This is a genomic window from Nonomuraea sp. NPDC050383, assembly GCF_044459125.1.
In the GTDB taxonomy this organism is placed as follows: Bacteria; Actinomycetota; Actinomycetes; order Streptosporangiales; family Streptosporangiaceae; genus Nonomuraea.
Genome location: NZ_JBITIP010000010.1, coordinates 166248 through 221751, shown reverse-complemented (window position 1 = coordinate 221751; position 55504 = coordinate 166248). Strand labels below are relative to the sequence as shown.

At 72.5% G+C, this 55504-nt stretch carries 53 protein-coding genes (2 of these 53 only partly in view); 23 read left to right on the top strand and 30 right to left on the bottom strand.

What is annotated here, in order from left to right; genetic code table 11:
* Window positions 1-540, top strand: partial view of a M28 family peptidase gene (locus ACIBG4_RS25325; RefSeq protein ID WP_397203905.1) — the 3' end only. The gene continues 804 nt to the left of window position 1, outside the view; the window shows 540 of its 1344 coding nt (coding positions 805-1344); the start codon falls outside the window, past its left edge; the stop codon is at window positions 538-540.
* A 4-nt stretch (window positions 541-544) separates the two neighbouring features.
* Here the strand turns inward: ACIBG4_RS25325 and ACIBG4_RS25320 are convergent, their stop codons facing one another.
* Entirely contained in the window at window positions 545-1735 is a 1191-nt protein-coding gene (locus ACIBG4_RS25320) for an MFS transporter (protein WP_397203904.1), read from the bottom strand.
* Window positions 1736-1761: 26 nt separating this feature from the next.
* Window positions 1762-2649 (bottom strand): MBL fold metallo-hydrolase, encoded by an 888-nt coding sequence (locus ACIBG4_RS25315; RefSeq protein WP_397203903.1) that lies wholly within the window; start codon window positions 2647-2649, stop codon window positions 1762-1764.
* Between the two features lie 143 nt (window positions 2650-2792).
* Between ACIBG4_RS25315 and ACIBG4_RS25310 the strand changes: the two genes are divergently transcribed.
* On the top strand, window positions 2793-3221 hold the full coding sequence (locus ACIBG4_RS25310) for a MarR family transcriptional regulator (protein ID WP_310713118.1): 429 nt from the start codon (window positions 2793-2795) through the stop codon (window positions 3219-3221).
* A gap of 33 nt (window positions 3222-3254) precedes the next feature.
* On the opposite strand, the gene ACIBG4_RS25305 is transcribed toward ACIBG4_RS25310, so the two are convergent.
* Window positions 3255-4091 carry a phosphotransferase gene (locus tag ACIBG4_RS25305; protein ID WP_397203902.1) on the bottom strand — a complete coding sequence of 279 codons (837 nt, stop codon included), beginning with the start codon at window positions 4089-4091 and terminating at the stop codon, window positions 3255-3257.
* A 299-nt stretch (window positions 4092-4390) separates the two neighbouring features.
* On the opposite strand from ACIBG4_RS25305, the gene ACIBG4_RS25300 reads away from it, so the two are divergent.
* Window positions 4391-5809, top strand: coding sequence for a hypothetical protein (locus tag ACIBG4_RS25300; RefSeq protein WP_397203901.1), 1419 nt, complete (start codon window positions 4391-4393; stop codon window positions 5807-5809).
* Between the two features lie 20 nt (window positions 5810-5829).
* Here the strand turns inward: ACIBG4_RS25300 and ACIBG4_RS25295 are convergent, their stop codons facing one another.
* From ACIBG4_RS25295 to ACIBG4_RS25275, 5 genes are all read right to left on the bottom strand, one after another.
* Window positions 5830-5961 carry a hypothetical protein gene (locus tag ACIBG4_RS25295; RefSeq protein ID WP_397203900.1) on the bottom strand — a complete coding sequence of 44 codons (132 nt, stop codon included), beginning with the start codon at window positions 5959-5961 and terminating at the stop codon, window positions 5830-5832.
* A gap of 179 nt (window positions 5962-6140) precedes the next feature.
* On the bottom strand, window positions 6141-7445 hold the full coding sequence (locus tag ACIBG4_RS25290; RefSeq protein ID WP_397203899.1) for an aspartyl protease family protein: 1305 nt from the start codon (window positions 7443-7445) through the stop codon (window positions 6141-6143).
* A gap of 656 nt (window positions 7446-8101) precedes the next feature.
* A complete protein-coding gene (locus ACIBG4_RS25285) occupies window positions 8102-10339 on the bottom strand; it encodes an Orn/Lys/Arg decarboxylase N-terminal domain-containing protein (protein WP_397203898.1) in 2238 nt (745 codons plus the stop codon).
* 213 nt (window positions 10340-10552) lie between these two features.
* Window positions 10553-10915, bottom strand: a complete 363-nt coding sequence (locus ACIBG4_RS25280; RefSeq protein WP_397203897.1) for a hypothetical protein — start codon at window positions 10913-10915, stop codon at window positions 10553-10555.
* A 200-nt stretch (window positions 10916-11115) separates the two neighbouring features.
* Window positions 11116-11463 carry an ArsR/SmtB family transcription factor gene (locus ACIBG4_RS25275; RefSeq protein ID WP_397203896.1) on the bottom strand — a complete coding sequence of 116 codons (348 nt, stop codon included), beginning with the start codon at window positions 11461-11463 and terminating at the stop codon, window positions 11116-11118.
* A gap of 173 nt (window positions 11464-11636) precedes the next feature.
* Between ACIBG4_RS25275 and ACIBG4_RS25270 the strand changes: the two genes are divergently transcribed.
* A complete protein-coding gene (locus tag ACIBG4_RS25270) occupies window positions 11637-12542 on the top strand; it encodes a zinc-binding alcohol dehydrogenase family protein (RefSeq protein ID WP_397203894.1) in 906 nt (301 codons plus the stop codon).
* A gap of 29 nt (window positions 12543-12571) precedes the next feature.
* On the opposite strand, the gene ACIBG4_RS25265 is transcribed toward ACIBG4_RS25270, so the two are convergent.
* The gene (locus tag ACIBG4_RS25265) at window positions 12572-13120 is read right to left on the bottom strand and encodes a GNAT family N-acetyltransferase (protein WP_310716131.1); all 549 of its coding nucleotides are present in this window, start codon (window positions 13118-13120) and stop codon (window positions 12572-12574) included.
* 66 nt (window positions 13121-13186) lie between these two features.
* On the opposite strand from ACIBG4_RS25265, the gene ACIBG4_RS25260 reads away from it, so the two are divergent.
* A protein-coding gene (locus ACIBG4_RS25260; protein ID WP_397203998.1) for an IS5 family transposase occupies window positions 13187-14061 on the top strand; the annotation gives its coding sequence in 2 pieces (ribosomal slippage) (window positions 13187-13532 and window positions 13532-14061; 876 coding nt in all).
* Window positions 14062-14128: 67 nt separating this feature from the next.
* Here ACIBG4_RS25260 and ACIBG4_RS25255 read toward each other — a convergent pair.
* The 3 genes from ACIBG4_RS25255 to ACIBG4_RS25245 all read right to left on the bottom strand — a co-directional run bounded on the left by ACIBG4_RS25255 (window position 14129) and on the right by ACIBG4_RS25245 (window position 18964).
* Window positions 14129-14695 (bottom strand): GNAT family N-acetyltransferase, encoded by a 567-nt coding sequence (locus ACIBG4_RS25255; RefSeq protein WP_397203893.1) that lies wholly within the window; start codon window positions 14693-14695, stop codon window positions 14129-14131.
* A 70-nt stretch (window positions 14696-14765) separates the two neighbouring features.
* Complete coding sequence (locus tag ACIBG4_RS25250) at window positions 14766-18341, bottom strand: hypothetical protein (RefSeq protein ID WP_397203892.1); 3576 nt, start codon at window positions 18339-18341, stop codon at window positions 14766-14768.
* A 101-nt stretch (window positions 18342-18442) separates the two neighbouring features.
* Window positions 18443-18964 carry a hypothetical protein gene (locus ACIBG4_RS25245; RefSeq protein ID WP_397203891.1) on the bottom strand — a complete coding sequence of 174 codons (522 nt, stop codon included), beginning with the start codon at window positions 18962-18964 and terminating at the stop codon, window positions 18443-18445.
* Between the two features lie 135 nt (window positions 18965-19099).
* Between ACIBG4_RS25245 and ligA the strand changes: the two genes are divergently transcribed.
* Entirely contained in the window at window positions 19100-21220 is a 2121-nt protein-coding gene (gene ligA, locus ACIBG4_RS25240; protein ID WP_397203890.1) for an NAD-dependent DNA ligase LigA, read from the top strand.
* A 100-nt stretch (window positions 21221-21320) separates the two neighbouring features.
* Here the strand turns inward: ligA and ACIBG4_RS25235 are convergent, their stop codons facing one another.
* On the bottom strand, window positions 21321-22121 hold the full coding sequence (locus ACIBG4_RS25235; RefSeq protein WP_397203889.1) for a maleylpyruvate isomerase family mycothiol-dependent enzyme: 801 nt from the start codon (window positions 22119-22121) through the stop codon (window positions 21321-21323).
* Between the two features lie 113 nt (window positions 22122-22234).
* Here ACIBG4_RS25235 and ACIBG4_RS25230 point away from each other — a divergent pair, with 113 nt between their 5' ends.
* Window positions 22235-22432 (top strand): hypothetical protein, encoded by a 198-nt coding sequence (locus ACIBG4_RS25230; protein WP_397203888.1) that lies wholly within the window; start codon window positions 22235-22237, stop codon window positions 22430-22432.
* Window positions 22433-22477: 45 nt separating this feature from the next.
* Here ACIBG4_RS25230 and ACIBG4_RS25225 read toward each other — a convergent pair whose 3' ends face one another.
* The gene (locus tag ACIBG4_RS25225) at window positions 22478-22792 is read right to left on the bottom strand and encodes a hypothetical protein (protein ID WP_310713141.1); all 315 of its coding nucleotides are present in this window, start codon (window positions 22790-22792) and stop codon (window positions 22478-22480) included.
* Between the two features lie 172 nt (window positions 22793-22964).
* Between ACIBG4_RS25225 and ACIBG4_RS25220 the strand changes: the two genes are divergently transcribed.
* Complete coding sequence (locus ACIBG4_RS25220; RefSeq protein WP_397203887.1) at window positions 22965-23306, top strand: STAS domain-containing protein; 342 nt, start codon at window positions 22965-22967, stop codon at window positions 23304-23306.
* Between the two features lie 42 nt (window positions 23307-23348).
* On the opposite strand, the gene ACIBG4_RS25215 is transcribed toward ACIBG4_RS25220, so the two are convergent.
* Entirely contained in the window at window positions 23349-24257 is a 909-nt protein-coding gene (locus tag ACIBG4_RS25215) for a LysR family transcriptional regulator (RefSeq protein ID WP_397203997.1), read from the bottom strand.
* A 224-nt stretch (window positions 24258-24481) separates the two neighbouring features.
* Here ACIBG4_RS25215 and ACIBG4_RS25210 point away from each other — a divergent pair, with 224 nt between their 5' ends.
* Entirely contained in the window at window positions 24482-26188 is a 1707-nt protein-coding gene (locus tag ACIBG4_RS25210) for a SpoIIE family protein phosphatase (RefSeq protein WP_397203886.1), read from the top strand.
* A gap of 49 nt (window positions 26189-26237) precedes the next feature.
* On the opposite strand, the gene ACIBG4_RS25205 is transcribed toward ACIBG4_RS25210, so the two are convergent.
* A complete protein-coding gene (locus ACIBG4_RS25205) occupies window positions 26238-26858 on the bottom strand; it encodes a TetR/AcrR family transcriptional regulator (RefSeq protein ID WP_397203885.1) in 621 nt (206 codons plus the stop codon).
* A gap of 90 nt (window positions 26859-26948) precedes the next feature.
* Here ACIBG4_RS25205 and ACIBG4_RS25200 point away from each other — a divergent pair, with 90 nt between their 5' ends.
* A complete protein-coding gene (locus ACIBG4_RS25200) occupies window positions 26949-27656 on the top strand; it encodes an SDR family oxidoreductase (protein ID WP_397203884.1) in 708 nt (235 codons plus the stop codon).
* Window positions 27657-27677: 21 nt separating this feature from the next.
* Here the strand turns inward: ACIBG4_RS25200 and ACIBG4_RS25195 are convergent, their stop codons facing one another.
* Window positions 27678-28334, bottom strand: coding sequence for a helix-turn-helix transcriptional regulator (locus tag ACIBG4_RS25195; protein ID WP_397203883.1), 657 nt, complete (start codon window positions 28332-28334; stop codon window positions 27678-27680).
* A 141-nt stretch (window positions 28335-28475) separates the two neighbouring features.
* On the opposite strand from ACIBG4_RS25195, the gene folE reads away from it, so the two are divergent.
* From folE to ACIBG4_RS25175, 4 genes are all read left to right on the top strand, one after another.
* Window positions 28476-29117, top strand: coding sequence for a GTP cyclohydrolase I (gene folE, locus ACIBG4_RS25190; protein WP_397203882.1), 642 nt, complete (start codon window positions 28476-28478; stop codon window positions 29115-29117).
* A gap of 167 nt (window positions 29118-29284) precedes the next feature.
* Window positions 29285-29899, top strand: coding sequence for a hypothetical protein (locus tag ACIBG4_RS25185; protein ID WP_397203881.1), 615 nt, complete (start codon window positions 29285-29287; stop codon window positions 29897-29899).
* Window positions 29900-30007: 108 nt separating this feature from the next.
* Window positions 30008-30829, top strand: a complete 822-nt coding sequence (locus tag ACIBG4_RS25180) for a MerR family transcriptional regulator (protein WP_397203880.1) — start codon at window positions 30008-30010, stop codon at window positions 30827-30829.
* 33 nt (window positions 30830-30862) lie between these two features.
* On the top strand, window positions 30863-31618 hold the full coding sequence (locus tag ACIBG4_RS25175) for a nucleotidyltransferase domain-containing protein (protein ID WP_397203879.1): 756 nt from the start codon (window positions 30863-30865) through the stop codon (window positions 31616-31618).
* Between the two features lie 46 nt (window positions 31619-31664).
* Here the strand turns inward: ACIBG4_RS25175 and ACIBG4_RS25170 are convergent, their stop codons facing one another.
* From ACIBG4_RS25170 to ACIBG4_RS25160, 3 genes are all read right to left on the bottom strand, one after another.
* Complete coding sequence (locus ACIBG4_RS25170; RefSeq protein WP_397203878.1) at window positions 31665-33044, bottom strand: pyridoxal phosphate-dependent decarboxylase family protein; 1380 nt, start codon at window positions 33042-33044, stop codon at window positions 31665-31667.
* 231 nt (window positions 33045-33275) lie between these two features.
* Window positions 33276-33758: a DUF5946 family protein gene (locus ACIBG4_RS25165; protein ID WP_397203877.1), complete on the bottom strand. Its 483-nt coding sequence runs from the start codon at window positions 33756-33758 to the stop codon at window positions 33276-33278.
* Window positions 33759-33884: 126 nt separating this feature from the next.
* Window positions 33885-34919 (bottom strand): hypothetical protein, encoded by a 1035-nt coding sequence (locus ACIBG4_RS25160; RefSeq protein ID WP_397203876.1) that lies wholly within the window; start codon window positions 34917-34919, stop codon window positions 33885-33887.
* A 339-nt stretch (window positions 34920-35258) separates the two neighbouring features.
* Between ACIBG4_RS25160 and ACIBG4_RS25155 the strand changes: the two genes are divergently transcribed.
* The 4 genes from ACIBG4_RS25155 (at window position 35259) to ACIBG4_RS25140 (ending at window position 40525) form a co-directional block, all read left to right on the top strand.
* Window positions 35259-36251 (top strand): hypothetical protein, encoded by a 993-nt coding sequence (locus ACIBG4_RS25155; protein ID WP_397203875.1) that lies wholly within the window; start codon window positions 35259-35261, stop codon window positions 36249-36251.
* Window positions 36252-36612: 361 nt separating this feature from the next.
* Window positions 36613-37068: a matrixin family metalloprotease gene (locus ACIBG4_RS25150; protein WP_310713154.1), complete on the top strand. Its 456-nt coding sequence runs from the start codon at window positions 36613-36615 to the stop codon at window positions 37066-37068.
* 46 nt (window positions 37069-37114) lie between these two features.
* Complete coding sequence (locus ACIBG4_RS25145; RefSeq protein WP_397203874.1) at window positions 37115-37717, top strand: hypothetical protein; 603 nt, start codon at window positions 37115-37117, stop codon at window positions 37715-37717.
* A gap of 330 nt (window positions 37718-38047) precedes the next feature.
* A complete protein-coding gene (locus ACIBG4_RS25140; protein WP_397203873.1) occupies window positions 38048-40525 on the top strand; it encodes a hypothetical protein in 2478 nt (825 codons plus the stop codon).
* 88 nt (window positions 40526-40613) lie between these two features.
* Here ACIBG4_RS25140 and ACIBG4_RS25135 read toward each other — a convergent pair whose 3' ends face one another.
* From ACIBG4_RS25135 to ACIBG4_RS25120, 4 genes are read right to left on the bottom strand one after another with little or no spacing between them, the layout of a single operon-like run.
* A complete protein-coding gene (locus ACIBG4_RS25135; RefSeq protein WP_397203872.1) occupies window positions 40614-41804 on the bottom strand; it encodes a DegT/DnrJ/EryC1/StrS family aminotransferase in 1191 nt (396 codons plus the stop codon).
* Window positions 41805-41829: 25 nt separating this feature from the next.
* Window positions 41830-42561, bottom strand: a complete 732-nt coding sequence (locus ACIBG4_RS25130; protein WP_397203871.1) for an amidohydrolase family protein — start codon at window positions 42559-42561, stop codon at window positions 41830-41832.
* Window positions 42558-43256 (bottom strand): amidohydrolase family protein, encoded by a 699-nt coding sequence (locus ACIBG4_RS25125; RefSeq protein WP_355448113.1) that lies wholly within the window; start codon window positions 43254-43256, stop codon window positions 42558-42560. Before ACIBG4_RS25125 ends, ACIBG4_RS25130 begins: the two co-directional genes overlap by 4 nt.
* A 10-nt stretch (window positions 43257-43266) precedes the next feature.
* Window positions 43267-45282 (bottom strand): PQQ-binding-like beta-propeller repeat protein, encoded by a 2016-nt coding sequence (locus ACIBG4_RS25120; RefSeq protein ID WP_397203870.1) that lies wholly within the window; start codon window positions 45280-45282, stop codon window positions 43267-43269.
* 85 nt (window positions 45283-45367) lie between these two features.
* On the opposite strand from ACIBG4_RS25120, the gene ACIBG4_RS25115 reads away from it, so the two are divergent.
* From ACIBG4_RS25115 to ACIBG4_RS25105, 3 genes are all read left to right on the top strand, one after another.
* On the top strand, window positions 45368-46144 hold the full coding sequence (locus ACIBG4_RS25115; RefSeq protein ID WP_310713162.1) for an amidohydrolase family protein: 777 nt from the start codon (window positions 45368-45370) through the stop codon (window positions 46142-46144).
* The gene (locus ACIBG4_RS25110) at window positions 46141-46857 is read left to right on the top strand and encodes an amidohydrolase family protein (RefSeq protein ID WP_397203869.1); all 717 of its coding nucleotides are present in this window, start codon (window positions 46141-46143) and stop codon (window positions 46855-46857) included. The genes ACIBG4_RS25115 and ACIBG4_RS25110 overlap by 4 nt, the downstream gene beginning before the upstream one ends.
* A 96-nt stretch (window positions 46858-46953) precedes the next feature.
* Window positions 46954-48909, top strand: coding sequence for a hypothetical protein (locus ACIBG4_RS25105; RefSeq protein ID WP_397203868.1), 1956 nt, complete (start codon window positions 46954-46956; stop codon window positions 48907-48909).
* Window positions 48910-49042: 133 nt separating this feature from the next.
* On the opposite strand, the gene ACIBG4_RS25100 is transcribed toward ACIBG4_RS25105, so the two are convergent.
* Complete coding sequence (locus tag ACIBG4_RS25100; protein ID WP_397203867.1) at window positions 49043-49669, bottom strand: TetR/AcrR family transcriptional regulator; 627 nt, start codon at window positions 49667-49669, stop codon at window positions 49043-49045.
* A gap of 96 nt (window positions 49670-49765) precedes the next feature.
* On the opposite strand from ACIBG4_RS25100, the gene mca reads away from it, so the two are divergent.
* Both mca and ACIBG4_RS25090 read left to right on the top strand, forming a co-directional pair.
* Complete coding sequence (gene mca, locus ACIBG4_RS25095) at window positions 49766-50635, top strand: mycothiol conjugate amidase Mca (RefSeq protein WP_397203866.1); 870 nt, start codon at window positions 49766-49768, stop codon at window positions 50633-50635.
* Window positions 50636-50717: 82 nt separating this feature from the next.
* Complete coding sequence (locus ACIBG4_RS25090; RefSeq protein ID WP_397203865.1) at window positions 50718-50930, top strand: hypothetical protein; 213 nt, start codon at window positions 50718-50720, stop codon at window positions 50928-50930.
* 47 nt (window positions 50931-50977) lie between these two features.
* Here the strand turns inward: ACIBG4_RS25090 and ACIBG4_RS25085 are convergent, their stop codons facing one another.
* The 5 genes from ACIBG4_RS25085 to ACIBG4_RS25065 all read right to left on the bottom strand — a co-directional run.
* Window positions 50978-51931 (bottom strand): dihydrodipicolinate synthase family protein, encoded by a 954-nt coding sequence (locus ACIBG4_RS25085; RefSeq protein WP_397203864.1) that lies wholly within the window; start codon window positions 51929-51931, stop codon window positions 50978-50980.
* Window positions 51932-51976: 45 nt separating this feature from the next.
* Window positions 51977-52837, bottom strand: a complete 861-nt coding sequence (locus ACIBG4_RS25080; RefSeq protein ID WP_397203863.1) for a carbohydrate ABC transporter permease — start codon at window positions 52835-52837, stop codon at window positions 51977-51979.
* Window positions 52834-53688 carry a sugar ABC transporter permease gene (locus ACIBG4_RS25075; RefSeq protein ID WP_310713170.1) on the bottom strand — a complete coding sequence of 285 codons (855 nt, stop codon included), beginning with the start codon at window positions 53686-53688 and terminating at the stop codon, window positions 52834-52836. The genes ACIBG4_RS25080 and ACIBG4_RS25075 overlap by 4 nt, the downstream gene beginning before the upstream one ends.
* A 27-nt stretch (window positions 53689-53715) precedes the next feature.
* Window positions 53716-54954, bottom strand: coding sequence for an extracellular solute-binding protein (locus ACIBG4_RS25070; protein ID WP_397203862.1), 1239 nt, complete (start codon window positions 54952-54954; stop codon window positions 53716-53718).
* Window positions 54955-55037: 83 nt separating this feature from the next.
* Window positions 55038-55504, bottom strand: partial view of a DegT/DnrJ/EryC1/StrS family aminotransferase gene (locus ACIBG4_RS25065; RefSeq protein ID WP_397203861.1) — the end only. It continues 706 nt past the right edge of the window; the window shows 467 of its 1173 coding nt (coding positions 707-1173); its start codon lies beyond the right edge, outside the window; it ends in the stop codon at window positions 55038-55040.

Here is a 55504-nt window from a genome sequence, read left to right as displayed (position 1 = left end):
GCGGAGCGGCCGCACAACCTGATGTTCCTGTTCACCTCCGGCCACATGGCCCATGCCGCGGGCACCAGGGCCTTCATCGAGCGGCACCGCTCCCTGCTCGCCGACGTGGTGCTCCAGATGCATTTGGAGCACGCCGCGCTGCGGTGCGAGAGCGTGGACGGCAGGCTGCGGCCGACTCCGGACCCCGAGGTCAGGTGGTGGTTCACGACCCGGGCGCCCCGCCTGGAGAGTCTGGTCGCCACGACGCTGGAGGCCGAGCGGCTGCGGCGGTCCTTCGTGCTGCCGCCGGACGCGTTCTCGCCGATGCCGCCGACCGACGGCGCGTTCTTCCATCCCGAGGGCGTGCCGCTGGTGCACTTCCTGTCGGCGCCGATGTACCTGTTCGACTCGGCCGACACCCTGGACAAGGTGGACGTGGCGGGGCTGGAGCCGCTGGCCCGCGCGGCCGTCCGCATTGTGGCGGGCACCGCCGGCTGGACACCGGACACGCTACGGGAGGAGGACGAGGCCGGAGGCGGCAGGAGGACGGCCACGGCCTGAGCCGTCACCTTTCGCCGAGGCGCCGGGACAGCAGCGTTCCGGCGGTCATGGACGCGGCCGCGGCCAAGGCGGCGGTGGCGGCGAGAAGAGCCGATCCGGCGTAGCCGAAGGCGTCGGACAGCGCGGCGAAGGCGTACGGGGCGATGGTGGCGCCGGTGTAGACGCCGATCTGGACGGTGTGCCCGGCGTTCTCCGCCTGGTGGGCGACCAGCCGCAACGTGGTGGCGAGCAGGAGCCCGGTCCAGCCCCACCCGGCGGAGAAGGCCAGCGCGGCGCCCAGGACGAACGTCACCGGCGTGCCGATCGCGATCATCATGAGCCCGAGGGCCCCGGTGAGCATCATCGCGATGATCACCGCCGGGTTGCGGTGCGGGGCCCGGTCGGTGAGCGCACCCGCGGCGAGCCGGACGGCGACGGCCAGCAGGGCGCTGAGCGACAGCAGGTTGCCCGTGACGGTGGCGGGCAGCCCGGAATGGGTGCCCAGCTGGACGAAGTAGGTCGCCACCGCGTTGTTACCGGTGGCCGACAGCGCGGCCGCCAACGCCCACAGCACCAGCACGCCGCCCGTCCCGCGAGCGGTGGCGCCCCGGCCCACCCGTTCCGGGGAGGTGCCGGGCGGGAGACGGGTCAGCGGGGTGAGCAGGACGGGGACGAGGGCGATCAGCCCGGCGGCGACCATCGCCGTGCGCCATCCGTGGACCGGCAGGACCAGGGCGACCAGCAGGCCGGGCACGATGGTGGCCGCCCCCAGCGCCGCGCCGATCGTGCCGGCGGCCAGCGAGCGCCGGCGAACGGGGACACGCGCGGCGATCAGCCTGCCCGCGACGGGCTGGACGAGCCCGTTGCTCAGCCCGCCGGCCACCAGGGCCGCCGTCATCGTGGCCAGGTCGTCCGCCTGGGAGACGACGAGCAGCGCGGCACAGGCGGCCACCGCCGCGACGGCGAGCACCACGGGTGCGGGCAGGCGTGCCGCCGCCCGCTTGGCGATGGGTGAGCCCAGTGCCGTGGCGGCGTAGAAGGCACTGATCATAAGCCCGACGGCGGTACGGGAGACGCGCAGGTCCTGCTCGATCGCCGGGCCGAGGGCGCCGACGGTGAAGCCGGGCATCACCGTGACCGTCGTCGTCAGCGCGGCCGCGACGATGCCCGGCCAGTAGCTGGTACACGCCTTCGCGGGAAGCCCGCGCGCGATCATCGTTGTCACCGTGCGTTCCGGATGGCTCAGGCGTCGAGAGGGCGCCAGGCGGGGCCGTCGCCGTCCCGCCGGACCCGTCCGAACACCACGTCGGCGAAGTGGCCGCCGAACCCGATCGTGCCGGGCTCCTCCAGCTCGGCGACGAGGCGGCGGCGGTGGTCGGCGGCCCCGGCAGGGTCGTGGTCGTAGACGCAGGACCATTCGGGGTGGTCGACCTGGATCGGTGAGTGCAGGGCGTCGCCGAAGGCGATCAGCCGCTGTCCGCCCGAGGTGATGACGTATTCGGCATGCCCCGGCGTGTGACCGGCGGTGATCCGGACCCGCACGCCGGGGAAGATCTCCTGCCCGTCCGCGACCGTACGGACGCGCGGCGCCAGGGCGGCGATCTCCTTGGTCATGCCCTGCGCCTCCAGCAGCTGGCGCTGAGCCCATTCCGGCTCGGACACCAGGTAGCCGGCCTGGGCGAACGCGGGCCGGTCACCGCCCGGAGCGGGGTGCCAGGCCCAGCCGAGATGATCGGCGTGCAGGTGGGTGAAGGCCACCGCCTCGATCTCCTCCAGCCCGCGGCCGAGTTCGGCCAGACCGTCCAGCAGCGCGCCACCGTGGATGGCGCCGTTCGGCTGTCCTGGCGCGGCCGGCACTGACTGCGGGCCGAACCCCGCGTCGATCAGCAGCGCACGGTCGCCGTTCTCCACCAGCAGGCCGCCGATGCTCGCCACGAGATGACCGGAGGCATCCAGGTACTCCGGATGAGCGGCCCAGACCTCATCGGTGGTGTCCGGCAGCCAGGCGAGCGGCCTCCCCTGCACGGCGCCGTCCGGCACGAAGGACACCTTCGTGTCGCCCAGCCGCACCGAGCGGATCCCCGACGGCCGGCGCAGCCGCTCGCTCAGATCAACCGTGGAGTTCGTCATGATCCCATTCCTTCGGTGGTCAGGTCGTCGCCGCGCCCTTCGGCGGCGACTACGCCACCGTAAACGTACAGCTAGAAATATTCAAGCTTGAAATGTGTTCGCTTGAAATGTGCTGACTTGATGGAGTTGCTAGGATGGGCCGTATGACGACGTCCCCGGAGCCTCAGACCATCGCCGAGCGTGAGCTGTGCGGTCTGGTGAACGGACTGGCCCAGCAGATCGCCGACCACGTACGCGTACGCGCCGTCGCCGTGGGTCTCACCGCGGCCCAGGCCACCGCGGTGCGCGAGATGACCGGGCCGATGACCATGCGCGAGCTGGCCGAACGCATGAGCTGCGAGCCCTCCAACGCCACCTTCGTCGTCGACAAGCTCGAAAAGCAGGGGCTGATCGAGCGCCGCGCGCACCCCACCGACCGCCGCGCCCGGCAACTCGTGCTCACCGCCCAGGGCATCGCTCTCCGCGAACGACTCCTCGAACTCCTCACGCAGGACTCACCGCTGGCCGGCCTCAGCCCTGAGCAGCAACGCGCCCTTCAGGGCCTGCTGGAGCAGGCCATCACCCGCCCATGACGGCCGTGCCGCCGGTCTCCGGCGGGCGGACGGTCACACGGCGTGCAGCGCCGCGTCGATGGCCACGGCGTTGCGCTCCAGCCACGCCTCACGCCGTTTGATCTTGTCGCCGACGCCCTCGTCCCACATCCTCGCCCAGCCGCCGCCCCGCTCCTCGGCGATCTGCTTCATCGAGAACCACGACCGCCGCGCTCGCAGCAGGGCCACCTCGACGAGGCGGGAGCGGTCGACGTCCGACATGCCGTAGGCGTCGGCGAGGATCCGGCAGCGCCGCGGCACGTTCACCTCCCGCAGTGGCGGGTCGGCGTCGGCGGGGTCGCCCAGCGGCGCCCAGTACAGCATCGCGTTCAGCGCCTCCTCCACCCTCGCGACCGGCTTCGCCATGTCGAAGTCGATCAGTGCGGCCGCCCTGCCGTCCCGGAACACGATGTTGTCCGGCGTGTAGTCCATGTGGCCGACCACCTCAGCCGGGTACGACGGCTTGGGCGGCATGCCCGGCGGCTCCGAGACCCCGTAACCCGGCCGCACCCCCGCGGGGACGACGAAACCCGCGACGGCCTGGTCGTAGTCGCGCACGAGACGCCCGACGGAGGCCAGCCGCTCCTCATCGGCGATCCACGCCGGCCTGGGCCGCCCGGCGACCTCACCGGGGACGAAGGTCAGCACCTCGCGCCCGGCCGCGTCGATGCCGAGGAACCGCGGCGCGCCCGCGAACCCGACGTCCTCCAGGTGGCGCAGCAGCGCGTGGACGAGCGGGGCGTTGGGGCCGACCGGGCGGCGCACCGTGTCGCCGGCGCGCACGACCCCCTCGGTGACGTCCCCGCCGGCGAGCGGGATCTCGGGATGGGGCTCGGATGGTTCGACGTACATGAAGGAGTTCATCTTCCCTGCGCAGGCGAGAACTGGATCTTATGTGACCCGCCGGCCGCCGTCACCAGCCCGAGGACCAGCACGACGGCGGCCGTCACCGCCTCGCCGTACCGGTCGAGGCGAGGACGGGGCCGAGTCGGATTCGTGACCGAGAGAGTGCGGCGAGAAGACAGAAGCCGCTGGACAAATCCGCGCTGCCTGCGGAACATGATCTACGTTCGGCGGTCGTTCCCCAACGAGCTCCGGATCCTCGCCCAGCACCGCCTCGCCCCCGACATCCCCCAACGTGAGGACCGAGGATGACCCGTTCAAGGGCCCTGCTGTCCGTACTCGCCATGGCCGCGTCCGCGCTGACGATCAGCGGGAACGCGCAGGCCGACGCGGACCTGCCGTTAGCGTCGGCGACCTTCCGCGCCACGCACAACAGCTACTCCGGCGACGTCGACGGCGCCAAGAAGTCGATCACCTACCAGCTCGACCACGGCGTGCGCTTCATCGAGCTCGACGTCCACGACAACGGGTACGCGACCGCGCGCGACTACGCCATCGGCCACGACTCGCCCGGTGACCAGGTCGACCACTCCGGAAACCCGGCTTCCAACCTGTTGCGCGACTGGCTGAACGTGATCAACACGTGGTCCGCGCAGCACCCGGCCGCCGCCCCGCTCGTCGTCATGCTCGACCTCAAGGACGACCTGACCGACAATCCGTCGTTCGCCGCCGGCAACCTGGCCGCGCTCAACCACGAGCTCGTCTCCGTCTTCGGGCCGCGGCTGCTGACGGCCGCGGACTACCCGGCGAGCCCGCCGTCGGTGGACACGCTGCGCGGCCGCGTCCTGACGCTGCTCTCCGGCAACGGGAAGAGCCGCGCGGAGTACAAGCGCGACATCGGCAGCGACCCCGCGATCGCGATCAACGCGAAGGGGCAGGTCGTGGAGGTGCACGACTCCGGGTCGGGCGTGCTCTGGTACTGGACCGGCAGGTACGACGACGGCCGGGTGACCTGGCTGCGCCATGGGCGGTACGACAACGGCAGGACGCCCGCCGTCGCGCTGAACGACAACGGCGACCTGGTCGAGGTCCACCAGTCCCAGAGCGCGACCACGCTGTGGTACCGCGTCGGGCGTCTCGGCGCGGACGGCGAGATCACCTGGTCGGCCAGCCACCAGTACGACAACGGCGTCCTGCCGACGGTCGCGTTCACCAGCCCGGCCGGCACGCAGCTGCGCGAGATCCACCGGAGCCAGAGCAACACCCAGAACTGGGAGTGGAACGGCACCCTGAACACCGGCACCTCGACGGTGTCGTGGAGCGGGAACGCGAAGACCTCCGACGCCCGCTTCGACAAGACCACCTCGGCCCGCGGCACGTCGAGCGTCCACGTGTGGACCGGCGCGGACGGCCCGACCCCGGCGCAGACGCTCCGTGTGGACACCGACCGGTTCACCGGTGACCGCATCCGCTACCCGCAGACGGCCTTCGACGAGTTCCAGAAGGGCGACAGCGCGGAGCTCCAGCAGGGCGCCCTGTTCTACGCCGCCCCGGCGAAGGAGTCCGTCTTCATCGCCTCGGCACGGCAGTCGGGGAAGCTCGCGCGCGGCTGGGACTTCGACGCGGCGGACATGGCCACCACCCCCCTGGCCAGCTACCCGGCGACCAACCACCCCTACGACACCTGGTACGAGAACCTTCTGACCCGTTCCGGCGCCGTCCAATAACGGCTGCTCCGAGCCGGCCGTCAGCTCGTCCGGAAGGAGGAGCGGCAGGACCGCGGCGTGACGCCGACGACGTTCGGCTGCGCCACGACCACCGACCAGGTGTCAGCCACCAGGCCAAGCGTGGTGCGGGCGTTGCAGTCGGCGAGGAACACGTCGTGCTCACTCGTACAGCGCCCTCACCCGACACCGATCTCCGCACCTGGCCCAGCATGCCGACAGGTGGGTAGCTCGTGATCGCTGCCATCGACGACTGGCTCCGACCACCTTTGGTACAGGCCCTGGCAACGCCCTGTCACTCGGGGTGGCGGGATTCCGCTGCGGGTAGCGGTGATCAGGTGGCCTTCCCGCGGGCGATGTAGAGGTTCATGTGGGTGAAGTCGAGCGTGACGTTGTAGGGCTTGAAGAAGCAGTGGAAGAAGGCGGCCGGCACATCGAACCCCAAGGAGGCGAGCTCCGCCTGTGGGTGCGTCTCGCAGTAGATCTCCTTGGCCGCGGCGTCGCCGAGGCGGATCTCCTTCGGGTAGCAGGGGTAGGTGACGGCTGGGTGGCTGTGGGCGAAAGTCCCGATCGGGCGGTCGTAGTCGCTGCGGATCCCCAACCGCTCGGCCGTGTCCCCGAACACGACCGCGGCCATCTCGCCCCTCCCGCCGAAGTTCACGCCCACCACCCCTGTTCCGGAGCCGGCGACGCCGGCGATGCCGCCCCTGCTGTGCAGATACTGCTCCCGGGCCAGCCACAGCGGGAGGGGCTCCGCGCCCGCCCGTGCGGCGGCGGCGCGTGCCTTCCTGGCCGTCTCGGGAGTTCTGCGGCGCAGGATCAGCGACCGGCCCGCGTAGTCGAAGGTGGTCAGCAAGTGGTAGAAGACCCACGTGCCGATCAGGCCGTCGCTGTCGGTGTCGACATCTTCGCCCGACTCCGTCGACGACCAGCCCACGGGGACGTTGCGCAGTTCGATGCCGCCCAGCTTGAAGGAGTCCAGTATCCCGTAGTACGCCCAGATGGAGCCGTTCTCGTACTCGATCTTCTGGCTGGCGACGGGGCTCAGCCCGGCCTCCTTGGCCACCGACGCGCGCATGCTCAGACTCGGGGCGCCGGTGTAGAACGTGAAGCGCTTCGGCGGCCCGCCGTTGACCGAGGCTTCTACCAGCGGAATCGGGTCCATCTGCTGGAACGGCACACGCGCGATGTCGCCGTGGATCTGATACGGCTCGCCGCGGACCGCCGCGAACCAGGTGGCGTAGGCTTCCTCACCGGCCGCTCTCCAGCGTGGTGCGGCGAGGGAGAACTTGTCCTGCCGGATGTAGCAGTCGGCCAGGAAGTAGTTGGCGTCCCTGTCGTCGGGCGCCAACTCGATGGCCATCCTGAGGTATTTCTCGGCGTCGGGGAACTGGTTGCCCAGCAGCCCGACGAAGCCGCGCCGGCGGGCCGCGTGCAGGTTCTTGGGGTCCTTCTTCAGGATCACCTCGTACGCGCGGCCGGCCTGCTCGAACTTGCCGGCCTTGAACAGCGCGTCCGCGTCACCGCTGCCGGCCAGCGCCGTGGCCGCCCCACCCAGCAGCGGCGCGGTCGCGGCCGCACCGGCCAGCACCGCGGCGCCCCGTAACACCGAACGCCGATCCCATTCTCCGTCATTCACCAACGTCTTCTCCCTTTCATGATCACCTTTGCCGGACCTTTCGTCCACCGGACGGTCCCAGCAGCCCCGGGCGGCTCATCTCGCCCTGTTTGACGAGGGCGACACCGGAGCTATCGGGGCCGGCCGGGCCCGCACGGCATCGACCCGATGCCGGCGGCCCGGACCGGTGGCCTCGCGCCGGGCAGGGCCACCTGGATGGCCGGCCCGTCCGGCCACACGCCGCCGGGTTTCACCGCGCGCTCGGTGACTCACCCGCCGACCCCACCCACTGTCGGCCAGCCTTGTCCCCGCCCCGTCCGTGCCCTGTCACGGTCGTGTCACAGCCGCAACCGACGGCGGCAGCCGTCGAGAACCCGCGGCATGCGGCAGACCACGCGCGCACATCCGGGACCGATCGCGGTTGGTGATGAACCAGCCATGCGCCCTTTCCGCACCGGCTCCGGGACCGGATGTACGCGGTCAGCCGGTGCTCGCCATGCTCCTGCTGGTCCCGGTCGAGCGGAACGCGCCACGTCAGACGGCGCGGGCGGGGGAACGCGAGCGGACGTCGCACTCCCCTGCACCGGCAGGGCATACGACTCCGCGCGACCGCGGCGCACACGGGTCCGGGCCACGCGATTCCCTGCGCACGGCCACCGGGGGGCGTGGGCTCGGGGTCAGTCCTTGACGACCTCCACCCAGTAGCGGCCCTCGCCGTCGCGGTGGGCGCCGTGGATGTCGGTGGCCAGCTCCGGGAAGGCCCGGTCGAAGTCCTCCAGAGCCCGCAGGTACGCCATCAGCGGGCCGTCGGCCGGGCCGGTCGCCTCTCCGGGCATCAGCATGGGGATCCCGGGCGGGGTGACCACCACCGTGGCCGCGGCGACCCGATCCGGCAGGCCGGTCAGCGGGACGCGCTCGGTGCGGGCCCGGATCATCGCCTGGTAGCAGTCACCCGGAGTCGTGACCGGCTCGGGCAGGGTGGTGAAGACCTGGTCGAGAAGCTTCCCGACCCCGGAGTCACGCAGCCTCTCGTGGACCAGGGTGCAGAACTTCTGCAGCGAGATCGCGGGCGGCCCGAAGCCGGGCAGCACCTCCGCCAGTGGCAGGTCGTTGTCGTAGGCGTGCTTGAAGTCGGTGAGCGCGTCGATCAGCGTGCCCCACTTGCCCTTGGTGATCCCCATGGAGAACAGCACCAGCAAGGTGTGGTCGCCCGTCTTCTCCACCACGATGCCGCGCCGCTCCAGGTAGGCGGCCACGACACGGGCCGGGATGCCCCACGCGAGCGTACCCGTGGCGGCGTCGGCACCCGGGCAGGTGATCGTGACCTTGACCGGGTCGAGCAGGCAGTAGCCCTCCGACATCCCGTCGAACCCGTGCCACGCGGCGCCCGCCTCCAGGGTCCAGCACCGGGGCTCGGCGCACAGCAGCCCCGGGTCGGCGTCGGCGAAGGAGACGGTCCGGCCGGTGCTCGGGTCGGTGACCGCCGGGGGCTGCCAGACGCCGAAGAACCAGTCGGGCCGCAGCTCGTCCTCGCGGATGCGGGCGGCCAGCCGTACCATCGCCTGCCGGAACCGGACCGCCTCGACGATCGCCTCCCCGGTGAGGAACGGCCCCGACGGGCCGTCCATCATCGCCGCCGCGACGTCCAGCGAGGCGATCATCGGGTAGAGCGGTGACGTGGAGGCGTGCATGAGGTAGGTCTCGTTCAACGCGTCGTAGTCGACCGGCGCCCGCTCGGCGGGGCGGACGTGCAGCATCGCCGCCTGCGACAGCGCCGCCAGCAGCTTGTGCGTCGACTGGGTGGCGAACACGGTGGGGCGGTCCGGGCCCGGCAGGGTGCGCTCGTCGATCGCCATGCCGTACCGGCCGGCGTAAAGCGGGTTGAACCGGGCGTAGGCGAACCACGCCTCGTCGAAGTGCAGCCGGGGCACGCTGGCGCCGAGCAGCTCGCCGACCCGCACCGCGTCGTAGCACACCCCGTCGTAGGTGGAGTTCGTGACCACCGCGTACGACGGCTCGGCGGCGGCGAGGGGGTGGGCGGCCAGCCGCTCGCGGATCGCGCCCGCCTCCAGCGCGGCGGGCGGGATCGGGCCCGCCAGACCGAGCCCGTTGCGCTCGGGCACGAGATAGACCGGCCGGGCGCCGCTGATCGCCAGCGCGTGCTGGACCGACTTGTGGCAGTTGCGGTCCACCAGGACGGTGTCGTCGCGGGCGATCGCGTGGTGACCGACGATGCGGTTGGCCGTGGAGTTGCCGTTGACGACGAAGAAGGTGCGGTCGGCGCCGAAGATGCGGGCGGCGTTGCGCTCGGCCTCCCCGATGGGGCCGGTGTGGTCGAGCGGCGATCCCAGCTCGGTGACGGAGATGGACAGGTCCGTGCGCAGCAGCCGCTCGCCGTAGAAGTCGAAGAACGCCCGCCCGACCGGGGACTTGAGGAAGGCCACCCCTCCGGCGTGCGCCGGGGTGTGCCAGGAGTAGCGATGGTGGTCCTGGAGGCGGCGCAGGGCCCCGAAGAACGGCGGAAGGATCTTCTCGGCGTACTGGTCGGCGGCGTGGGCGATGCGTCCGGCGATGAACTGCGGAGTGTCCTCCAGCGGGAAGACGTAGCCCTGGATGACCTCGTACACCCACAACGGGAGCTCCTGCTCCTGGGTCATCAGGAAGACGGGCAGGCCACGGAACCGGCGGCCCACCGCGCCCAGCAGCTCCTCGGCCCCCGGCCCGTCCCACGCCGCCAGCACCGCCGTCAGCGACGCGTCGGACCCGACCACCGCCAGGGCGTCGCCGGGCCGGTGGGTCCAGCGCACCTGGAGCCCGAGCTCGTCCATCGCCGCGCACACGCGGCGGATCTGCTCGGCGAGCGCCGAGTCGGCGTCGGGACGTTCGGTGACGGCGGCCAGAACCGTTCGCTCCATGCGGCGCTCCATGCTCGGGGGGAAAGGGGCGGTAAGGAGACTCCCCAGCCATGGTAACGCTCCGCTGTCAGATGGCAACTTCAGGTCACGACCGCGCCGGCCGCTGTGACGTGACCCGGAGGACGGCCTGCCGGACGCGGTCACCCTTGGTCCGGGCGCCGGACATGGAGCCGGCCCCGGCCGTGGAGCGACCGGGGCCGGCGGAGCCTGAGGTCAGTCGGCGCAGATGGCGAAGACGCTGATGCCGACGTCGTTGTAGCCGTCCTGGCGGCCGATGCCGATCCAGCCGCGGCCGTCATCGGTGGGGAACGACCCGACCAGGATCGCCCCGTTGCCGCGCGCCTCGGCGCCGCCGCCGAGGACCTTCTTGCCGCCGGGACAGTAGAGCGTGCGGCGCTGGAAGTTGGGGACGTTGGCGTTGGGGAGGGTGACGAGCTGGTAGCCGGGAGGAAGCGCTGAAGGACGGGCGGCCGCGGCGGCCGGAGCGGGCGCCGCGCTGGCCGCGGCGGTCGTCGTGAGGCACGCCACCGCCGCGAGGACGGTGAGGGGGAGGGCCAGGAACCTCTTCGAATGCATCGTTCTCCTTCTGTCCTGTCCCCTGACGGGCACGACTCCGGGCAGCACACGGCACGCCGGCGAATGCGGTGCTGGCGGTGGTGAAGTGATCGCAGGAAACAAAGGGGGCTGACACGTTGAGTATCGTGTCAGTCACGCAGCGTGTCCATACGTATCTGTGTTCGAACGTCGCCCGGCCGTGCCGCCGGCCTTGGGCCCCGTCAGCCTTCGGCGGTCTCGACCTCGGGCGCGTAGGCGTTCACGATGGCGTCCAGGAGGCCGGGGAAGCGGGCGTCGAGGTCCTCCAGGCGCAGTGCGGTCCAGCGGCGGTTGCCGTCCTCGCGCTGGCGGATGAGGCCGGCCTCGCGGAGCACCCGGAAGTGGTGGGTGAGCGTGGACGGCGCCACGTCCACCGGGAAGGTGCCGCAGGCCCGCTCGGGCGCGGCGCGCAGGGTCCGTACGATCGTCATGCGAGTGGGGTCGGCCAGCGCGTGCAGGATGTCGAGCACGTCGAGCGCGTCGGCGTCCGGGTGGACCAGGGCTGGGCGGCGGCTGTTCGATCGGGGCATGTCGCATCTCTCTTTCGACAAACGTCGTACAACCATGGTACGACTTTCGTTGTACGACGAACATCGAAAGAGAGTGGGCCGGGATGCGTGCCTTGGTGATGACCGCGCCGTCGGCGGGATCGGACCGCACGGGGGTTCAGGAGATCGGCGAACCACGGCCGGGCGAGGGAGAGGTGAGCATCGACGTCGCCTGGGCCGGGATCAACTTCATGGACGTGATGGCCCGCCGCGGCGATCCGGGCTACGCGCCGGCCTGGCCGTACGTGCCCGGACTCGAGGTGGCCGGCACCGTCCGGGAGACCGGCCCGGGCGTCGGCGGCCTGGTGGCGGGGCAGCGGGTGGTCGCGTTCACACCGGGAGGCGGCCTCGCCGAGGTGGCGATCGCGCCGGCGGCCCTGACCGTGCCGGTGCCGGCGGAGATCCCGCTGCCGACGGCGGCGGGCACGCCGATGGTGTTCACCTCCGCGCTGCTGCTCCTGACCGATGCCGCGCGGTTCACCCCCGGCGAGAGCGTGCTGGTGCACTCGGCGGGAGGGGGCGTGGGGGGCGCTCTGGCTCAGCTGGTCCCCGCGCTGGGCGGAGGCACGCTCGTCGGCACCGTCGGCCGCCCGGACAAGGTCGATGCCACCCGGCGGAGCGGCTACGACGTCGTCCTCCCCCGCGGCGCCGAGCTCGCCGAGACCGTACGCGCCGCCGTCGGCGGCAACGGCGTGGACGTCGTCCTGGACCCGATGGGCACCAGCCTGCTCGACGTCGACCTGGCGATCACGTCGCCGGGCGGGCGGATCGTCATCTTCGGCAACGCGGGCGGCGGGCGGCCCGCTCCCCTGCCGGCGGCGGGACGGCTCATCGGCGGCAACGTCGCGATCGGCGGCTTCAGCATCACGAGCCTGAGCCGGTCGGCTCCCGAACGGGTGGCAGCGGGCCTGCGGCGCGTTCTGGACCTGGTCGGAGCCGGCCGGCTCGATGTCGCGCTCACGCGGGTCGGCTCACTGGCCGACGTGCCCGCCGTGCACCAGCTGCTCGCCGACGGCCGCGGCAACGGCAAGTACGTGGTGCGCGTGGCGGACGTGGGCTAGGACGTGTTTCATAAGCGGCGCCGTGTGGCTCATACCTCTGGAAGGGAGGGATCGGGTTTCCAGGGGTTTGGTGCGGTAATGGACCAGCGTTCATGGTCGCGCCAGGCCCCGTCGATGTAGAGGTAGGCGGGCGACAGCCCTTCGTAACGGAAGCCCAAGCGCTGGGCCAGGGCCAGGGATGCCTTGTTCGCTGGCTGAATGTTGGCCTCCAGCCGGTGGAGCCGCAGGTCGGTGAAGGCGTGCTGCAGGGTGACGGTGAGCCCGTCGGTCATGTAACCCTGCCCTGCGGACGGGGCGAAGGCTGCATAGCCGAGGGACGCGCCCTGGTAGCGGCCTCGGATGATCGAGTTGATGTTGACCGTGCCGGCGGCTGCGCCGGTCTCCCGGACACGGATCAGAAAGCCCAGGTTGGTGCCGTCGTCGAAGCGGCGCATCCAGACCTGGAACTCCTCCGCGGTCGCGGGCAGCTGCATCCATGGCAGGTGCAGCTCGGTGCTGGCCTGCACGAGCGAGCAGAACTCGTCCTGGTCGGAGAGGGTGAGCGGGCGCAGTTCGACCCGTGATGGCATTTCGGACATGGATCAACGTTAGGGCCTGTTGTGAGCAGTGGATCGCCCGAGCGATCCACCTGGGATGATCTTGGTGTGGGTCGTGGTGATTTGACTGCCGCTCAGTGGGTGGTCCTGGAGCCGTTGCTGCCGGTCAGTAAGAAGCCGGGCAGGCCGCCGAAGTGGACGAAACGGCAGCTCATCGATGGGATCCGGTGGCGGACACGAACGGGTGCGCCGTGGCGGGACGTGCCCGCCCGGTACGGCGAGTGGGAGACGGTGTACGGGCTGTTTCGGCGGTGGCAGCGGGACGGCACCTGGTCGTGGATCTTGAAAGAACTGCAGGCCAGAGCCGACGCCAAGGGCCTGATCACCTGGGAGGTGAGCGTGGACTCCACGATCACCCGCGCGCACCAGCACGCCGCTGGTGCGCGTAAAAGGGGGATCTGCAGGTAGAGCCACCCGGCGGCGTCGATGTCGAGCCCGCCGACCACGGGCTTGGCCGCTCTCGGGGTGGGCTGACCACCAAGCTGCATCTGGCTGTCGAGCAGGGCCAGAAGCTGTTATCGCTGATCATCACTGCTGGTCAACGCGGGGATTCTCCTCAGTTCCAGCCCGTGCTGGAGCGGATCAGTGTGCCCCGGCTCGGACCGGGACGCCCGCGCAAGCGTCCCGACAGGGTCCGTGCCGACAAGGCGTACGGCTCGCGCGCCAACCGCGCCTACCTGCGCAGGCGCGGCATCACCTGCACGATCCCGGAGAAGGCCGATCAGATCCGCCACCGCAAGAACCGGGGCAGCCGAGGCGGTCGGCCGCCCACGTTCTGCAAGATCGACTACCGTGAGCGCCACGCCGTGGAATGCGACATCAACCGGCTCAAACGCCACCGGGCCGTCGCGACCAGGTACGACAAGCTCGCCGTCCGCTATGAAGCCACCGTGACCATCGCCGCCATCAACGAGTGGCTGTGACCACATTTGAAACACACCCTAGGGCTCGCGTTCGGGAGCCGACCGGCTCAGGCCCGGGACGCGGACGTCAGAGGGCCCCGCGACGCCCGCCCGCCCGCCACTCCGGCGCGAGCACCGACCAGACCTCGATGTCCTGCCGCTTCCCCCGGTACAGGAAGCTCTCCCGCAGAACCCCGTCCTTCGTCATCCCCAGCCGCCGGGCCACCGCGATGCTGGCCTCGTTGGCCGCCGAGACGTGCCACTCCACGCGGTGGACGCCCCGCTCCTCGACGGCCCAATCGATGATCAGGCGGGCGGCCCGCGTCACCAGGCCCCTGCCCACGGCCGACGGCTCCAGCCAGCAGCCCACCTCGGCGGTGCCCTGCGCGACGTCCATCGTCCGGAAGAGGACTCCGCCGACCAGCTTCCCGTCCGTCCAGATGCCGTAGATCCGCCCGGCGTCGGCCGCGGCCTTGTCCGCGTACGCCTGGAGGAACCGGCGGGCCGACTCCAGGTCCGTGACGATGTCCCCCAGCGCCACGTGCTGCCCGACGAACTCCCGCCCCCGGTCCATGTGGGCCAGGAACTCCTCGGCTCGCCACGGCTCCAGCGGCCGCAGCTCCGCGCCGTCGTCACCCAGCGATGTCGCGAACATCGATCCCCCTCCACACTCCGAACCCGTACATATGCGGATGGATCTTCTCACGGCCGGGCCTTTCCCCGACTCAGCCGGGGAAGGTGTCCCAGGCGTCCTGACGGACCTCGAGGTGCGGAGAACTCCGCAGGTCGTGCAGGAGCTCCTCCCACGGCGCCGCCCACTCGGTACGCTCCCCGCAGACCCGCGTCAGCGCGAGCGCGAACAGGGCCCCGGCGAGATCACCGCGATCCATCAGCCGCCGAGCCACGACCGGGACGGCCGCGGTCGGCATCGGCCACCGCCTGCGGGACCTGCCGAACACCTCCGAGACGACCCTGACGGCCGTGCGAGCCGCCAGGACCGGCCGGTCGTGCAGCAGGTCGGCCAGCGCGCACAGCTCATCGCCGAACGACGGTGACTCCCCCTCCTCGTCCGCCGGGAGCAGCGCCACGGCGAGCCGCACCGCCTGGGTCAGCAGCAGCGGCCGGCCGGCGAGCAGGTCCACCGCGTCACGGGCGAGCCGGCGTCGCCACGGCTCGGCCACGACCTTCAGGTCCTGCACCCTGGCCAGCTCCTCCACGAGGCCGGCCACGCGCGCCCGCGCCGGCGTCCGCAGGCTCTCACCGGGTACGGCGGCGGCCAGCCGGGTGAGCACGTCGAGCGCCTGGGACCGGATCGTCCCGGCCCGCAGCAGCGCCAGGAACACCTCCATGGCCTGCTCCCCCGACCCCGGGTCGGCCGCGGCCTCGATGATCTCCTCCAGGCCGCCCCGGTACCAGCGCGCCCACAGGGCGAACGCCTTCGACGCGCGGAAGCTCACCCCCGGCAGGTCGGCGGCCAGGAGCAGCCGCCGTACCAGGTCCGCGTAGCGGGGACGGACGTCGGGGGCGTACTCCAACGGATGAGCCGCGAGGAGCTCGCGCAGCATCGGCTCACCGGCGTGCCGGCCGGCCGCGTCCCCCAGCGCGTCCAGGGCCCGGGCATCCTCGGGCATGCCACGCAGCACCGACGCCACCGCCACCCGTACGTCCCGGTGCAGCCCCGGGTCCGCCCACGCCCGCAGCAGAACGTCCGCCGCGCCCGGCGGCCGGTCGCGCCCGAGCCGGCGGGCCGCCTGCTTGCGCAGGGCGACCTTGCTGTCCGGGGCGGTCAGCGCCTTCTCCAGGAGCGGGCCGAGCCGCGACGGCGGGACCGCCCTGCAGCGGCGAGCCAGCGCCGCCACCGCGACCCGGGACGCCCGCCCGCCGGCGTGCTCCAGGAGCAGGCCCACCGCCCGGCCAGGCGCGTCGGCGTCCGCCATGGCCGCGATGGCGGCCTCGGCCAGCACCACCTCCTCCCGCCTCGCCCAGGCGGCCAGGAGGTCCAGCCCGCCGCTGATCCGGCCAGTCGCCCGGACGGCGGCCACCCGCAGGGCGATGGGCAGCCCCTCGTCGTGTACGGCGTCCGCGAGCACGGCGCGCACCCGGTCGAGCTGGCCGGGCGTCCACCGGCCGGCGTCGCCGGCACTCACCGGCGGCACCCACGCGGAGCCGGCGAACCGGCCGCCGCGGTCACTCGCCGGCAGTGGCGGGAGCAGGTCGGTGCGGCGCCGGGCCACCGTGCGCCAGACGGCGGGCAGCACCACGGTGGACGGGTCCTCGCGGACGAGCTCGGCGACCCGCCGCTCCCGCTCACCACCCGCCGCGTACGGCGGGCGCCCGCCTCCCGGTGGCCGCTCCGGCCCCGGAGCACGGACCGGCTGGAGCGTCCGCCGACGGCGGTGCGGGCGGGTCAGCCACAGCCCGGCGGCCTCGCGGGCGAGCGGCTCGGGCGCCACACGTACGGCGGCCCGCAGGTCGTCCTGGAGCTCGGCCAGCGCCCACGAGCGACGGCCGAGCGCATGGGCGAGGGCCACGGCCAGGGCGAAGTCCCCGCGCTCGCGCGCCGCGCGAAGGTGCGGGCGCAGCACCGCGAGCAGATCGTGCTCCTGACCCGCGCGCAGCACCCGGTCCAGAGACTCCGGCGCCGCGGGCGTGTCGGACGCGTAACGGCGGCGGCGGCGCGCGGGGACGGTCCGGGACACCCGCCCGGGCAGACCGTCCGCGCCGTGCCGGGCCACCAGCCCTCCGTACACGCCGAGCGCCCATGCGGTCAGCGCCGGCGCCACGGCCGGATCATGGTGCCGCAGGGTCCGGCCGGCCAGCCCGTGCAGCGCCTCCGCGGTGGCCAGGGAGGAGTCCGGCGCCTCCAGCGCGTCGGTGGCGATGCGATCCAGCGTCCCGGCGCAGGAGTCGTCGAACAGCCCCGGCGGCACCTCCCGCAGAGCGCTCAGCAGGTCCCGGCGGAGCGGGTCCTGTTCGTTGACGGTACGCGCCGCCAGGTCCGCCAGCAGCGCGTGGAGCTCCGCCCGGTCCCCGGCGCGGACGGCGCACCGCACCAGCAGCGTCCTTGCCAGTCCCCGCCGCCGCGGGTCCCCGCCCACCGCGGCCTCCCGCAGCGGTCCGGCCGCCTCCTCGTACGGCAGGAAGGAGGTGAGCCGCAGCGGGATGTTCGGATCGTCCAGCCGGGCGCGGGCGGAGTGCCACACCGACTCGTACCAGGCGAGCATGCGCCTGGCCTCGGCCGCCGCCGGCCCGGCGGGCAACCACCCGAGCACGTCCAGGGCCCACATGCCGGTGGATCCGCCCCGCTTCCCGGCGACCGCCTCGAAGATCACGACCCGGCGGCCGGGCGGCAGCCACCGCAGCACCGGGCCGAGCCCTCGATCCGCGTGGGCGAGGCGCATGATCTCCGCGTCCGGAACCGACCGCAGCCGGCGGAGCAGCGCCTTCGGCGGCGCCGACCCGCAGCTCGACCAGGCGTCGGCGATCACCCTCGTGGCACGTGCCACGTCCACTCCGAACAGCGCGTTCAGAGCCGTGACGGGGAGCCTGACGACGAACGGACGCAGGTCCCGCCGTTCCAGCAGGGCCAGCAGCCGCGCCGGCTCGTGCAGCGACGCGCGCGCCACGCCGGCCCCGCGGCGACGCCACCAGGTCCACGCGTCGGCACCCGAGGACAGCTCCTGCTCGGCCACCGCCATGACGGCGTCCGCGTGGCGTTCGGCCAGGGCCGTCCAGGACGTCACCGCGTGGGCGACCCGCGGCAGCCACTGCCCGGCGGTCGTCGCACCGCAGGCCGGCAGCAGCGCGGCGGCCTCGCGGTCACCCCACCGGGCGTGGACGTGCGGCAGCAGGCTCTCGGCGAGGGTCTGCCGCCAGGCGTGCGCCAGCGTGCGGTACAGCGCCAGCCGCAGGTCGGCGGGCGCATCCTGGAGCGCGGCGGCCACCGCCGCATCGGGTACGGGGAGCGTGCGCACCGCGCGCAGCGCCGCCCGTCGCAGCCCCATGTCGGGGCCGGCGAGGACATCCTGGACGAAACCGAGGTCACGGGCCGCCATGGCGACGTGCAGGGCCGTACGCCGGGCGTCGCGGTCTCCCGCGGACAGCTCGCCCAGGAGGACGCGCAGCCGCGAGGTGCCCGCCAGGCGGCGGGCGAGCAGCGCCAGCGCCCGCATACGCCGCGGGTACGGCAGAGGTTCGAGAAACGCCGGCAACGCGGCGCCGGGAATGTCGCTGGGGATGTGGGTGGGGATCTCGGTGAGGATGTCGTGGGCCGGCTCCTCGGCCGGCTCCGTGGGCCTCAACGGCCTGGGCGGAGAACGCCCTTTCCACTAGTCATGCCGACGATGGTGACGGATCATGCCGTTCTCCGCAACTCCCTGCGCCGGGCACGGCCGGCGCGGCGTCAGGCGCTCTCCCCCATGCTGCGCTCGTTCCAGTTCGCCAGCTCCACCAGCAGCCCGTCCGCGGCGCCGCCGAACATCTCGCCCAGGACGTGGGGCCTGTCGACGATGACGACACTGTCGAGCAGGGTGGCGCGCAACCTGGCGGCTCGCGGGTCGCCGGCGCCGTCGGGGTCGAACGCGGTCGCGGCGAGGAACAGGCCGCCGACCCCCGCGGAGGCCGCGGCGTCGGCGGCCGCGGTGCCGGTCACGCCGGAGGCGTCGTCGGGGACGGCCGGCAGTGCGGGCCGGCCGTCGCGGGCCAGGAGCGTCAGCGGCCGCGCCGGCGTGGTCTCCGGGAAGCGGCCCTCGGGTACGTGTGTCTCCCCTGTGACGAGCCGCACCTGGTCGCGGGGACAGCCCCATGGCCGGCCCCCGGCCTCGTCGCCCAGGCCGGCGCGGGCGAACAGGCCGCCCTCGGCGTCCAGGACCAGATCACCCGGTTGCCACTGCTCGCCCTCGATCGGGTGGTGCGCGTCGCTCATACGGGCACGTTAACCACCACCACCGACAATTAACGTCAGGAGCAGCGCCGGCCGATGAACGAAGATCCGGTGGCTTCGCCCGCCCGGAGCGCCGCGCGGCGGAGAAATGTCGGAGCCGCCCGGCACGATGAGCGCATGATCGACGCTCCCCCCCACACCGAGCTCTCCGACCAGGCCGCCTACGCCGCGGCCGTGCAGCTCGCCACCGACGCCGCGGCGGCCTACTACGGCCAGGGTGACTCCTCGCTCGACGACGACGCCTACGACCAGCTCGTGCGCGGCATCGCCGCGTACGAGCGCGAGCATCCCGAGCACGTGCTGCCGTCCTCGCCCACGGGCAAGGTGGCCGGCGGCGCGGTCACCGGCGATGTGCCCCACACGGTGCCGATGCTGAGCCTGGACAACGTGTTCGGCCCCGAGGAGCTGGCCGACTGGGCGGCCTCACTGGAGCGCAGGCTCGGCCGGGAGGTGACCTCCTGGAGCGTGGAGCCCAAGCTCGACGGCCTGGCCATCTCCGCCCGCTACCGCGGCGGCCGCCTGGTCCAGCTCGTCACCCGCGGCGACGGCACCGCCGGTGAGGACGTGTCCCACGCCATCGGCACCATCGTCGGCCTGCCCGGCCGGCTGGCCGACGCCGTCACGGTGGAGCTGCGCGGCGAGGTCATGATGACCGCCGAGCAGTTCGAGCAGGCGTGCGCCAAGCGTCAGGCGCACGACGGCAGCACGTTCGCCAACCCGCGCAGCGCCGCCGCCGGCACCCTGCGCGCCCAGGACCGGCCGTACACGTGCGAGCTCACGTTCTTCGGCTACGGCGCGCTGCCCGATCCCGGCGACGACTCGGAGCAGGCGGCGCGGCTGCGTGAGCTGCCGCACAGCGAGATCATGGCGTGGGTCGCGGAGCAGGGTGTGCGGACCACCGCCGACACGCCCGTGGCCGGGATCGTCGCCGTCACCCTGGACGAGGTTCGGGCGCGCGTGGAGCACATCGCCGCCGAGCGGGCCGAGCTGCCGTTCGGCATCGACGGCATCGTGATCAAGTGTGATCTGGCGGGCGACCAGCGGCAGGCGGGGTTCAGCTCGCGGGCGCCCCGCTGGGCGATCGCCTACAAGCTCCCCGCCGTCGAGAAGATCACCAAGCTGGTGGGCGTGGAGTGGAACACCGGCCGCACCGGCGTCATCGCCCCCCGCGCGGTGCTGGAGCCGGTCGAGCTGGACGGCAGCGTCGTCACCTACGCCACCCTGCACAACGTCGCCGACATCACCCGGCGCGGCCTCATGCTCGGTGACAGCGTCGTCGTCTACAAGGCCGGCGACGTGATCCCCCGCGTCGAGTCCCCGGTCGTGCACCTGCGCACCGGCGCCGAGCAGCCGATCGTCTTCCCCGAGGTGTGCCCGTCCTGCGGTGACGCCATCGACAGGTCCCAGGAGCGGTGGCGGTGCGTGCGCGGCCGCGCCTGCCGCGCGATCGCCTCGATCGGCTACGCCGTGGGACGCGACCAGCTCGACGTCGAGGGTCTGGCCGACAACCGCATCCAGCAGCTCCTCGACGCGGGGTTGATCGCCGACTTCGCCGACCTGTTCCTCCTGACCCGCGAGCAGCTCCTGACGCTCGAGCGGATGGGCCGGACCAGCACCGACAACCTCCTGGCCGCCATCGAGCGGGCCAAGAGCCGGCCGCTGAGCAGGGTGTTCTGCGCATTGGGCATTCGCGGCACCGGCCGGTCCATGAGCCGCCGCATCGCCCGCCACTTCGGCAGTATGGACGCCATTCGCGCGGCCGACGCCGAGGCGATCCAAGCGGTCGAAGGCATGGGCCCGGAGAAGGCGCCAGTGGTGGTGGCCGAGCTGGTCGAGCTGGCGCCGCTGATCGACAAGCTGGTGGCGGCCGGAGTCACCATGACCGAGCCCGGCTGGAGGCCACCCGTCGTCTCTGGCACCGACGTCGCCCTCGATGCGCAGACGACTTCGGAGGTGGGTGGCACGTCCGAGTTGCCGCTGGTGGGGATGTCCGTGGTGGTCACCGGATCCATGAGCGGTGCGCTGGAGGCGCTGACCCGCAACCAGATGAATGAGCTGATAGAACGCGCTGGAGGCAAATCCTCCTCCAGCGTCTCGAAGAAGACCAGCCTGCTGGTGGCCGGTGAGAATGCGGGCTCCAAGCGCGCCAAGGCTGAGAGCCTGGGCGTGCGGATCGTCGGCCCCGAGGAGTTCGCCGCCCTCGTCGGCGCGTTCCTCGGATCGGCGCCGGAGCTGTAGAAGCGGGGACTGGAGAGCAGATCGGCGGCGATAACCGTCAACCGCAGATCGTTCAGCTTGCCGCGCCGGGGGCGCCGTTCTCGGGCAGCCACGCTACGTCCTACTTCTCCTCAGGCTCCCAGGCGCGGAGCAGGTCGAGCAGCCCTGCGTCTCCGTCGACGTGCAAGGAGCCGGCCGGGATGCGGTCGTACAAGTAGAGGACCAACTCACTGGCCGTGCCATGGATGGAGGCGCCGGCTGCGTCCGAGTCCTCGCCGGTCGCGGCAGTGGGCGCGGGGATGCGGGTGGAGCGTGCGCCGTCGCCGTCGACCGTGAGGCGCCAGGAGCGGCCCTCGGCGGCGTGGAAGTCGAAGGCGGTGGGCTTGTGCGGCCAGGCACTCGGCGTTGCGCAGACGGTGAACAGGAACTCCTCCACACCGTCGAGTGCCACCTCGACCGGCAGCGGCTGCGGAGCGCCCCCGGTGAGCTGGGCGTCGTACGTGTGCACCGCGCTCTCCTGGGCCCGGTGCCGGGCGATACCGCCGGCGGTCTGCGGTGACTGCGACGCAGGCCACCACGTCCAGCAACCGCTCTCCGGTCCTGCCTCGCGCAGGGCGCTCAGCAGAAGCTGCGTCGACGCGGCCAGCCAGGCCAGCAGGGCCTCGCGCTCCCGCGGCACTTCCAGAGCGGCGCGCGCAGCGGTGGCCTCGGCCGGGGGAGCGTCGGCAGGCCCCGCGCCGACGATGGCGGCCCAGAAACGGTCTCCCCCACCCAGGTGCTTCACCAGATCGAACAGCGTCCACTCGGGGCAGGTCGGCACCTGTGCGTCAAGACTGGGCGCGGCGGCGACCGCGGCGCGGAAGGCGGTCGACCGTTCATCGATCAGTCGCAGCAGGTCAGGGAACTCAAGATGCTTTTCCACGCCGAATGTCTACCACCGTGCTCCGGTGATCGGACAGCGATTTTTCGCACTCGCCGCCGGTTGGCCATTGCGGTACGCCCGGCGTCGCGCTCCCCCGCGTCGAGTCCCCGGTCGTGCACCTGCGCACCGGCGCCGAGCAGCCGATCGTCTTCCCCGAGGTGTGCCCGTCCTGCGGTGACGCCATCGACAGGTCCCAGGAGCGGTGGCGGTGCGTGCGCGGCCGCGCCTGCCGCGCGATCGCCTCGATCGACTACGCCGTGGGACGCGACCAGCTGGACGTCGAGGGTCGGTCGTGGTCACCGGGGCGATGACTGTAGGGGGCGTGGACTGGGAGGTGAGGTCCACGCCCGTGCGGCTCAGCAGCCGTTGGTCACGTAGCAACCCTTCACATACCACTTGCCGCTGTAGTAGGCACCGCTGGTGGCCTTGCTCGTACTGCCCACGTAGACCAGGTTGCCCGGCACGTACGAGCAGGACGAGGTGGAGCAGAAGTAGCCGTAGACCCGGAAGTAGGTCTCAAGCCCGCTGGTGCACCTGACGCTCACCGAGTGGTCCGAGCTCGCGGTCTTGGAACAGCTGCTCACCGCGGCCGCGGGAGAGGCGGTGCCGCCGATGAGGGCGGCAGCCCCGAGAGCGATGCCGGCGACGCTGGAGAAGATCTTTTTCGTCATGAGTGTTCATGATCACCCGCAGGGCCGTCCTTGGCAACCGGAAAAAGGGGATTGCCAGGACCGAGTGCTTGTCCGCCGGCCGGGCTACGATGAGGACCATCCCTGCTGATGTCGTCGTATGCGGCAACGGCATTCGACACAGGCGCAGGAGCGTGCAGGCATCGTCACCCCCTTGGTCATCAGCGTGCGACGACATTCCGGCGTGGACGTGGTCCGGCTGGTGGGAGAGCTCGACGGACACACCCTCGGCCGGTTCGCCGCCGCTCTGGAGCCGCTGCTGGCGGCTCCACGGCCCAGGGTGGTGGTGGACGTGGCCGGGCTCGGCTTCTGCGATTCCGGCGGGCTGCGCGAACTGCTCGGCCTCCAGCGCCGGGCCGAGAGCGCCGGCGGCGCGCTGCGCCTGATCGGTGTGCACGGCAGCCTCGCCCGGCTGCTCACCGTCGCTCAACTGGTCGACCGGTTCCCGCCGTACGACAGCCTGGAACACGCCTGCAGCTGGCCGGCCACCGCCTGAGAGCCTCGGCCCGGCACCCGCTCGGCGCCGGCCGTGCCGGCCCTACTGCGTCGCCTCACCCGCTCCAGCGCCTCCCCCGACCGAGTCCGCGGCGGCTTGGGCCAGGGCACGGACCAGAGGGCTCTCGCCGGCGGTGCGCCACACGAGGGCCCATCGGCAGGGGGCGGCGTCGCGGATGGGCACGAAGGCGAGGCTGGGCCAGGGGTAGTAGTGAGCCGCCTCGGCCGCGACCCCGGCGACGGCCTCGCCGGAGGAGACGACGGAGAGCGCCTCCTGCCAGGTGGACACCTTGGGAGCGTGGCGAATGGGGCGGCCCGACGGCGTGTGGAAGGGGGCGAGGGTCTCCTCCATGTACGGGGGGATCGACGTGCCCGCCGCCACGACGCAGTCGGCGAGGTCCTCCAGGCAGATGGGGTCGTACCCGGCGTACGGGTGGCCGGCGGGGACCATCAGCATCACCTGAGAGGTGCGGACGATCGGGCCGACGGTCAGGTCGGGCTCGCGGATCGGCAGCCACAGCAGCGCGACATCGACCCCGCCGGAGCGGAGCAGTTCGAGCGGGGAGGGCGGCTGGACTTCGCGGTGTTGCAGCCGGACACCCGGATGGCGGGTCTTGAACAGGTCGAGGACGGCGCCGATCTCCAGGGACAGCGGGCCCATCGTGCCCAGGGTCAGCGTTCCCACGGTGCCGCGGACGGCGCCCCTGGCGGCCTCGATCCCGTCCATGATCTGCCGGTACCCGGATCCCACGTCATGCAGCAGTTGCTCGCCGAGCGGGGTGAGGCGGACCGTGCGGGAGGTGCGGTCGAACAGCGTCGCACCGATGCGCCTCTCCTGCTTGCTGATCACCTGGCTGACCCGGGACGGGGTGATGTGCAGCCGCTCGGCCGTCCGGCCGAAGTGCAGCTCCTCGGCCAGCGTCAGGAAGATCTCGATGTCCCGGAGCTCCATCACCCGTCCCGATCGTCAACCTGAGACTCAACGCATCGTTGAGCCCGCGCTCAACGATGATGAATCTGCCGCTCGACGACGCGTCGCCGGGATCTCCACGGTCGACGCCCGCACGACCGGGCGCGCTTCTGGAGGTCATCGCGGTCACTCTGAGGCACGAACAACCCAAAGGGTGATAGAAGAGACCATCAGCCAGCAGGTGCGATGACGGAGGGAGCCCGGTCATGGAGGTGTCAGGTCAGGATGCCGGGCGCTCCTGGACCATGTCGGACGGAGGTTTCGGGCGGCTGCAGGACCTCTGCGACGCGGGGGCGTACGTGGCGGACGACCGGGGCCGCATCATCGAGGTCACGCCTCAGGCCGAACGCCTGCTGCGCCGCACCGCCGAGGAGATGCTCGGCCGCGACGCCCACGACCTGCTGCACCGGGGAAGGTACGGTGAGCCCCTGCCGCGGAGCCGGTGCAGGATGAGGCGGCCGCTCATCACCGGCAGGACCGCGCAGGGAGAGCAGCAGTGGTTCGTGCGCGGGGACGGCGTGCTGATGCCGGTCTCCTGGATGGTCGCCGCCTGCCGGCTCGGCGAGGGCACGCGGGGAGCATTGGTGATCTTCCATGAGACCGCCTCCCCCGCGTCCGGCGCACAGGAGCCGGCCGGCGCCGCGGCCTCGATGTCCGAGCTCGACCGGCTGGCCCTGCTGGCGGAGACCACCTCGACGCTCACCGCGAGCCTCGACGTGGAAGAGACCCTGCGTCAGCTGATGCGCCTGGTCGTGCCGCTGCTGGCCGACTGGACGGTGGTGGACCTGCTCACCGAGGAGGGCGGGGTGTCGCGGGCCGCCGTGGTGCACTACGAGGACGGCGCCCTGGTGCACCATGAGGACCTGGAGGGGCCGATGCCCCCCGTCCCGCAGGAATCCCCCATGCCCCTGTCGCGGGCATTGCGCGGAGTCACCGCGACGCTGGCGGGCCCGGAGACCTACCAGGGGCCTCCCGACTCCGGCATCGCGGTCGCCCAGCAGGAGCTGTTCCAGGCGACCGGCATGCACTCCGCGTGCATCGCGCCGATCCGCGGCGTGCGGGAGGTCGTCGGGGCCCTGACGCTGGGGCGCTCCGATCGGCCCGGCGCGTTCACCACCGCCGACCTCCTGCTGGTCGAGGACATCGCCCGCCGGGCGGGGCTCGCGCTGGACAACGCGCGCCTGTACGAGCGGCAACGGCGGGTGGCCGAGACCATGCAGCGCCACCTGCTGCCGCAGCTGCCGATGGTGCCCGGGCTGGAGATGAGCGCGTCCTACCGGCCCGCGCCCCACGCCTCGCAGGTCGGCGGCGACTGGTACGACGCCTTCGTCCTGCCCGACGGCGCGACCGCCCTCGTGATCGGCGACGTGGTCGGCCACGACCTGGACGCCGCGGCCGGCATGGCGCAGGTCTGCAACATGCTGCGCGCGTACGCGGGCGGCCAGCAGGACCGGCCGAGCGTGATCGTGGACCGGCTCGACCAGGCGGTGGCGCGCATGGCCGAGACCACGATGGCCACCGTCGTGTTCGCCGGGCTGGAGTCTCGGGAGAACGGCGGATGGCGGCTGCGCTGGACCAACGCCGGCCATCCGCCGCCGCTCCTGGTGGAGCAGGACGGGCGCACCCGCTTCCTGGAGTCCGGGCACGGCCTCCTGCTGGGCACCGGCATACGCATTCCCCGGGTCGACGCCACCATCGAGCTGCCGCCCCGGTCCACGCTGGTGTTCTACACCGACGGCCTGATCGAGTCGCCCACCCACTCCATCGACGACGGGATGGCCCGGCTGAGGCGGCACGCCGCCTCGATGGCCCAGCGCCCCGTCACCTCCCTCGGCGACGCGCTCCTCGACCGCGTCCGCCCGGCGGACAACGACGACGACGTCGCCCTGCTCATCGTGCGCGTTCCCGGCTGACACCGTCGCGGCGTCGCCACCCTGCTCCGCAGTTCGGTCGGCGGGGCGGTCACGCGGGCAGGCCGGCGCCGTCCAGCAGGGCGCTCGCCGTCGCGACGGCGAGGCCGTCGAGGCCGCACGCCTGCACGACCGCCCGCGCGCTCGACCCGTCGAACACGACGGTCAGCTGCCGGGCCAGCAAGGCGGGGTCCTCCGCTCCGCCGCGCTCGGCCTCCTGCTGGAAGAACGCGGTCAGCGCGTCCTTGCGCCGGCGGGCCACCACGCTGGCCGGGTGCTCGGGCGACTTGACCTCCACCGCCGCCGACACGAGCGGGCAGCCCCGGAAGTCCGGTGCCGCCGCGGCCTCCTCCAGGCGTTCGAACACGTGCATGATCCGCGCGCGCGGCGGCCGGCCGTCGGCGGCGGGGGGCAGCAGGTAGGCCTCGTAGGCGGGCGCGGCGCGCTCGAGGCTCGCCGCCACCACCTCGTCCTTGCCGGCGAACAGCTGGTACATCGAGCGCTTCGACACCCCCGCCGTACGGCACAGCGTCTCGATGCCCACGCCGACGCCCTCCCGGTAGAAGAGCTCCGCCGCGGCGTCGAGCAGACGATCACGAGTGGAGGCGCGAGGTGCCGGCGTGGCCCCCGTCGGGGACGGCGTGGTGGCCGGGGCCGGCGTCGGATCGGTCATGCGCCAAGGCTACATCCCGGTTTGCACATTGGAAACCGAACGGTTTACGCTGCGGGGAAACCGATCGGTTTCCAAAGCGAGGAGTACCTCATGACCAGCATCAAGGGCTCGGTGGCGATCGTCACCGGCGGCAGCCGCGGCATCGGCAAGGCACTGGTGGAGACGCTCTACCAGCGCGGCGCCGCGAAGGTCTACGCGACGGCCCGCGACCCCCGCACGGTCACCCACCCGGACGCGGTCCCGCTGGCCCTGGAGGTCACCGACCCCGCCTCCGTGGCCGCGGCCGCCGCCCAGGCTCCGGACGTGAACATCCTGATCAACAACGCCGGGACCTCGTCCGGGGCCACGTTCCTCGACTCCCCCGTCGACGACGTCCGACGCGAGTTCGAGATCAACTTCTACGGGCCGCTGCTCGCCACCCGCGCCTTCGTCCCGGTCCTCGAACGCAACGGCGGCGGCCACATCCTCAACATCCACTCGGTGCTGTCCTGGATCACGATGCCCGGAGTGGAGGCCTACAGCGCGTCCAAGTCCGCGCTGTGGTCGCAGACCAACGCGCTGCGCCTGGTGCTGCGGCCCCGCGGCATCAACGTCAGCGGGCTGCACGTCGGCTATGTCGACACCGACATGACCGCCGGCATCGACGCTCCCAAGGCCGCCGTGCAGAGCGTCGCGGAGCAGGCGCTGGACGGCATCGAGGCCGACGCCGCCGAGATCCTCGCCGACGACCTGAGCCGTCAGGTCAAGGCGGGTCTCTCCGCCGACCTCGCCGTCCTGTACTCCCAGTTCACCGGCTGAGAACGACGGGCGGCCCCGATGTCAGGCGGCCGGCTCCATGATCACGCAGCAGTTGTCGGGGCAGGGCCGCAGCCGGGCGGTGAACTGCCCGGTCGCGTCCAGGCCGTCGAGGTAGCCGTGGGCCAGCGCGAGGTTGACCGAGCAGACCAGATCCGTGTTCACCGCGCGCATCCGCTGGAACGGGCAGTTGGTCAGCAGCACGGTGCCGCCGTCGGCGGCGGGCTCGTAGCCGAGGCTGCCGAGCAGCTCCCACAGAGTGTCCGGAGCGGGGTGCCCGGCGGCCAGCTGACGGCCGCGCCGCACCGCCACCCGGGTGGCCGCCTGGGCGAAGGATTCGGGCGGCCGGTGCTCCAGCGCCGCCTGCAGCAGGATCTCGGCGAGCAGCTCGTAACGCCGCGGCGGCACGGAGGCGCTCAGCTCGCGGGCGGTGGCCCGGTAGCGCTGGGCGGGGCGGCCCCGGCGGCCGGTGCCGGCCGCGTCGGCGACCACCTCGACGAGGCCGGTCTGTTCGAGCTTGTCCAGGTGGAAGGCCGCGAGGGTCCGCCCCATGTCGAGGGCCTGGCAGATCTCCTGACGCGTGCACGCACGGGCGGCGCCGGCCAGGAACGCGTAGATGCGCGCCCGCTGCGGCTCGGACAGCAGGCCCAGCGCTTCGAGATCTCCCGGCATGGCCCCCATGCCAACCACCGTAGCCCACCGGAGCATTTTTGCCAATGATGGTTGACTAAAATAGGGCCGGACGGAATATTGAGCATGAGTGTTGGCGAAAATGCCGGCGCACCGGACCTCCCACCGTCCGAGCAGAGCAAGGAGAGAGCCATGACCGTGCTGGCCTGGGACGGCAGCGACACCGCGACCGAGCGTTCCCCCCTCGACCACCCCACCGGGGACGCGCCGGAGGTCGACCTCCTGGCGGCGCAACGGGCGGTCGGCGACCTGCTGCGCGCCATGGGCCGCGACCCGCACACGCCGCATCTGCGCGACACCCCGCGGCGCGTGGCCACCGCCTTCGCCCAGATGCTCACCCCGGCCCCGTTCACGCTCACGACGTTCCCCAACGACGAGCACTACGACGAGCTGGTGCTGGTCACCCGCATCCCGTTCTCGTCCCTGTGCGAGCACCACCTGCTGCCCTTCTCCGGCCTGGCCCATGTCGGCTACCTGCCCGGCGACCGCATCGTGGGCCTGTCCAAGCTCGCCCGCGTGGTCCAGCACTTCTCCGGCGACCTGCAGGTCCAGGAACGCCTCACCGTCCAGATCGCCGACTTCCTCGACCAGAGCCTGCGGCCCAAGGGCGTCGGCGTGATCCTCGAAGCCGAGCACCTGTGCATGTCCCTGCGGGGCGTCCAGGCCGTCGGCTCGCGCACCGTCACCTCGCGCCTGGTCGGGACCCTGCGCGACGATCCCCGCTCGCGCCAGGAGTTCATGGCCCTGACCGGGGCGAGGACACCGGGCGACTGACGGCGGCGCCCGCGATCCCGGTTGCGCTTAGATCACAATCACCGATTTCCCATGACTTCCGGCGGTGACATCGGATGATCGAAGCAGTCAAGCCGCCGAGAGACGAGGACCCCTCTATGCCGTCATCCGGAGCCCGGACCGCGTTGGGCACTGCCACGGTCGCCCTCATGACGCTGCTCACCACCGCCCCCGCGAACGCCGCCCCCGCCGCGCCGCCCGGCGTCACCCAGGCCCGGACGCAGGCCGGGGTCGACAGCCGGGTCCTCCTGGCCAGGACGGACCAGCCCCCGGCCGGCGAGGCGTACGGAGACCCGTGGATCAACCCGTACTTCGCACCCGGCGTCACCGGCCCGAGCTGCTGGCAGTACGGGCGGGCGACGAACGCGAGCGCGGGGATCGAAGCCCGCTTCTCCACGCCGCTCTGGTTCCACACCTACAACGACGTCTGGGTCTTCCCGAGCGCGGAGCAGGCGGCGGCCTTCGAGCGGCAGTGGCGGGCCGACCTGGCCACCTGCGTCGACCGCAACCCGCCGGCCGAGACGGGCTCGTTCGTGACCGAGGTCACCAAGGTGGGCGAGGCGGACGGCGTGGACGTCATGCGCATCACCTCCGGCCTCAATCCCCACCCGGCGACGCAGCACTTCTGGGTCGCCGTGGTCCGCCGGGGCGCCGCCGTGTACGCCCTCCAGCTCCTCGACTACCGGCACGGCGACCCGCAGCCCGTGCCCTTCGACGACGCCATCGCCAAGATCAAGCAGAAGCTCGCCACGTACTACCCGTGACGCTTCACCGGCCGGGCTCCTCCGCCGCCGGCGGCGGAGGAGCAGCGCTCCAGCGTGGGGACGGGGCGGCCGGAACCACCGGGTGGCGGGAGGCGCGATACTGAGCCGATGACCACTGATGCCCAGCGGCAGGAATGGGCCGACCCCGGCGGCCTCACCGTCGGCCGGACGGCCGCGCTCGTCGGCGTCAGCGTGAAGACCCTGCACCACTGGGACGCCATCGGCCTGGTGTGTCCCAGCGGGCGCACCTGGTCGGGGTACCGGGTGTACTCGGACGACGATGTCGCCCGCATCCACCGGGTCCTGGTCTACCGGGAGCTGGGGTTCCCCCTCGCCGAGATCGGCCGGATCCTCGACGACCCGGAGGCCGACGCGCGCGACCACCTGCGCCGGCAACGGTCACAGCTCGTGGAGCGCATCTCCCGCCTGCAGCAGATGCTCGGCGCGGTCGACCGCATGATCGGGGCGTCGAGCACCGGGATCCGGCTGACCCCGCAACAGCAGGTCGAGATCTTCGGCGACGACTGGCAGCCCGGCTGGGCCGAGGAGGCCGAGGCCCGCTGGGGTGACACCGCGCAGTGGGCCCAGTACGCCGAGCGGGCCGCCGCGCTGACTCCGGAGGACTGGAAGGAGGTCGCCGCCTCGGTCGAGGCCCTGAACGCCGACCTCGCCGCCGCCGCCCGCGCCGGCGTCGCACCCGGGTCCGGCGAGGCCAACGCCCTCGCGGAGCGGCACCGCGCCTCGATCGCACGGTACTTCGACTGCACCCACGCGATGCACGTGTGCCTGGGGCGCAAGTACACCGGCGATCCCGGGTTCACCGCGTTCTACGACGCGCTCACGCCCGGCCTGGCCCTCTGGCTGCGCGACGTGATCTTCGCGAACGCCGAGGCCCACGGCGTCCACCCGGAGTCCGCCACCTGGGAGTGACCCCCGCCGTCCCCTTGCCATGATCGGATTCCCATGACCGATGACACGTTTCTCGACCACGTCGCCGACCGGCTCGCCGCCCTGCCCGCCGTACGCGCCGTGTCCCTCGGCGGCTCGCGGGCCGAAGGCACCCACACCCCCGACAGCGACTGGGACCTGGCCCTCTACTACCGGGGCGGGTTCGACCCGGCCGGCCTGCGCGCCGTCGGCTGGGACGGCGAGGTCTCCGAGATCGGCGGCTGGGGCGGCGGCGTCTTCAACGGCGGCGCCTGGCTCACGATCGAGGGTCGCCGAGTCGACGTCCACTACCGGGACCTCGACGTCGTCGAGCACGAACTCGCCGAGGCCCGGCAGGGCCGCTTCCACTGGGAGCCGCTGATGTTCCACCTCGCGGGCATCCCCAGCTACCTGGTGGTCGCCGAACTCGCCGTCAACCGGGTCCTGCGCGGCACGCTGCCGCGTCCGGACCATCCGCGGGCGCTGCGCGAGGCGGCACCGCCGGTGTGGCGGGGACGGGCGGCCATGACACTCCGGTACGCCGAAGCCGCGTACGCGCCGCGTGGCCAGGTCACCGAGGTGGCGGGCGCGCTGGCCACCGCCGCCATGCAGGAGGCCCACGCGGTGCTGGCCGAGCGCGGCGAGTGGGTCACCAACGAGAAGCGGCTCCTGCTGAGGGCCGGCCTGCGCGGCGTCGACGCGATCGTGGCCGGGCTGCGACCGGAGCCCGGAGCCCTCACGCGGGCGGTCGCCGAGGCGGAGGCCTTGTTCGCGGCCGCCGCCCGGCGGTGACGGGTGGCCGAGCGTCCGGCGGGGACGGGGTGGCCGAGCGCCCGGGTCAGCGCAGCGCCTTCTCCAACGCGGTGACGATCCGGCGCACGTCGGCGTCCGTCGTACGCCAGTTGCTGAACGCGGCCCGCAGCGCCGGCACCCCGTCGTACACGGTGGGCGTGACGAAGACGTCGGGCGCCAGCCGCCCGGCCAGGTCCGCGAGCCGCTCGGCGGTGGGGTCGGCGGCCAGGGTGAAGCAGACGACGTTCAGCCGGACGGGCGCCAGCAGGCGCAGGCCGGGCAGGTCGCCGACGGCCTCGCCGAGGGCGCGGGCGCAGGCGACGCAGCGTTCGACGATCTCGCGATGGCCGTCCCTGCCGTAGGCGTTGAGCGTGAACCAGGCGGCCAGGGCGCGCAGGCGGTGGGAGTTCTCCGGGGTGAGATGCACCGTGTCCGGCGTGTCGCCGAGCGGCCCCAGGTAGGCGGCCGCGTTCTGGAACACGGCCGCCTGCAGGTCGCGGCGGCGGGTGAACTGCACGGCGCTGTCATAGGGGACGTTCAGCCACTTGTGCAGGTCCACGCAGACGGAATCGGCCAGGTCCAGCCCGTCCACCAGGTGCGCGTGCTCCGGCGACAGTGCGGCGAAGCCCCCGAACGCGGCGTCCACGTGCAGCCAGAAGCCGTACCGCTCACGGAGCGCGGCGACGGCGCGCAGGTCGTCGAAGTCGACGGTGTTGACCGTTCCCGCGTTGGCCACCACGACGCACGGCCCGTCGATCTCCCGCAGCGCCGCCTCCAGCGCGGCCGGGTCCACCGCCTCCCGGCCGGGCAGCACCGGCACCCGCACCAGCGCCCGCCGGCCCAGCCCCAGCATGGACAGCCCCTTCGCGATGCTGGAGTGCGGGCTGCCGGACAGCACCCGCACCGGCCCCAGGGCGGCCGCCCCCTCCTCGGCGGGTGACACGCCGCGCCGCTCCCCCAGCCACTCCCGGGCGATGGACAGGCCGACGGCGTTCGACATGGTGGCGCCGCTGACGAACGTGCCGTGGTGCGCGCCGGACAGCCCGAACAGCTCCCGCAGCCAGCCGAGGGTCTCACGTTCGAGTGCCTGGCCGGTGCCGTCCAGGGAGGAGTTGGAGTTCTGGTCCCACGCGGCGGTCAGCCAGTCACCGGCCAGCGCCGCGGGGGTCACGCCGCCCGTCACGAACCCGAGGTAGCGCGGCCCCGCGCTGCTCGACAGGCCGGGCTCCCAGCGCCGGGCGAACTCCTCCAGCGCCACCCGCGTCCCCACCCCGCGCGCGGGCAGCGCCACCGCGCCGGGGGTGGCGGGTGCCGCGGGGAGGACCTCCCGCTCGTCGAGGGCGCCCAGCAGCGCCTCGGCGTGCCGCCGGACGCTCTCCAGCAGGGCGGGCAGCTCGTCCCGGTCGGCGGCAAGTCCCGTGAACACGTCGATCTCCATTCTGTCCCAGTACGTCTTTCTGCCCGCGCATCGTACGGCGCGTCCTGCTGCGTCGCCGTGCGGACAGGGACGACGGTACGCCGGGGCGGCCGGGTCGCCCGGCCTCCTGTCAGGGCTCCATCGTCCGAGGAGACCGTATCGAACGTGGGGACGCCGATCGTCTGGCGCGGGTGCTCGAAGGGGGCGTCGAGGCGACCTGGATGATGCTGTCAGGACCTTTCAAACGGATCTCCAGGACTCCACCGTCGCTTCGGCGATGGCCTTGATGCGATCCCCGTACGCCAGATGGCCGTCGCACACGAAGCTGCCGTCCCTGAACGGCAACCCGCTGAACGAGGCGCCGAAGCGGCCGGGAGGTTCGCCGTCCGGGAGCGGTGCGTAGGCCGCCAACGGCGCCATGTCGTAGCCCAGCCGTACCCGGTGGTTGTTGCGTGCCACCTGATGAGCCGCCAGCCGGAGCAGCGCGTCAAGCCCCTGATCCACGTAGAGCTGCAACTGGCGGAACTGGTCGTCGAGGTACTTCTCGTGAGCTCTGGAAGGATGCTGCAGGAGATAGGTCACGACCACGGGCGCGTGCCACCTGTACATCTGCGGATCCGACTGCTCCTCGGCCAGGATCCCGTGGTAGTAGTCCACGCACATGCCCAGGGGGCCGGCCGTCGCACCGCAGTCGCACCGGCCCGTCATGGAGGTGTTTGCCATGGGCTGCACCATAGGTGGCCGACCCCGGCCTTGACGACGGGTTATCGCGCGTGATGGCGGGCTCGTCGGTGTCGGGAACACCCTTACGGCTCCGACCCTGACCGGCCGCCGTGACGGCCGGCCGGGTCAGCGGAAGTCGGTGATGCGGAACACCGCCAGCATGTCCGCGGCCCTGGAGCTGGGTGAGAAGGACGCTTCGGCGCCGACCCACCCGCGGAAGGCGCCCTTGTCGTCGATGATCTGCATGAGCGGTTTGACGTGGGAGTTGCCGGTGTAGCAGAACTCGCCGCGCTCCATCGCCAGACAGGTGCACCAGTGCCACAACGTGTCACGGCGATCGGAGTTGGAGATCTTGGTGAGGTAGTACTGGATGGAGCTGACGTTCGCCTTCGTCCCGCCCCCGTAGTTGGGGCAGCCGCCCGACTTCTGGCAGGCGCCCGTGGACGACGGCTGCAGGTAGGTCAGGCACCAGGTGGTGCTCGCGCAGGTGCGGAAGGAGGAATGGGCGAACTTCTGACCGCTGGAGGTGACGATCTTGCCGCCCGCCGAGCTCGCCAGATCCTGCCTGAGCGCACCGGGGAACGCCTTCACCGAGCTCATCGCGCGCCGGGTGCCGAGGGCCGCGTTGCTGCCGTACCCGTAACCGTGGGTGGCCAGTGTGCTGTGCTTCAGGTCCAGACGAGCGAGCGTGCCGTCCGGGGAGGGCCGCACGGACCACTGCTCGGTCCACGTCTGCGCGATGTTCCACCGGATGCTCACCACGTCACCGGACAGGGTGTACGTGCCGGTGCGGTTCTCGTCGGGGGCGCCGGTGAAGCCTCCGGCGGTGAGCACCTCGCAGGTACGGGGGCGCGACTGGACACCGCCGGCCTTGGTGGTGCAGCCGGAGTCGGGGGTGGTGCCGGTGCGCTGCCTGGCCTCGGGATGGCGCTGCCACCACAGGTACAGGGCCGCGGTCACCGTGCCGTCGGGGGCGAAGCGGTAGCTGCCGAGCCGTACCCAGTTCTGGCTGGACCCGGCCTCCAGGTGTCCTTGCGAGACGACATAGGTCGCCTTGCCGCCCGGCAGGGCAGCCGCGGAGGCGGCGGCCGGCCAGGGGGCGGCCGCGCAGGTGAGAAGGAGGGTGAGGGCCGCTGCCGCGATGGAACGGACCGCGCGCATGAAATCTCCCGATCGTCTGCGGACTATGCCGACGTGCGCGAGCGACGATATCCGATCTCCACCGGAAAAGCGCCCGATCATCCTGTCGGCCAGGGTGATCGGGACGTCGTGGCGTGGGAGCGCCGGATGGCCGCGCTCGCGTGCGCGCCGTGTGGTGCGGCGCTGACCTCGCCGTCGTCGCGGGTTCCCCCACCTTGCGGCATCACCGGTACGGTCACGAGGTGCTCCCCGCACTCCTGGAGCCCCAGACACGTGACCGGAGCGCGGCGGGCGTACCGGCCGTGGGACAGGCCCGATATGCGATTGCGCGCCGGCTGCGGTCCGCGATATTGATCATCGGTGCTCCTGGCGAAAGTGATCATCGCGGTCGCGTCCGCGCTCGACAAGACCTCCGGCATGAAGATCGGGAGGGCATGGGACGACCCGCCGCTGGAAGGGGCCCTGCGTCCGGTGCGGAGCGGGCGGCTCGACGCCGGGCTGCGGTTGATCAGGCAGGCGCGCGGCGACAACGAGCTTCGGGCGCTCCGCGTCGAGGAGCTGGCGAGGGCGGCCAGGTCGCACACCGATGCGCTGGCACGGATGGCCGGAGACGATCCCGACGCACTGCTCTGGCTCGGGGCCGCGCTGATCGAGCACGCCTGGAGCATCCGGGGCGGCTCCACCGCCGACTACGTGAGCGCCGAGCGTTTCACGCGCTTCTGGGAGGTCCTGGACGCGGCCGTCACCCCGCTGGAGCGCGCCGCCGAGGCGCTGCCGGATGACCCCGTCCCCTGGGACCGGCTCCAGTGGCACGGGATCGGGATGCAGGTGGGCAGGGCGCGGCTGGACCACCTGTGGGAGGAACTGACCGCCCGCGACCCGCGGCTGTACACGGCCCACCACGGGCGCGCCCAGGTGCTCTGCCCCAAGTGGTACGGCTCGGACGCGGAGCTGCTGGGCTTCGCGCGCGGCACGGCGCAGGCGGCGGCACCGGGCGACGCGGTCACGGCGATCCTGGCGCTGGCCCACTTCGAGATCGCCTGGGACGAGATCCGGGAGTCGCCGGGCCCCGGGGAGGACATTCTCCACACCCGCTTCCGCCGCCAGGAGGTGGTGCGAGAGCTGGCCCACGCGGCGGACAAGTGGCAGGACGGCGCCCGGCCGCACCCCCGCGCCGTGGAGGCCATGCACCTGTTCGGCGCCGCCTTCTACCACGGCGGGCAGCACACCAGGGCCCAGCGGCTGCTGAACGACGCGGGCAGACGCGTGCCCGAGATCCTGCCCTGGTCCGCCGCGTCCCTCACCCCGGGCCGCCGCTACGCCGCCGTCCGCCGCGACCTCGGCCTCGGCTGACACCACCGGCTGTCCGGCGCGGTGGTCACCACGGCCGGCATCACGCAGACGGTGGTTTCCGGAACTCTGCGTTGATCTTGTGCGTATAACGGCGCGTCGAGTAACGTCGCAGCGTTGAAGCGCTTTCCGCCGACGTAACGCGGTTCATCGTCACGGTGTTTTCGCCCAGGTAATCTCCGTACCGCGCCGGCCGCTTGTGCGAGCACGGCCGCGGGCCGCCGCACCACTCCCTCCGTCATGCTGTTCCGCGCTGCCCGAAAAGAATCGAAGTGGCTACATGGCATCGTCCGACATGCGCGCCAGGAGCGCGAAAGGGAAAGCATCGCGACTGCTGGCCGTGGCTCTTACCGGGGTCCTCTGCGTGAGCGTGGGGGCGACCCCCGCGTACGCGCACTGGAACGGGACCGGCCAGCTCATCGCCCGCATCGGCATCTACCCCTACAACTACAACAGCACCTGGCAGACGCCGATGAACAAGGCGCTGGCCAACTGGAACGCCACGTCCTCCCCCGCCGACCTGTACAAGAACCGGTACTCCGGCTCCACGATCACCGTGAAGTCGTACCGGAACACCTGGTACGGGCATTACACCAGGTGCGGCGACAGCTGCCTGTACATCAAACTGAATGTGCGCACCATCAACCGGGACGCGAACAACTTCTCCAACTACGTGACGGGCGTCCTCGTCCACGAGTTCGGCCACGCGCTGAACCTGGCGCACAACAGCACCACCTCCATCATGAACAGAAGCAGAAACCGCGACTCGATGACCAAACCGCAGGCGCACGACGTCTCGGACGTCAACGCCTATTACTGATCGGCTTCGATCGACGATATTCACGAGAAGAACGGAGTCGAAGCCGATGAAGGCTGCAATACGGCGGCTCGGCGTGGTCGCGCTGGCCGCGCTGTTCCTGTCCGCGTGCTCGGCGGAGGACACGACGGTCCTCTACGAGGCCGACTACCCGGCCTACGACAGCGCCGACGCGCTGTTCGCCGGCTCGAAGCTGGTGATCGAGGGCCGGCTGACCGGGCTCAAACGCGTCATGACCGAGGTCGAACCCGAGGACGACGCCACCGAGACCGACCCTCAGCTGAACCCGAACGCCGGAGCCACGCCCGACGGCGCGACCCCGCCCGCGGGTCCGCCCACCGTCATGACGGTCAGTTCGGTCGAGATCCTCAGGGTGCACAAGGGGCTCGCCCGGGTCGGCCAGGTCATCCAGGTGAAGGAGCTGGGTGGCACCCTCGACGGCGTGACCTACGAGGAGGCGGACACGACGCCGTTGAGGTCGGGCGTCACCTACATGCTGTTCCTGGAGACCTATCCCGACTCGCCGGCCTCGCTGCTCAACCCGGAGCAGGCCAAGTACGTCGTCACCTCGGCGGGCACCTACTCGGCCATGCCGGAGAACTCGATCAAGCTCGACGACACCGACGTCCGGCGGCTGTCGGTCAAGGAGTAGGACGCGGGATGTCCGCCGGTCCAGGCCCGCACCGCACCTCCCGGGGGTTCGGGGCGGGTCGAGGATCGGGTGACGCAGCGACGCAGCGCCGAAGGGGAACGATCCAGCCGGACGAATGACGCGCCTCGCAGGACACAGTCGCCGCCTCCGCCCCGCCGGGAAGCGCACCATTGACGGATCCCGATCGCAAAGTTACGGTCGGGCCCGTAATCGCGCACGAACGAACACCCGCGGAGGTGGTGCTGTGCGGCATTCCCTGGAGGGCCCCTTGGCGCAGCCGGTCCGGCAGCACGCTCGACGCCCGTCCACCCGCACGGAAGGCGGAGGCGCGTGAGGCGCGCCCTGCGCGCAGCGGCGGCCACGGCGCTCCTGGCGGCGCTCCTCGCGACGCCGTTCACGCCGGCGGCCGCGGCCGACCTGCAGATCGTCAACGGAGGGTTCGACGACGGGCTGGCCGGCTGGAGCGGCTCGCACAGCCAGGGCGGCGTCGACGCCGTCACCTGGGAGGGACGGACCACGGCGCGCGTCACCGACACCGACCCCGGCGCCGCCTACGGCCGGGAGAGCATGCCCGGCCTGCCCGCCACGGCGGGAACCCGCTACACCCTGAACGCCCAGGTCTGGGCCGACAGCGGCACAGCGTACCTGTACCTGCGCTTCAGGGACGCCTCCGGCCGTCTCCTCGCCGGCGGCGGCAACGCCTCGGCGACGGGCCGGCGGTGGAACCGCGTCACGACCTCGGGCGTCGCGCCCGCCGGCACGGCCACCGTCTCGGCGCTCGTCTACTCGGGCGTGGCCGACGTGGGCACCGCCTACTGGGACGAGGTGCTGATCACCTCGAAGGTGACCGATCTGGGGGTGCAGATCGAGAGCAGCGTGCCGAACGCCACCACGTTCGCGGGCGGCAGCGCCTACGCCGTCTACACCGGCACCGCCGACGTCAACCCGCAGCTCGCCGTGGTGGACCTGGCCACCGGGCAGGTGACCCGGAAGATCACCATTCCCGACTCCGCGGCCACGCCGACCGTCGGCGGCTGGGCGGCGGCCACGGCCACCGACGGCAGCGTCTACCTCGGCACCTATCCCAGCGCCAAGCTCTACCGGTACGTCCCCGGCCAGTCCGCGGTCACCGACCTCGGCCGGGCGGAGGGCGGGTACGCGTTCATCTGGGACCTGGAGCCGGGCGCGGACGGGAAGGTGTACGGAGGCACCTACAACGACGGCCGTTACTTCATGTACGACGGCGGCGCGTTCACCACGATGGGGAGCGTGCCGGTCGTGGCGGGCGCCCAGTACGTGCGCAGCCTCGCCCACGACCCGGCCGCCGATGCCACGTACCTGGGCACCGGCACGAACGCCGGGCTGGTCAGGTTCGACAACGTCACGGGTCGGGTGGACGACCTCCTGCCGGCCGCCTACGCGCACAACTCCATGGTGGGCGGGCTCACCTGGACGGGCGGCCGGCTGTTCGCCTGGATCGACCGCACCCTGCTCGTCCTGCGGGTCACCCGCCAGGCCGACGGCTCGTACACCGCCGCCACCGACGCCGCGATCACCGACGTGGACCTGCACCACTCGCCGGCCCGCGACGGCAAGGTGTGGTTCGTCCGGGACGGGCTGCTGCACTCCTACGACGTGGCCACCGGTTCCGTCCAGGCGACCTCCGTACGCCCCGGCCTCGACGTCACCGGCTACACCTGGTCCGGCGGCACGCTGGTCGGCCTCGGCGCGGCCTCGGACGGCACGAGGATCTTCACGTACGACCCCGCGACGGGCCGCTGGAGCAGCAGGGTCGTCTCCGGCGCCCCCGTGCTGCCCGCCGCGATCAACGCGCTCGGCGCGGGACCCGACGGCAAGATCTACACCGGCGGCTACCTGACGGGCGGCACCGGCGTCTACGACCCGATGCGGGGCGACGGCGACGAGAGCCGGCCGGACAGACGGACCCTCGACGGGCTCAGCCAGACCGACAGCCTGATCGCCCACGACGGGCTGCTCTACGTCGGCGCCTACCCGTCGGCCAAGCTCTACAGCTACGACCCGGCGGGCCCCTGGCCGCCCACGCTCCGGTACACCGGCGGCGAGGCGGGCGACAAGGCCGACGACTGCGAGCCGGGCAAGGGCCCGCCGCCCCAGGACCGGCCGTACGCGCTGGCCGGCGGGCCGGACGGGACCGTCTACATGGGCACGGTCCCGAAGTACGGCAAGCGCAGTGGCGCCCTCACCGTCTGGAAGGAGGGCACGGCCGGGCGGACCGTCTGCGTGGTGCGGGACCAGTCCATCGTCTCGCTGGCCTACGCGGGAGGGAAACTGTTCGGCGGCACCTCCACGCGCGGCGCCCTGGGCGTGGACCCGGTCTACGCGCCGGGGGCGTCGGCCACGCTGTTCTCCTTCGACCCCGCCACCAGCGCCGTGCAGACGTATCCGCTCCCGCTGACGGCGCCCAAGGCGGTCACGGCCCTGGCCGAGGTGGACGGCGAGCTGTGGGGCCTGGCGGGCGGCTCACTGGTCACGCTCGACCCGGCGCGGCCCACGGCGATCACGGCGAAACGGCTGTTCCCCGACCCCGACTACGCCGCCCAGTCCAGCCGGGCCTGGCGTGACGGGAGGCTGCTGACCGTGGCCCAGGATCCGGACCACGTGTACGGGACGTTCGGCGACCAGATCTTCTCGATCGAGAAGTCGACGAAGGCCATGACCGTGCTGCTGACGGACTCCGGGATGGAAGGGCTCACGGCCGACGGGTTCGGCAACCTCTACTACAAGGTCAACGAGCGGCTGTTCCGGCTCGCCCTCCCCCGGCCGTGAGGGAGCCCGTGCCGGTGCTCGCCGTGGACCCGTCACGCGGCACCTCGCGCCCGATGCCGGACACCCTGGCCAGGGGTGTCCGGGCGGTTCACGGCCGGGGCGGGGAAGCCGCGAGGACCTTGGCGAACGCCTCCGCTACGTCCGCGGCGCGGGCCGGGTCGTCCATGAGCATCGCCTGGCGCACCCACACCACGTTCCCGGCGGCCGCCGTCGCGGCCGGGCACGGCTCGGCGCGGGCCCCGGCCCGGGTCAGGGCCTCCATCGTGCCCAGCGGAGGGTAGCCGGCGTCGAGCGGCACCCCTTCGGCGGCCATGGCGGCGAGCAGGAAGTCACGCTCGACCGGGGCCTCGACGCGGAGCATGAGCAGATGCCGGGAGTCGCGGGTGGTGCCGGGCGGCCGCGGCGCCACGGTCACCGGCCGGGCCGGGCCGTCCGCCGGGAGGCGGTCCAGCTCGCGTTCGAGGGCCGCGCAGAAGGCGTCGCGGCGGGCGATCTCGTCGTCCAGCCGGTCCAGCCAGGGCAGCAGCAGCGCGGCCTGCAGGTCGGTGAGCCGCAGGTTCCAGCCGACGGACGGGTGGCCGTACCACTGGCCGCCGGGCCTGCGGCCGAGGTTGCAGACCGACCAGATCGCCTCGTACGCCGCCTCGTCCGGGCAGACGATCAGGCCGCCCTCGCCGGCGGTCATCGCCTTGCTCGCCTGGAAGCTGTAGACGCCTGCGTGGCCGAGGCCGCCGACCGGCCGGCCGCGGTACTCGGCGCCGTGGGCCTGCGCGGCGTCCTCGACGACGGCCAGGCCGTGCCGGGCCGCCAGGGCGTTCAGGGGGTCCATGTCGGCGGGGCTGCCGGCCAGGTGGACGGGCATGACGGCCGCGGTCCTGTCGGTCAGGGCGGCCCGTACGGCGTCGGGCGACAGGTGCAGGTCGGCCGGGTCCACGTCGGCGATCACGGGGACGGCTCCGGCGAGCAGCACGGAGGTGGCCGAGGCGACGAAGGTGTAGGCGGGCACGATCACCTCGTCGCCCGGCCCCACCCCCAGGCCACGGAGCGCGGCGAACAGGCCGAGCGTGGCGTTGCCCACGGCCACCCCGTACGGGACCGCCGATCTGCGGGCGAAGGCGGCGGCCAGGTCGTCGGCGACGCCGCCGCCCTGGGTGGCCCCCCACCGGCCGCTGTCGAGGACCTTGCCGACCAGCGCGCGCTGGGCGTCGTCGAGGGGAGGCGGCCAGGACGGCCACGGGGCGGTGCGGACGGGCGGGCCGCCGTGCAGGGCGAGGGTCACGGGAGTTCCCTTCCGGTACGGGGAGTCAGGCGAGGCGGGGGCCGAGGAGGCGGGCCAGGTTGCCGCCCTGGACGAGCGCCCGGTCGGCGTCGGTGAGCGGGGCGAGGGCGACACGGCCGTACCCGGTCCTCAGGTCGAGGAAGCAGGCGTCGGAGCCGAACACCACGCGCCCGGCCCCGACGGTGGCGGCCAGCCGGGCGATCCAGCGGCCGGTCATCCGGGAGCCGCACACCTCGAGGTAGAGGTTCGGGTGACCCTCGGCGAGGCGGGCCGCGCGGGCGAACCCGTACGGCCAGAGCCCGGTGTGGCCCATGAGGAGGGGCACGCCGGGGTGGCGGGCGGCGACGGCGGCGAACCGGGCGGGGTCGCTCCACGGCGAGTCGGTCTGGCCGTGGGCGAGCACCGGCAGGCCGAGCCGCCAGACGGGCTCGTAGAGGGGGTCGTCGAGGGGGCACTGGTGGACGTCGGGATGCAGCTTGACGCCCCACACGCCGCCGGTGACCAGGGGGGTGCGGTGGTGCGGGTTGTAGACCTGCCAGACGCCGAACCGGCCGGGAAAGCGGGCGGCGACGTCCAGGGCCAGCCGGTTGCCGCCCTCGGCGTCGGGGCCGACGGCCAGCAGGTGGCTGATGCCCATCGCGGCGACGCCGATCCGGTCCATGGTCGCGACCAGGCCCTCGGCGGTCGGGTCGGGGATGAGGAAGTCGGGCCACGTGCCGACGTGCCCGTGCGCGTCGAGGACCGGGGCGCCGCTCACAGCAGGCTCTCCAGCGAGCCGGCGGCGATCAGCTCGACCTCCGCCGGCTCCAGGTCGAGGTGGTCGAGCAGGAAGCGGGGGCCGCAGTCGTCGGCCACCGGCGCCCCGGTGCCGAACACGAGCCGGCCGGCGCCGAAGCGCCGGGCCAGCCACTCGACGCCGCCCTGGGTGTTGACGGTGCCGATCTCCACCCACACGCGCGGCGCCGCGGCCATGAGCTCCGCGAGGGCGCGCAGCCCCCGGTAGCCCGGGTTGAGGACGAGCAGCCGCAGGCCGGGCAGCCGCTCGGCGAGGACGCGGAGCCGCGCGGGCGGGGCCTCGTCCAGGTCGATCGCGACGGGCAGGTCGAGCTCGGCCAGCCAGCGCAGCGCCACCGGCCCGGTGAGGTCGAAGCGGTGCCGCTCCGGGCAGAGCCTGACCATCCGCGCCCCCCACTCCAGCACCTCGGCGGGCGCCGAGGGCGCGGACGCCCCCGGCACGCCGGGCACCACGACGGGCACCGGGACGAGCCGGGGGTCGTCCAGCCGCAGGAGGGCGTCGTTGCCCGCCTGCGGGTCGGAGTAGAGGCTGAGCGTGTGGGTCACGCAGGCCCGGTCGATGCCCAGCCGGTCCATCTCGGCCCGCGGGTCGGCGGGCAGATCGTCGAACGGCACGGGGCCGATCAGCCGATGGGCATCGAAAACAGATTTCGGCACAGACCGAAACCTAGCTCCCGGTCGGCGGGATGGTCAAGGGCGGGCAGGCCGGGTCGAGCCGGATCTTGGCCAGCTCCCGGCCGACGAGCGCCCAGGCGTTCCAGGTGCCGGGCTCGAAGTGCAGCTGAGGGTTGGTGTACCACTCGTCGCCGAGGCCGGTGGCCAGCAGCTTCGCCTCGGTGCCCAGCTCGTAGGCGTTCCCGCCGCCGCGGAAGACGGAGGTGAAGACCCTGCCCCGGTGCACGGTCAGCTCGCCGTAGCCGGCGATCGTCCCCTGGCGCACCACCTGGCGCGTGGCCAGGTCGAGGGCGATCCAGGTGCCGGACTCCCGCTTGTAGACGCCGTACAACAGGCCGTCGTGCACCTTGACGTCCTGGAACGTGCGGTGGCCGGGCACCGGGTCCACCGACCAGAGCACCTTGCGGGCGCGCAGGTCGAAGGCGGCGACCGAGGCCGTCGTCCGCGTGGGCGGGGTGCCGCCGGGGCCGACCACGTCGCCGCCCAGGTACACCACGCCCCGCCGCGAGTCGAGCGACAGGCTCATCAGGCTCTGGTCGGGGATGACGTCCACGTACGAGTCCACGTGGCCGGTGTCGGGATCCACCACGGTCAGCGCGCCCTTGAGGTTGGCTCCGAGCGGGGCGCTGGCGACCAGTAGCTTGTCGGTCACGGGGTCGTACTCGATGTCCCACGGCCGCTGCTGGCCGTGGCCCAGGAAGGCGACGCTGCTCACCTTGTCGGTGCGCAGGTCGATGGAAATCACCTGGCCGCTGGGGTAGACGGCGGCGTAGATCTTCTCGCCGCGCCGCACCAGGTCCTTGGGCTCGCCGGGCACCCGGAAGCGGCGCTTGTCCCCGGTGCGCAGGTCGCGGACCTCCATCACGAAGTGACCGCCGACGTAGAGGGCGCGGTTGGGCACGAGCAGCATGCTCTGCACCCGCTCGGTGCCCGGCGGCAGCCCCGCCTCCAGCAGGTCGACGAACTGCGACGTGCCGGTGCTCAGGTCCAGCCACCACAGGCCGCCGCTGCCCGCGAAGCCGAGCAGGGTGTTCGCGTCCAGCAGCCGCAGCAGCCGGCTCTCGTCGCCGGGCGCGGGCGCGTCGGCGACCTTGGTGAACGCCGTGTCGCCGGTCCGGTAGCGGTAGACCGTGCCGTCCGGGCGGGAGGTGGCGTAGACGGTGCCGTCGTCCGTCGCGGAGGGGACGTCGAGGGAGCCCTGCTCCAGGGTCACCCTCCGCAGGTCGGTGCCGTCCTTGCGCACGTCGATGAGCTCGCCGCCGGCCGCCGCGAGGACGCGGTCGCCGTGCAGGGTGATGGCTCCCACGCCGGTGGGGGCGCTCGCCAGCTCCCGCACCTGGCCGGTGGCCCGCTCGATGCGCACCAGCTTCGCCTTGTCGAGCAGGCCCGCGTAGACGTAGGTGTCGTCGGCGGCGACCGCGCGCACGTACCGCTCGCCCTGGGCCAGGACGCCGAAGTCGCGGACGGCGCCCGTGGCGGGCACGTACTCGAAGACCCGGCCACCGGGGTAGGTGCCCGCGTAGAGGGTGCCGTCGGGGGCGGCGGCCAGGCTCCAGACGAAGCCGCCGTTGCGGCCGAAGGAGCGCAGGTGCTTCACCTCGCCGGTCGCGATGTCGAAGCTGTAGAGGTCGGGCACCGGATAGGTGCCGACGTACACCTTGCCGCCGGTGACGGCGGTGGCCCATCCGCCCTCGGGCGCGCCCTCGGCCGGGCCGTCGGGCAGCGTGGCGGTCCTGACCACCTTGCGGGTGCTCAGGTCGATGTCGGCGAGCACCGGCGGCTTGGGGCCGCGGGTGACGACGTAGGCGTGGCCGTCGTGGACGGCGGCGCCCACGATCGCGCCGGTGATCGTGGCCGGGCCGTACGTGCGCACGGCAGGGTCGGCGCACGCCGCCGTGGAGGCCGTCATGGTGGCGCTCGCCGGGCCGGGGGCGGCCGTGGCGGCGGGAACGGACAGGGTGGCTGGGAGTAACAGGCCGGCCACGGCGGCCAGGAGACGTCGGAGCACGCCGAGCACCTCAGTTCATTGTTGTTCGATTTTGGTCCAGACCGTAACTATTTGCGCGCAGTACGTCAATGGCATGATGGCCCGCATGACGATTAGGGATGGGGCCGGTACGGCTTTCGACGCGTGGAGGCTGATCGGCGATCTGGAGGTGACGCTCGACGCCGACGTGCTGGTGGGCGCCTACCCGGACCGGGACGGTCCGCCCGGCGCGCCCGGCGAGGTGCTCCGGTCGTTGGCCCGCCACCGGATCCGGGCGGGGGCGGTGGCGAGCCTGCGCGCCGCGCTGTTCGACGTCCGGTCCGGCAACGACGAGGCGCTGGCGCTGCGCGAGCTGCGGGCGGACGGGTCGTCGTTCGCGCCGGTGGGCACGGTGGACCTGCGCGACCCGGTCGGCGCGGCCCGCGAGCTGGAGCGCCTGGCCGCCGGTGGGGTCCGCGCCGTGCGGCTCTTCCCCGACGAGCAGGGCGTGGAGGCGGGCTTCCCGTCCGTCGGGCACGTCGCGCGCCGCGCGACGGCCCTGGGGCTGACCGTGCTCACCGGAGGCGACGTGCGGAGGTTCTGGCGGCCGTTCGCCGGGATCGGCGCCCGCGTGGTCTTCCTGGACACGCACTTCTACCACCTGGGCGACTTCCTGGTGGTGGCGGCCGACGAGCCGGGCTTCCACACCTCCACCCGCCTGCTCAACTCCCCCGACGCGCTGGAGACCGCCGCGGCGGAGGTCGGCGCGGACCGCCTGCTGTACGGCTCGCGGACCCCGCACGCCGAAGCACTCGTCCCCCTGCTGCGCCTGGCGACCGGCGGGCTCTCCCCCGCCGAGGTCGCCGCGGTGGCCGGCGGCAACGCCAGGAGGCTGCTCTCATGATCATCGATGTGCACGCCCACTGGGGGCCGTGGTTCTTCACCATGGACGTGGCCGAGGCGAGCCTGGCCGCCATGGACCGCTACGGCATCGACCGGGCCGTCGTCTCGGCCACCGAGGCCGTCATCTACGACGCGCCGGCCGGCAACCGCGCCCTGGCCCGGGTGCTGGAGGAGCACGACCGCCTGCTCGGCTACGTCACCGTCAACCCGCGCCAGCTCCGCGAGGCCGCCCACGACCTGGAGGCCTACCTGCCCACCGGCAGGTTCGTCGGCGTGAAGATCCACACCGACTACACGGGCTCGCCCGTCACCTCGCCGCAGCTGCGCGACGCCCTGGCGCTCGTCGCCGAGGCCGGGTGCCCCGCGCTCGTGCACACCTGGGGCGCCTCCGTGCTCGACCTGGCGCAGGTCTGCCTGGACACGCCGGGCCTGCGGGTGATCGCGGGGCACATGGGCGCCGACGGGTTCCGCCACGCGATCGAGGCGGCCGCGGCCTGCGACCGGCTCTATCTGGAGCCCTGCTGGTCGCACGCCCCCGCGGGCCGCATCGCCGAGGTGGCGGCGGCCGTGGACGGGCGGCGGCTGCTGTTCGGCACGGACTCCACGCTGATCGACCCGGCGTCGGCCTTCGGCGCGGTGGCGGCGGCGGGGCTCGCCCCCGAGGCGGCCGAGCGGGTGGCCTGGCGCAACGCCGCGGAGCTGTTCGGCATCTGACATTGCTGTCCGGGATCTGGGCATTGCTGTTCGGAACCCTGGACATTACGGCCCGGCCCGTTATAGCGTGCGGCAAACTTCACCAGGGAGCCGCACATGATCCCCCGTCGTCGTTTCCTGCAGGCGGCGGCCACCACCGCGGTGGCCGTCCCCCTGTCCGCCACCCCCGCGACGGCCACGGCGGTCCGGGCCACGCAAGCCGAAGGAACCGTCACCGGCCTGGGGCCGGCCAGCGTCGCCGCCCCCCTCGGCAACGCCGAGATCGTGGGGGATGTCCTCTACGTCGGCTCGCGCGGCCTGTCGCCCAACGTCGTCGGCGCGTACGACCTGGCCAAGGATACGGTCACGACCCATTTCGAGATCCCGACGGGCATCGGCATCTGGGCGATGTGCCGGGTGGGCACCGACGTCTACGCCGCCACGCACTCCCGCTCCGACCTCTACCGGATCGACACCGTGGCCGGCACGGTGTCGAAGGTCGCCGAGTACCCCGACCACTTCATCTGGACCATGGCCGCCTCGCCCGACGGCAAGGTGTACATGGGCACCTCCGAGCCCGGCCGGGTCCGGGAGTACGACCCGGCCACCGGCGCCGGCCGCGACCTGGGCGAGGCCAGCCCCGGGGAGGCGTACGTCCGCAGCATCCAGGCCGACGCCACGCACGTCTACGCGGGCGTCGGCGCCAACGCCCACCTCATCGCCATCGACCGCGCCACCGGCGAGCGGCGCGAGCTGCTGCCGCCGGAGCTGGCCGACCGCGACTGGGTGGCCAGCATGAGCATGTCCGGCACCCACATCGCCTGCGGCATGAACTCCCTGGCCGAGCTGCTCGTGCTGGACAGGGCGGACCCAGGCGGCTTCAAGGTCGTCAAGGCCACCGCGCCGGGCGAGAAGTACATCGTCTCGGTGCTCCTCCACGACGGCCACGTCTACTTCGCCGGCCGCCCCACCGGCACCCTCTACCGCTACTCGATCGCCGAGGACCGGCTGGAGGTGCTCGGCGTGCCGTACTTCGAGGCCGCCACCCACCGGATCCTCGCCCACGAGGGGCGCGTCTACGGCGTCCAGGACAGCGCGGTCTTCGTCGTCGACCCGGCGACGGGCGCGATCGAGTACCGCAACCTCGTGCAGCGCGGGCTGCGGGCCGCCCCCGAGGAGCCCATGTCCGTCCACTCCGACGGCGAGCGCGTCTACGTCGGCGGCAAGAGCGGCGCCGACATCCACGACCTGGCCACCGGCAAGGTCACCCGGCTCGGCATCCCGGGCGAGCCGAAGACCATGCTGACCGTGCGCGGCACCACCTACCTCGGCGTCTACACGCAGGCCGCCCTGTACGCACACCGGCCCGGCGAGAGCGAGGCGAAGCTGCTCCTGCGGGCCGGCAACCAGCAGGACCGGCCGCGCGACCTCGCCTACGACGCGCGCACCGGCCTGCTCGTGATGCCCACGCAGCCCGAGCCCGGCCACGTGAACGGCGCCCTGACGCTGTACTCCCCGCGCACCGGCAAGGTGGAGACCTACCGGCCGGCCGTCGAGCGGCAGACCGTCTACTCGGTCGTCACCCGGAACGGCACCGCCTACCTCGGCACCCTCATCCAGGAGGGCCTGGGCCTGCCACCGGTCACCACCACGGCCCGCCTCGCCGCCTGGGACCTGGCCGGCCGCAGGCTCCTGTGGCAGGCCGAGCCCGTGCCCGGCGCCCGCGCCATCACGTCCCTGGCCCTCGGACGCGCCGGGACCCTGCTGTACGGCATGGCGAGCACCGGCGAGGTGTTCGCGTTCGACCCGCGGCGCCGGGAGGTGACCGCGAGGCTCCAGGTGGGCGCGAAGGGCGGCGACCTGTTCGTCACGGGCGAGGTGGCCTACTGCACGGACGGGGACAAGATCTACAAGATCGACCTGAGGTCGTTCACGGCGAGGACCATCGTCGAGGGGCTGGCCGGGCAGTGGTTCGGCGGCGAGCCCAAGCTGGCCCTGGATCCCTCGCGCCGCGCCCTGTACGGCGTGAAGGGCCGCGACCTGGTCCGCATCGCCATCTCCGGCCGGCCCTGACGCCTCCGGCGATCCGCAGGCGAGGGCGGCGGCTCCGGCCCTCGGTCAGAAGGCTTCCCGGCCAGAGGGGCGGGAAGCCGGCGGTTCGCCGAGGAGGAGGCAGGAAGCCGGCGTGGACGCACCAGCAGGGCGCTCAGCGCACCGCGTAACCCGACAGGGAGGGTTCGAGGAGGTCGAAGACCTCGTAGGCCGCTGACGTGACGTCGGCGGCGATCTCGTCCTGGTTCATGCCGGTCAGCGTCAGGTCCATGACGCGCTGGAACAGCGTGCGGTGGGCCGCGGCGAGCAGCGCGGCGGCGGCCCTGGGCGCCAGATCCCCGGGCGCGGCGCCCGTCTCGGCGGCCAGCGTCTCGGCCAGAGCGCTCTCCCGCTGATCGTTGATCTCGCGCATGCGGGCGATCAGCGCCGGGCTGCCGGCGATCATGCGGACGAACGCGGGCCCCGAGAAGCCGACCACGGGCTCGTGCCGCTGCACGGCGTCCAGGAACGCGCGGCGCAGCGCGGCCAGCGCCGACTCCCCCGGCCGCCGCTCGGCGACGGGCCGGGCCAGACTGCCGGTGAGGGCCTCGTGGTGGTCGAGGGCGAGGTCTTCCTTGCGCGGGAAGTAGTTGGTGACGGTCATCTTGGCCACCTGGGCCGCCGCCGCGATGTCCGCGATCGTCACCGCCTCGAAGCCGCGCTCCATGAACAGCCGCGTCGCGGTGTCGGAGATGGCCTGGCGCGTCTGCTGCTTCTTCAGTTCGCGTAGTCCTCCGGGCATGACGTCCATTCTTCCATAGGTCTGCCCCAAGAACAGGATTGACATAAGTTTATGTTGAACCTAAATTTATGTCGCCAACACGAACGGAGGTCGCACATGAACCTGCGCGTCACGCATCGCGAACCGTTGCGCCTGATGAGCGTGCACGCCCACCCCGACGACGAGTCGAGCAAGGGCGCCGCCACGCTGGCCAAGTACGCCGCCGAGGGCGTGGACGTCCTGGTCGTCACCTGCACCGGCGGCGAACGTGGCGACGTGCTGAACCCGGCGATGGACAAGCCGGGCGTACGGGAGAACCTCGCCGAGATCCGGCGGGCCGAGATGGCGGCGGCCCGCGAGATCCTGGGCGTGCGCCAGCGCTTCCTCGGGTTCACCGACTCCGGGCTGCCCGCGCCCGGCGAGGCGCTGCCGGACGGCTGCTTCGCGCTCCAGCCCCTGGAGGAGGCGGCCGGGCGGCTGTTGCAGCTGATCGGTGAGTTCCGCCCGCACGTGATCGTCACCTACGACGAGACCGGCGGCTACCCCCACCCCGACCACATCAGGACCCACGAGGTGACCCTGGCCGCCTTCGAGGCGGCCGGGGCCCGGGCGGGGTGGCAGCCGATGAAGCTCTACTACCACGCCGCGCTGTCACGCGACTGGTTCCTGGCCATGCACCAGGCCATGACGGCCCGCGGCATCGACTCGGGAATGGCGGACCTGCTGGAAGAGCTGCCGCAGCCGGCGATCGGGACCACCACGCGCGTGCCCTGCTCGGAGTACTTCGAGACCCGGGACCGCGCCCTGCTGGCGCACACCACGCAGATCGACCCGCAGGCCGGATTCATGCGCCACCCCCGTGGCATCGAGCGCGAGGTGTGGCCGACCGAGGACTACCACCTCGCCCGCTCGCTCGTCGAGGTGGTCACGCCGGAGGACGACCTGTTCGCGGGACTGCGCGAGCCGGTGGCGGAAGGGGTGGGATGACCCCGTCCGTGGGACTCCGCCCCGCCGTGGACAAACTGGACGGGCCGCTGCTGCGGACCGCCTTCGTGCTACCAAGGACCAGGTGCCGCGGGCGGCCGGGGCGATCAACACGATCAACCGGGTGGGCGGCGCGCTGGGCACCGCGATCCTCACGCTCGTCCTCCAGCACCACCTCGACGGCGGCCTCGCCCCCGCCGCCGCCTACGGCGCGACGTTCTGGTGGACGATGGGGCTCTCGGCCGCCACGCTGCTGCCCGCGTTCCTCTACCCGGGCCGCGAGCGTCCCCCTGTGTGAGGCATGCGGATCGGAGAGCTCACCGCGCTCGACGACGTGGTGGCGGTCTACCCGGTGAGCGTCGCACCCGGCCGGTCCGCCGTCCGGACGCGTCCGCGGTGCCGTACCACCTCCGCGTGCTCCTGCGCGTGCTCGTCCGCGGGCAGCGGCGGGCCGTACGGGTCGTGGGCGTGCGAGCCGGGGATGCGGCCCTCGGCCGCCGCCAGCCACAGCATGCGCCGCACGTAGCCCTCCATGGGCTCGGTGAACGTGACCCGCGCCAGCCGGTCCAGGCGGTCGGACGCCTCGTGGAAGGCCCGCAGGTCGTCGCCGCGGAAGGCGTCCAGCACGGCGGCGGTGACCTCCACGGCGGCGGCGGCGATGCCCACCAGCGCGGCCTCGGCGCCCCACAGCAGGGACGGGCCGAACATGCGGTCCTCGCCGGTGATGGCCAGCCGTCCCGCCTCGCGGGCCAGCGCGATGGCCCGCTGGCAGCCCATGGCGTCGGACAGCAGGGCCGTCTTCAGGCCCGCCACGCCCGGGTGGGTGAGGATCTCGGCCATCACCTCCGGCGGGCACGGCAGGGTGTAGAGGTCGAAGGCGATCATCGGCAGCCCGGACGCCCGCCACACGGCGTCGTGCAGCGCCGGCCGGTCCCCCGCCGAGGGGAACACCAGGACGCCCGCCGCCCCGAGATCGGCCGCCACGCGCGCCTGGTCCGTCGTCGCCTCGGCGGCCGCCGGCCCGGCAGTCCCGGGATGGCCGCCGACGCCGACGAGCACGGGGACGCCGAGCGCCACCGCCCGCTCGATCACGCCCGCGCGCACCTGCGGGGACAGGTACGGGCCCCGGCCGGTGTGGGCCAGCACCGCCAGCGCGCCGGCCCCGTCGGCGACCAGTCCGGCGAGGTAGTGCGAGACCAGGTCGAGATCCACCTCTCCGGCCGCCGTCATGGGAGTGGCGGCCGCGGCGACGAGCGAGCCGCGCAGGCGGTCCCGGAGGTTCTGTGCCGAGATGTGCATCCCAGAGAGCTTAGGCCAGAGAGCTCGGCGGGCCAGCGCCGGCGGCTACTTGAGCCCGGTCATCGCGATGCTGTTGACGAGGTAGCGCTGGAGCAGGAAGAACACCACCAGGCACGGCACCACGGAGACGGTCGCCGAGGCCATCAGCACCGACAGTTGCAGCTCCTCGGTCCGCAGCGTGGTCAGCCCCACGGTGAGCGTCCGGGTCGTGTCGCTCTGCCCGACGACCAGCGGCCACAGGAAGTCGTTCCAGTGCCACAGGAACACGAACACCCCGAGCGTGGCCAGGATGGGCTTGGTGAGCGGCACCACGATCGTCCAGTAGACCCGCAGCTCGGAGGCGCCGTCGACCTTGGCCGCGTCGAACAGCTCGTCCGGCAGGCCCAGGATGAACTGGCGCATGAGGAAGACGGCCTGCGAGTTGGCCAGCGTCGGCACGATCAGGCCCCAGAACGTGTCCACCCCGCCCAGGCCGTTGACCAGGACGAACGTCGGGATGAGGGTCGCCTGGAACGGCACCATCATGGTCGCCAGGAACGTCCAGAACATCGCGTCCCGGCCGGGGAAGCGCTTCTTGGCGAAGGCGTACCCGGCCATGGAGGCGGTGAGCAGGATGACCACCACCGACACCACGGAGTAGACCAGCGAGTTGACCGTCCACTCGGCGATGCCGCTGGAGGACAGGACCCGCGCCAGGTTGTCGAAGGTGAGCGACTCGGGCCAGCGGCCGGGCACGGTGGGCCGGCCGGCCGGCGACAGCGCCACGACGAGCATCACCAGGAACGGGCTGACGGTCAGCACCGCCATCACGCCCAGCAGCGCGGCGAGCGGCCACCTGGCGCGCGGCCGGCCCGCCCGCGCGGCCTTGGAGGCGCGGGCGAGCGGGCGGGAAGCGGTCAGTGTCATGTGTTCCCCCGGTCCAGGAAGCGGCGCTGCACCAGCGACACGACCAGCACGATCGCGAACAGCACCATGCCCCAGGTGGCCGCGTAGCCGAACTCGAAGGACCGGAAGCCGTGCTCGTAGATGCCGTAGATGAGCGTGTACGTGGCCCGCGCGGGGCCTCCGCCGGTCATCACGTAGATGGTGTCGAACGTCTGGAAGGCGCTGATCGTCTCGATCACCATGACGAAGAACAAGGTGGGCTTGAGCAGGGGCAGCGTGATCCGGCGGAACCGCTGCCACGCGCTCGCCCCGTCGACGGTGGCCGCCTCCAGGTAGGAGCCCGGGATGGACTTCAGCCCGGCCAGCAGGATCAGCATCGAGTAGCCGAATCCCTTCCACACCGACACCAGGGCCAGCGCCGGCAGCACCAGCCCCGACTGCTCCAGGAACGCCACCGGGCCGAGGTCGGCCTTGGCCAGCAGCCCGTTGATGAGGCCGTCGAACTCGTAGATCCAGCGCCAGACGATGCCGGCGAGCACGAAGCTGGTCACGTACGGCAGGAACAGCATGCCGCGGAACAGCCCGCGCAGGAACACCACCTGGTTGAGCAGCAGCGCCGTGCCGAGCGCCACGACGACCGTGAGCGGCACGTAGATCGCCGCGTACACCAGCGTGACCCGCAGGCTGGTCCAGAAGTTCACGTCGTCGAGCAGCCGGGCGTAGTTGTCGGCGCCGACGAAGCTCCACTGCCCTCCGATGTTCCAGTTCGTCAGGCTCATGCCCGCCGCGCCGAGGGTCGGGAAGATCTTGAAGATCAGGAACAGCACCAGCATCGGGAGCACGAACAGCAGCCCGGTGACCGGGTCACGCAAGCGATGACGCACCGTCGTCCTCTCCGGTCAGCTACCGCTGCTCAGCAGCGTGTCGGCCTCCTTGGCGGCGGCGTCGAGCGCCGTCCTGGCGTCCTCCTTGCCGAGCAGGGCCGCCTGGATGTGCGGGGCGAGCACGCCCATCACCTGGCGGGCCTTCGGGTGCGTGTCACCCGGGAAGGCGTACTGCAGCGACTTGGCGAACTCCTTGGCCTCGGCCGACTGGTCGGGCACGGTCACGTCGGTGCGCGCGGGGAAGAAGCCGGACTCCTTCGCCAGCTGCGCCGCCTGCTGCGGCGAGGAGAGGAACGAGGCGAACTTCCTGGCCGCGTCCTTCTGCCCGGAGTGCCCGGCCAGCACCAGGGCGCCGGGGATGCCGAACGCGACGCGCTTGCTGCCCTCCAGCGGCAGGCCGATGCCCACGTTCTCGGCGCCGATGGCGGTGCCGAGCTGGACCGCCTGCAGGGCGGTGGCGGCGTGGTACATCGCGGTCCTGCCGGCCGCGAGCGGGCCGCCCTCGATGTCGTTGCCCTTGCTGGCGGCGTTCTCGGGCAGGCCGCCGGCGGCCTTCAGGTCGAGCAGGAGCTGGAGGCTCTCGACGCCCTCGGGGCCGTTGAAGGCGACGCTCTTGCCGTCGGGGGCGAAGACCGAGCCGCCGTTGGCCCACAGCAGCGGGTAGAAGCTCTGGTTGAGGCTGACCTCGGGCTTGCCCGGGTAGTCGAGCACCGCGACCTTCTTGGCGGCCAGCTTGGGCGCGGCCGCCTTCAGCTCGGCGAGCGTCCGCGGCGCCTCGACGCCGGCCTCGGTGAACAGCTTCTTGTTGTAGATCGGCGCGGTGATCGTCTGGTAGACCGGCACGCCGTAGAGCTTGCCGTTCACGGTCAGGGCGCTCAGCGAGTTGGGCAGGTACGACGCCTTGTCGGCGGCGACGACGTCGTCGACCGGCTCGATGGTGCCCTGCTGCGCGTACTGGGGGATCTGGTCGGGACCGAGCACGACCAGGTCGAAGCCCTTCTTGGAGATCAGTGCGGTGGTCACCTTCTCCTGGCGGCCCTCCCAGGGCTGGAGGTCGACCTTGAGGTCGACGGTGGGGTTCTGGGCCTCGAAGTCCTTCTCGACCTTGCCCCAGTACGCCTGACTCTTGGCCTGGTCGGAGATCACCGGATACATCCAGAGAGTCACGACGCTCTTGTCCGAGCCGCTCGATCCGCACCCGGCGACCGCGACGCTCAACGCGGCGGCGATGCCGACTGCCGCTGTCTTCCTCATGGCGGCTTCCTTTCCTAATACCGGTCCTGACCGAAATCTAGTGAGGGCGTCCGGCCGGGTCAACGCCTGATATCCGACCGTGACTACGGGCGGCCACGGAGGCGGGCGATCTCGCGGGCCACCACCTCGACGTGCTCGCCGGTGTAGTGCTCGTTCCAGTCGATGACCAGCAACGTGTCGGCGACGAGGCGCTCCGCCTCGGGGCAGCCGGCCGGCGTGTAGCCCTCCAGGGGCCCGCGGGAGCCGCCGTAGACGGGCGCGTGCCAGACGGGCGCGCGGTTCAGCGGCTCGCCCAGGTATCCGGCGCGGGCCGGGACGCCGGCCGCGCCCAGGCCCTCGGCCAGCTCCCGCGCGCCGCCGCCGGGCAGCACGAGGGGGAACAGCCACCAGGCGTGGCCGTCCGGCCGCGGCAGCCGCAGGCCCGGCACGCCCTTGAGCGCGTCCAGCAGCAGCAGGGCGGTGCGCCGCCGGGCGCTCACCACCCCGGGCAGCTTGGCGAGCTGTGCCCGCGCGACCGCGGCCTGCAGCTCGGTCATGCGGTAGTTGAGTC

Bases quoted from the DNA above. Each gene is read 5' to 3' on its own strand.
- ACIBG4_RS25320 (WP_397203904.1), bottom strand. From the start codon at position 1,735: ATGATCGCGCGCGGGCTTCCCGCGAAGGCGTGTACCAGCTACTGGCCG.
- ACIBG4_RS25315 (WP_397203903.1), bottom strand. From the start codon at position 2,649: ATGACGAACTCCACGGTTGATCTGAGCGAGCGGCTGCGCCGGCCGTCG.
- ACIBG4_RS25310 (WP_310713118.1), top strand. From the start codon at position 2,793: ATGACGACGTCCCCGGAGCCTCAGACCATCGCCGAGCGTGAGCTGTGC.
- ACIBG4_RS25305 (WP_397203902.1), bottom strand. From the start codon at position 4,091: ATGTACGTCGAACCATCCGAGCCCCATCCCGAGATCCCGCTCGCCGGC.
- ACIBG4_RS25300 (WP_397203901.1), top strand. From the start codon at position 4,391: ATGACCCGTTCAAGGGCCCTGCTGTCCGTACTCGCCATGGCCGCGTCC.
- ACIBG4_RS25285 (WP_397203898.1), bottom strand. From the start codon at position 10,339: ATGGAGCGAACGGTTCTGGCCGCCGTCACCGAACGTCCCGACGCCGAC.
- ACIBG4_RS25280 (WP_397203897.1), bottom strand. From the start codon at position 10,915: ATGCATTCGAAGAGGTTCCTGGCCCTCCCCCTCACCGTCCTCGCGGCG.
- ACIBG4_RS25275 (WP_397203896.1), bottom strand. From the start codon at position 11,463: ATGCCCCGATCGAACAGCCGCCGCCCAGCCCTGGTCCACCCGGACGCC.
- ACIBG4_RS25265 (WP_310716131.1), bottom strand. From the start codon at position 13,120: ATGTCCGAAATGCCATCACGGGTCGAACTGCGCCCGCTCACCCTCTCC.
- ACIBG4_RS25255 (WP_397203893.1), bottom strand. From the start codon at position 14,695: ATGTTCGCGACATCGCTGGGTGACGACGGCGCGGAGCTGCGGCCGCTG.
- ACIBG4_RS25245 (WP_397203891.1), bottom strand. From the start codon at position 18,964: ATGAGCGACGCGCACCACCCGATCGAGGGCGAGCAGTGGCAACCGGGT.
- ligA (WP_397203890.1), top strand. From the start codon at position 19,100: ATGATCGACGCTCCCCCCCACACCGAGCTCTCCGACCAGGCCGCCTAC.
- ACIBG4_RS25225 (WP_310713141.1), bottom strand. From the start codon at position 22,792: ATGACGAAAAAGATCTTCTCCAGCGTCGCCGGCATCGCTCTCGGGGCT.
- ACIBG4_RS25215 (WP_397203997.1), bottom strand. From the start codon at position 24,257: ATGGAGCTCCGGGACATCGAGATCTTCCTGACGCTGGCCGAGGAGCTG.
- ACIBG4_RS25210 (WP_397203886.1), top strand. From the start codon at position 24,482: ATGGAGGTGTCAGGTCAGGATGCCGGGCGCTCCTGGACCATGTCGGAC.
- ACIBG4_RS25205 (WP_397203885.1), bottom strand. From the start codon at position 26,858: ATGACCGATCCGACGCCGGCCCCGGCCACCACGCCGTCCCCGACGGGG.
- ACIBG4_RS25200 (WP_397203884.1), top strand. From the start codon at position 26,949: ATGACCAGCATCAAGGGCTCGGTGGCGATCGTCACCGGCGGCAGCCGC.
- ACIBG4_RS25195 (WP_397203883.1), bottom strand. From the start codon at position 28,334: ATGGGGGCCATGCCGGGAGATCTCGAAGCGCTGGGCCTGCTGTCCGAG.
- folE (WP_397203882.1), top strand. From the start codon at position 28,476: ATGACCGTGCTGGCCTGGGACGGCAGCGACACCGCGACCGAGCGTTCC.
- ACIBG4_RS25185 (WP_397203881.1), top strand. From the start codon at position 29,285: ATGACGCTGCTCACCACCGCCCCCGCGAACGCCGCCCCCGCCGCGCCG.
- ACIBG4_RS25180 (WP_397203880.1), top strand. From the start codon at position 30,008: ATGACCACTGATGCCCAGCGGCAGGAATGGGCCGACCCCGGCGGCCTC.
- ACIBG4_RS25175 (WP_397203879.1), top strand. From the start codon at position 30,863: ATGACCGATGACACGTTTCTCGACCACGTCGCCGACCGGCTCGCCGCC.
- ACIBG4_RS25165 (WP_397203877.1), bottom strand. From the start codon at position 33,758: ATGGCAAACACCTCCATGACGGGCCGGTGCGACTGCGGTGCGACGGCC.
- ACIBG4_RS25160 (WP_397203876.1), bottom strand. From the start codon at position 34,919: ATGCGCGCGGTCCGTTCCATCGCGGCAGCGGCCCTCACCCTCCTTCTC.
- ACIBG4_RS25145 (WP_397203874.1), top strand. From the start codon at position 37,115: ATGAAGGCTGCAATACGGCGGCTCGGCGTGGTCGCGCTGGCCGCGCTG.
- ACIBG4_RS25115 (WP_310713162.1), top strand. From the start codon at position 45,368: ATGACGATTAGGGATGGGGCCGGTACGGCTTTCGACGCGTGGAGGCTG.
- ACIBG4_RS25110 (WP_397203869.1), top strand. From the start codon at position 46,141: ATGATCATCGATGTGCACGCCCACTGGGGGCCGTGGTTCTTCACCATG.
- ACIBG4_RS25105 (WP_397203868.1), top strand. From the start codon at position 46,954: ATGATCCCCCGTCGTCGTTTCCTGCAGGCGGCGGCCACCACCGCGGTG.
- ACIBG4_RS25100 (WP_397203867.1), bottom strand. From the start codon at position 49,669: ATGCCCGGAGGACTACGCGAACTGAAGAAGCAGCAGACGCGCCAGGCC.
- mca (WP_397203866.1), top strand. From the start codon at position 49,766: ATGAACCTGCGCGTCACGCATCGCGAACCGTTGCGCCTGATGAGCGTG.
- ACIBG4_RS25085 (WP_397203864.1), bottom strand. From the start codon at position 51,931: ATGCACATCTCGGCACAGAACCTCCGGGACCGCCTGCGCGGCTCGCTC.
- ACIBG4_RS25080 (WP_397203863.1), bottom strand. From the start codon at position 52,837: ATGACACTGACCGCTTCCCGCCCGCTCGCCCGCGCCTCCAAGGCCGCG.
- ACIBG4_RS25070 (WP_397203862.1), bottom strand. From the start codon at position 54,954: ATGAGGAAGACAGCGGCAGTCGGCATCGCCGCCGCGTTGAGCGTCGCG.